The 57,671-nt window shown below is 62.3% G+C and carries 49 protein-coding genes (2 of these 49 running past the window's edge); 35 read left to right on the top strand and 14 right to left on the bottom strand.

Features of this window, described 5'->3' with window-relative positions:
* The 15 genes from ABD791_RS20765 to tuf all read left to right on the top strand — a co-directional run.
* Window positions 1-339, top strand: the 3' portion of a protein-coding gene (locus ABD791_RS20765) for a type IV pilin protein (protein ID WP_345069849.1). The gene continues 132 nt to the left of window position 1, outside the view; 339 of the gene's 471 nt are visible here — the last part of the coding sequence; its start codon lies beyond the left edge, outside the window; its stop codon occupies window positions 337-339.
* A 120-nt stretch (window positions 340-459) separates the two neighbouring features.
* Window positions 460-1,119, top strand: coding sequence for a prepilin-type N-terminal cleavage/methylation domain-containing protein (locus tag ABD791_RS20770; RefSeq protein ID WP_345069851.1), 660 nt, complete (start codon window positions 460-462; stop codon window positions 1,117-1,119).
* A 52-nt stretch (window positions 1,120-1,171) separates the two neighbouring features.
* Complete coding sequence (locus ABD791_RS20775) at window positions 1,172-1,747, top strand: type II secretion system protein (RefSeq protein WP_345069852.1); 576 nt, start codon at window positions 1,172-1,174, stop codon at window positions 1,745-1,747.
* A gap of 5 nt (window positions 1,748-1,752) precedes the next feature.
* Window positions 1,753-3,339: a hypothetical protein gene (locus ABD791_RS20780; RefSeq protein WP_345069853.1), complete on the top strand. Its 1,587-nt coding sequence runs from the start codon at window positions 1,753-1,755 to the stop codon at window positions 3,337-3,339.
* A complete protein-coding gene (locus ABD791_RS20785) occupies window positions 3,336-4,196 on the top strand; it encodes a prepilin peptidase (RefSeq protein ID WP_345069854.1) in 861 nt (286 codons plus the stop codon). The genes ABD791_RS20780 and ABD791_RS20785 overlap by 4 nt, the downstream gene beginning before the upstream one ends.
* A gap of 33 nt (window positions 4,197-4,229) precedes the next feature.
* Window positions 4,230-5,279: a type IV pilus assembly protein PilM gene (gene pilM / locus ABD791_RS20790; RefSeq protein WP_345069855.1), complete on the top strand. Its 1,050-nt coding sequence runs from the start codon at window positions 4,230-4,232 to the stop codon at window positions 5,277-5,279.
* Window positions 5,276-5,941, top strand: coding sequence for a hypothetical protein (locus ABD791_RS20795; RefSeq protein ID WP_345069856.1), 666 nt, complete (start codon window positions 5,276-5,278; stop codon window positions 5,939-5,941). The genes pilM and ABD791_RS20795 overlap by 4 nt, the downstream gene beginning before the upstream one ends.
* Window positions 5,942-5,943: 2 nt before the next feature.
* The gene (locus ABD791_RS20800) at window positions 5,944-6,663 is read left to right on the top strand and encodes a type IV pilus inner membrane component PilO (protein ID WP_345069857.1); all 720 of its coding nucleotides are present in this window, start codon (window positions 5,944-5,946) and stop codon (window positions 6,661-6,663) included.
* A gap of 393 nt (window positions 6,664-7,056) precedes the next feature.
* The gene (locus ABD791_RS20805) at window positions 7,057-8,421 is read left to right on the top strand and encodes a hypothetical protein (RefSeq protein WP_345069858.1); all 1,365 of its coding nucleotides are present in this window, start codon (window positions 7,057-7,059) and stop codon (window positions 8,419-8,421) included.
* Window positions 8,422-8,454: 33 nt separating this feature from the next.
* On the top strand, window positions 8,455-8,943 hold the full coding sequence (locus ABD791_RS20810; RefSeq protein WP_345069861.1) for a DUF6121 family protein: 489 nt from the start codon (window positions 8,455-8,457) through the stop codon (window positions 8,941-8,943).
* Between the two features lie 330 nt (window positions 8,944-9,273).
* Entirely contained in the window at window positions 9,274-10,008 is a 735-nt protein-coding gene (locus tag ABD791_RS20815) for a spermidine/putrescine ABC transporter substrate-binding protein (protein WP_345069862.1), read from the top strand.
* A 635-nt stretch (window positions 10,009-10,643) separates the two neighbouring features.
* A complete protein-coding gene (gene rpsL, locus ABD791_RS20820) occupies window positions 10,644-11,018 on the top strand; it encodes a 30S ribosomal protein S12 (RefSeq protein ID WP_055787040.1) in 375 nt (124 codons plus the stop codon).
* Window positions 11,018-11,488 (top strand): 30S ribosomal protein S7, encoded by a 471-nt coding sequence (gene rpsG, locus ABD791_RS20825; RefSeq protein ID WP_345069864.1) that lies wholly within the window; start codon window positions 11,018-11,020, stop codon window positions 11,486-11,488. The genes rpsL and rpsG overlap by 1 nt, the downstream gene beginning before the upstream one ends.
* Window positions 11,489-11,585: 97 nt before the next feature.
* Complete coding sequence (gene fusA, locus ABD791_RS20830) at window positions 11,586-13,700, top strand: elongation factor G (RefSeq protein ID WP_345069865.1); 2,115 nt, start codon at window positions 11,586-11,588, stop codon at window positions 13,698-13,700.
* Between the two features lie 127 nt (window positions 13,701-13,827).
* Window positions 13,828-15,021, top strand: coding sequence for an elongation factor Tu (tuf, locus tag ABD791_RS20835; protein WP_345069867.1), 1,194 nt, complete (start codon window positions 13,828-13,830; stop codon window positions 15,019-15,021).
* Window positions 15,022-15,384: 363 nt separating this feature from the next.
* Here tuf and ABD791_RS20840 read toward each other — a convergent pair whose 3' ends face one another.
* Together ABD791_RS20840 and ABD791_RS20845 are read right to left on the bottom strand one after the other, a co-directional pair.
* Window positions 15,385-16,302, bottom strand: coding sequence for an alpha/beta fold hydrolase (locus tag ABD791_RS20840; protein WP_345069869.1), 918 nt, complete (start codon window positions 16,300-16,302; stop codon window positions 15,385-15,387).
* Window positions 16,229-17,554 (bottom strand): MFS transporter, encoded by a 1,326-nt coding sequence (locus ABD791_RS20845; RefSeq protein ID WP_345069870.1) that lies wholly within the window; start codon window positions 17,552-17,554, stop codon window positions 16,229-16,231. Before ABD791_RS20845 ends, ABD791_RS20840 begins: the two co-directional genes overlap by 74 nt.
* Before the next feature lie 102 nt (window positions 17,555-17,656).
* Between ABD791_RS20845 and ABD791_RS20850 the strand changes: the two genes are divergently transcribed.
* Window positions 17,657-18,235 carry a TetR/AcrR family transcriptional regulator gene (locus ABD791_RS20850; RefSeq protein ID WP_345069872.1) on the top strand — a complete coding sequence of 193 codons (579 nt, stop codon included), beginning with the start codon at window positions 17,657-17,659 and terminating at the stop codon, window positions 18,233-18,235.
* 329 nt (window positions 18,236-18,564) lie between these two features.
* On the opposite strand, the gene ABD791_RS20855 is transcribed toward ABD791_RS20850, so the two are convergent.
* From ABD791_RS20855 to ABD791_RS20875, 5 genes are all read right to left on the bottom strand, one after another.
* The gene (locus ABD791_RS20855) at window positions 18,565-18,870 is read right to left on the bottom strand and encodes a hypothetical protein (RefSeq protein ID WP_345069873.1); all 306 of its coding nucleotides are present in this window, start codon (window positions 18,868-18,870) and stop codon (window positions 18,565-18,567) included.
* A gap of 402 nt (window positions 18,871-19,272) precedes the next feature.
* The gene (locus tag ABD791_RS20860; protein WP_345069874.1) at window positions 19,273-19,725 is read right to left on the bottom strand and encodes an OsmC family protein; all 453 of its coding nucleotides are present in this window, start codon (window positions 19,723-19,725) and stop codon (window positions 19,273-19,275) included.
* A 90-nt stretch (window positions 19,726-19,815) separates the two neighbouring features.
* Window positions 19,816-20,166 (bottom strand): hypothetical protein, encoded by a 351-nt coding sequence (locus ABD791_RS20865; protein WP_345069875.1) that lies wholly within the window; start codon window positions 20,164-20,166, stop codon window positions 19,816-19,818.
* A gap of 835 nt (window positions 20,167-21,001) precedes the next feature.
* A complete protein-coding gene (locus ABD791_RS20870; RefSeq protein WP_345069876.1) occupies window positions 21,002-23,239 on the bottom strand; it encodes a GH39 family glycosyl hydrolase in 2,238 nt (745 codons plus the stop codon).
* A 467-nt stretch (window positions 23,240-23,706) separates the two neighbouring features.
* Window positions 23,707-24,018, bottom strand: a complete 312-nt coding sequence (locus ABD791_RS20875; protein WP_345069877.1) for a transposase — start codon at window positions 24,016-24,018, stop codon at window positions 23,707-23,709.
* 211 nt (window positions 24,019-24,229) lie between these two features.
* On the opposite strand from ABD791_RS20875, the gene ABD791_RS20880 reads away from it, so the two are divergent.
* From ABD791_RS20880 to ABD791_RS21290, 9 genes are all read left to right on the top strand, one after another.
* The gene (locus ABD791_RS20880; RefSeq protein ID WP_345069878.1) at window positions 24,230-24,856 is read left to right on the top strand and encodes a YveK family protein; all 627 of its coding nucleotides are present in this window, start codon (window positions 24,230-24,232) and stop codon (window positions 24,854-24,856) included.
* A 71-nt stretch (window positions 24,857-24,927) separates the two neighbouring features.
* Window positions 24,928-25,953 carry a glycosyltransferase family protein gene (locus tag ABD791_RS20885; protein WP_345069879.1) on the top strand — a complete coding sequence of 342 codons (1,026 nt, stop codon included), beginning with the start codon at window positions 24,928-24,930 and terminating at the stop codon, window positions 25,951-25,953.
* The gene (locus ABD791_RS20890) at window positions 25,950-27,053 is read left to right on the top strand and encodes a hypothetical protein (protein WP_345069880.1); all 1,104 of its coding nucleotides are present in this window, start codon (window positions 25,950-25,952) and stop codon (window positions 27,051-27,053) included. Before ABD791_RS20885 ends, ABD791_RS20890 begins: the two co-directional genes overlap by 4 nt.
* Window positions 27,013-28,098: a glycosyltransferase family 2 protein gene (locus ABD791_RS20895; protein ID WP_345069881.1), complete on the top strand. Its 1,086-nt coding sequence runs from the start codon at window positions 27,013-27,015 to the stop codon at window positions 28,096-28,098. Before ABD791_RS20890 ends, ABD791_RS20895 begins: the two co-directional genes overlap by 41 nt.
* Window positions 28,091-29,575, top strand: coding sequence for a lipopolysaccharide biosynthesis protein (locus tag ABD791_RS20900; protein WP_345069883.1), 1,485 nt, complete (start codon window positions 28,091-28,093; stop codon window positions 29,573-29,575). The genes ABD791_RS20895 and ABD791_RS20900 overlap by 8 nt, the downstream gene beginning before the upstream one ends.
* On the top strand, window positions 29,572-30,486 hold the full coding sequence (locus tag ABD791_RS20905) for a glycoside hydrolase family protein (RefSeq protein ID WP_345069884.1): 915 nt from the start codon (window positions 29,572-29,574) through the stop codon (window positions 30,484-30,486). The genes ABD791_RS20900 and ABD791_RS20905 overlap by 4 nt, the downstream gene beginning before the upstream one ends.
* Entirely contained in the window at window positions 30,477-31,277 is an 801-nt protein-coding gene (locus ABD791_RS20910; protein WP_345069885.1) for a polysaccharide pyruvyl transferase family protein, read from the top strand. Before ABD791_RS20905 ends, ABD791_RS20910 begins: the two co-directional genes overlap by 10 nt.
* Window positions 31,278-31,323: 46 nt before the next feature.
* Window positions 31,324-32,652: an O-antigen ligase family protein gene (locus tag ABD791_RS20915; protein ID WP_345069886.1), complete on the top strand. Its 1,329-nt coding sequence runs from the start codon at window positions 31,324-31,326 to the stop codon at window positions 32,650-32,652.
* Window positions 32,580-33,341, top strand: a complete 762-nt coding sequence (locus ABD791_RS21290; RefSeq protein ID WP_425562279.1) for an S-methyl thiohydantoin desulfurase domain-containing protein — start codon at window positions 32,580-32,582, stop codon at window positions 33,339-33,341. Before ABD791_RS20915 ends, ABD791_RS21290 begins: the two co-directional genes overlap by 73 nt.
* 264 nt (window positions 33,342-33,605) lie before the next feature.
* On the opposite strand, the gene ABD791_RS20920 is transcribed toward ABD791_RS21290, so the two are convergent.
* From ABD791_RS20920 to ABD791_RS20935, 4 genes are all read right to left on the bottom strand, one after another.
* The gene (locus ABD791_RS20920) at window positions 33,606-35,756 is read right to left on the bottom strand and encodes an acyltransferase family protein (RefSeq protein WP_345069887.1); all 2,151 of its coding nucleotides are present in this window, start codon (window positions 35,754-35,756) and stop codon (window positions 33,606-33,608) included.
* A 346-nt stretch (window positions 35,757-36,102) separates the two neighbouring features.
* Window positions 36,103-36,573: an integrase core domain-containing protein gene (locus ABD791_RS20925; RefSeq protein ID WP_345069888.1), complete on the bottom strand. Its 471-nt coding sequence runs from the start codon at window positions 36,571-36,573 to the stop codon at window positions 36,103-36,105.
* Window positions 36,574-36,817: 244 nt separating this feature from the next.
* Entirely contained in the window at window positions 36,818-37,708 is an 891-nt protein-coding gene (locus tag ABD791_RS20930) for a polysaccharide pyruvyl transferase family protein (RefSeq protein ID WP_345069889.1), read from the bottom strand.
* A gap of 48 nt (window positions 37,709-37,756) precedes the next feature.
* Window positions 37,757-39,226, bottom strand: coding sequence for a lipopolysaccharide biosynthesis protein (locus ABD791_RS20935; RefSeq protein WP_345069890.1), 1,470 nt, complete (start codon window positions 39,224-39,226; stop codon window positions 37,757-37,759).
* Window positions 39,227-39,327: 101 nt separating this feature from the next.
* Here ABD791_RS20935 and ABD791_RS20940 point away from each other — a divergent pair, with 101 nt between their 5' ends.
* From ABD791_RS20940 to ABD791_RS20980, 9 genes are all read left to right on the top strand, one after another.
* Window positions 39,328-39,984, top strand: a complete 657-nt coding sequence (locus tag ABD791_RS20940) for a YveK family protein (RefSeq protein ID WP_345069892.1) — start codon at window positions 39,328-39,330, stop codon at window positions 39,982-39,984.
* The gene (locus ABD791_RS20945; RefSeq protein ID WP_345069893.1) at window positions 39,938-40,852 is read left to right on the top strand and encodes a glycosyltransferase family 2 protein; all 915 of its coding nucleotides are present in this window, start codon (window positions 39,938-39,940) and stop codon (window positions 40,850-40,852) included. The genes ABD791_RS20940 and ABD791_RS20945 overlap by 47 nt, the downstream gene beginning before the upstream one ends.
* Window positions 40,849-41,862, top strand: coding sequence for a glycosyltransferase (locus ABD791_RS20950; RefSeq protein ID WP_345069895.1), 1,014 nt, complete (start codon window positions 40,849-40,851; stop codon window positions 41,860-41,862). Before ABD791_RS20945 ends, ABD791_RS20950 begins: the two co-directional genes overlap by 4 nt.
* Window positions 41,863-41,916: 54 nt before the next feature.
* Complete coding sequence (locus tag ABD791_RS20955; RefSeq protein WP_345069897.1) at window positions 41,917-43,284, top strand: O-antigen ligase family protein; 1,368 nt, start codon at window positions 41,917-41,919, stop codon at window positions 43,282-43,284.
* A 102-nt stretch (window positions 43,285-43,386) separates the two neighbouring features.
* Window positions 43,387-43,908 carry a VanZ family protein gene (locus ABD791_RS20960; RefSeq protein WP_345069898.1) on the top strand — a complete coding sequence of 174 codons (522 nt, stop codon included), beginning with the start codon at window positions 43,387-43,389 and terminating at the stop codon, window positions 43,906-43,908.
* 133 nt (window positions 43,909-44,041) lie between these two features.
* A complete protein-coding gene (locus ABD791_RS20965; RefSeq protein ID WP_345069899.1) occupies window positions 44,042-45,541 on the top strand; it encodes a sugar transferase in 1,500 nt (499 codons plus the stop codon).
* Between the two features lie 90 nt (window positions 45,542-45,631).
* Complete coding sequence (locus ABD791_RS20970) at window positions 45,632-45,841, top strand: antitoxin (protein ID WP_425562280.1); 210 nt, start codon at window positions 45,632-45,634, stop codon at window positions 45,839-45,841.
* Between the two features lie 645 nt (window positions 45,842-46,486).
* Window positions 46,487-47,620, top strand: a complete 1,134-nt coding sequence (locus ABD791_RS20975) for an excalibur calcium-binding domain-containing protein (RefSeq protein WP_345069901.1) — start codon at window positions 46,487-46,489, stop codon at window positions 47,618-47,620.
* Between the two features lie 451 nt (window positions 47,621-48,071).
* Window positions 48,072-49,235, top strand: a complete 1,164-nt coding sequence (locus ABD791_RS20980; protein ID WP_345069902.1) for a type IV toxin-antitoxin system AbiEi family antitoxin domain-containing protein — start codon at window positions 48,072-48,074, stop codon at window positions 49,233-49,235.
* Window positions 49,236-49,648: 413 nt separating this feature from the next.
* Here ABD791_RS20980 and ABD791_RS20985 read toward each other — a convergent pair whose 3' ends face one another.
* The 3 genes from ABD791_RS20985 to ABD791_RS20995 are packed head-to-tail and all read right to left on the bottom strand — an operon-like array spanning window position 49,649 to window position 52,997.
* A complete protein-coding gene (locus tag ABD791_RS20985) occupies window positions 49,649-50,854 on the bottom strand; it encodes a Dyp-type peroxidase (protein ID WP_345069903.1) in 1,206 nt (401 codons plus the stop codon).
* Window positions 50,851-51,648 carry a hypothetical protein gene (locus tag ABD791_RS20990; RefSeq protein WP_345069905.1) on the bottom strand — a complete coding sequence of 266 codons (798 nt, stop codon included), beginning with the start codon at window positions 51,646-51,648 and terminating at the stop codon, window positions 50,851-50,853. Before ABD791_RS20990 ends, ABD791_RS20985 begins: the two co-directional genes overlap by 4 nt.
* A 20-nt stretch (window positions 51,649-51,668) precedes the next feature.
* Entirely contained in the window at window positions 51,669-52,997 is a 1,329-nt protein-coding gene (locus ABD791_RS20995) for a right-handed parallel beta-helix repeat-containing protein (protein WP_345069954.1), read from the bottom strand.
* Window positions 52,998-53,186: 189 nt separating this feature from the next.
* Between ABD791_RS20995 and ABD791_RS21000 the strand changes: the two genes are divergently transcribed.
* Window positions 53,187-57,671: the 5' portion of a DUF5979 domain-containing protein gene (locus tag ABD791_RS21000; RefSeq protein WP_345069906.1), read on the top strand. The gene runs 3,318 nt beyond the window's last position; 4,485 of the gene's 7,803 nt are visible here — the first part of the coding sequence; it begins with the start codon at window positions 53,187-53,189; its stop codon lies off the right edge, out of view.

Below are 57,671 nucleotides of genomic sequence, written 5' to 3' on the forward strand. Positions count from 1 at the left end.
ATCGCCATCCCCGTGTTCCTGAACCAGCGCGAGAGTGCGTGGAAGGCCTCCGTTGCTTCTGACCTCAAGAACGCTGCAATTGTTGTGGAGACCTGGGGAACGACGCACGACGGGTCGTACGCCACCTTCCTGACCGCTACTCCTGCAGGAACAGCGGACATCAAGTCTTCGGCCGGCAACACCATCACCGTAGCTATCACCGGCTCCCCCTCCGGTATGAGTTACACGATCTCGGGCACGAACTCGAATTTCGCAGCGAGTGCGGCCAACACTCAGTACTACACGAGTGCCAAGGGCGGATTGCTGAAATGGGGCGCGGCACTGCCGGCTGGTTCCTAGGCTCTTAGCGCGGTGTTGTGGGGCGTCGCTGGAGCGGCGCCCCGCATTGCCCTCATTGTCTGCATTACTCGTATCACCCGTATCACCCGCATCACCCTCCAACCCCCGCAAGGAGACCCCGTGAAGTCCGTCGTGCAACGACTGCGCCAACGCGCACGCACCGACGACTCCGGTATGACCCTCATCGAGGTGATCGTCGCGATCAGCCTGATCGGCATCATCGCTACGGCGGCGATCGGCCTCAGCATCACCAGCCAAAAGGGCACCTCGGTTCAACAGCGCAAGGAACTCGCTGTGACAATCGCCAGCGACGCCATGGAAGCGGTAAATGCCCGGTCGGGCGCGACGGAACCGCTGACGGGGCTGAACTATCTCCTCACCGGGCGCACGCAAGGAGACGTCCTAACAGCATGGAACGCCAATACGGGAGTGAGTGGTCTTGCCACGACCTACCCGGGTTGGGATCCCGGCGCGACGTCGACGTCGACGATGGCCCTTGATATTTTGAAGACTGTCAGCCGCAGCGGCACGACCTACTCGGTCTACACCCTGATCGGCACGTGCTACATCTCGACGCCCGGCGGCGGAGACTGCACGAAGAATTCCCCTGGAGAAACCATCCCTCCTGCCACCATCCCAGCCGGAAAGACCCCGCTGAGTCGAGTCCTCGTGGTGGTGCGCTGGACTGCGGGCAGTGGATGCGCGGCGAGCGGATGCTCCTACCAAACGTCCAGCCTCGTCGACGCTCACGACGACCTCGTCTGGAACACCCATGATTAGATCTGCCGTGACGCAGCCATTCACCCGGTCACGTGATGCTGATGATGACGGCATGACCCTCATCGAACTCATCGTTGCAATGGGCGTCTTCATGATCTTCATCGCGATGGTCCTCACCACCATCGTGACCCTTGCGCAGAGCGCGACACGAGCCCAGTTGACCGCGGAGGCATCGAATGCTTCGCTCACGGTCTTCGGGTCATTTGACCGCCAAGCGCGTTACGCCGACGCGATCAATACACCGGGCACTAGCCCAACAGGAAAACGATATATGGAGTTCCGCACGCCGGGTAATAGTTCAGCGAGTGGCTTCACAACGTGCACGCAGTGGCGCTTCAATCCGGCACTCGGTCGCCTCGAATCCCGCTCGTGGAAAGACATCGTCGGAGTCTCCTTGCCTCCCTTCACCACCAAGTTGACCAACGTCATCGATGACGGCGGCGCAAATTATCCGTTCAAGCTCACGCTCGCTACTTCCGCGGTAACGATGCAGCAGCTCACAGTCACGCTTCACTCCGGAAACGCCAAATTGAATGCGGGCGCCTTGATGAGTTCAACCTTTGTCGCGCGCAACAGCTCAACGGCATCACCTGCCTTGGTGTGCGCGCCGTCTGGATATAGGGAGTGAAATCCGTGAATCATGTCAGGTGGCGCTCAAACCTGGAGGCTCGACTTCTGGTGCGCGGCGACGACCGCGGAGTCGCCCTGCTCACCGCCCTGATGTTCATGATCTTCGCCACCGGGCTTTCCCTGGTGCTCCTCAGCGCTATTCTCAGCCAGGCGGTTCCGGCATACACGGCCCAAAAGAACACACGCACCGTCTATGCGGCGCAAGCCGGTCTGCAGAGCGCGCTTGCCCTCATCCGCTCCGCAGACGCGGCCCCCGATGCTGCCGGAAACGTCTACGGCGTTCCGGCTGAGCTGCCGTGCAGCGCAGCCGGAAACGTCACGGCGGATACGAAGGGGGCCTCCTATTTGGTGACCTTGCAGTACTTCACTGCTGACCCCACCAGTAGGGATGCTGCCTGGCGCGCGAGCAACAAGATGGACTGTCCTGTCGCGACTGTACCGAAGTATGCCTATGTCGAATCGAGCGGGCAAGATGCGGCGATCCCCGGCAACTCCAATGCGACAGTCGGCAACCGCGCTCTGTCGGCGATCTACAAGTTCAAGACCACCAACGCCAATATCATCGGCGGCATGATCTACAACTCGAACAGTTCCTACTGCATGGAAGCTGTTGCAAAGACCGCGGGGTCAGAGATGAAGTTCGTGCCGGCTGCCCAATGTCAGGCCACCCCACTCCAGCTGTGGATTTACGCTACCGACTATGAGCTCAAGCTGGCGAGCACTGTCGCGGTGGGCTCCGTGAGCATGTGCATCACAGGACCGGTTGCAGATACTGAGTCCACACAGAAAGCGCTGCTTCAGCCCTGCCAGACGAACGACACTCGCTGGAATCAGCTGTGGAGCTGGGTCGGCGGCGGCACCTGGGCCGGGCAGCAGAAAATCATTGCAAACGGCCCGGGTACTTACTGCCTCCAGACTAGTAGCGCAGACGGCTCTAACTTGAGTTCGAAGCGGCTCGAGGTCAAAAAGTCCTGTGCGGTCGGAACCTTTCCGAACTATAGCTACCAGCCGACGGGAACCTTCAACCCGTCTCTCTCCGTCGGTGCAGGGGCGGCGGGGTACGACACGCACCAGATCGTCAACTATCAGGAATTCGGGCGCTGCGCCGATGTCACGGCCGAGGAGGATACCACTGCATACATGATCGTCTACCCGTGCAAACAGGACCCGACCGCGCTCGGTACCTACCTCAAGTGGAACCACAAGTGGTACTACACAAAGCCCCCCGAAGGATCGACGACACTGGGCCCACAACCGATCTACATCGACAACAACAAAACCAGCACCACTGTACGAAAGTGCCTCACGTCACCGGCCGTTGGGGACGTCGATGTTACCTTCACCTTGTGCAACTCGTCGTTGGATCGCCAGAAGTGGACCCGCGTTGAGAACACCGGTGATTATTCGAGCAGCTATCTTTTCGTCAATTCAGAGGGCAAATGTCTCACTGCTGATATGAGCAGTCTGCACGATTCAAAATGGTCAAAAGTGCGCGTAGCAAACTGCAACGGCTCGCTGGCCCAGAAGTGGAATGCCCCGCCCACCTACGTTGACGCGACATTTGGCGGATACCGCGAGGTCGCCCCGTGATCGCGTTACTGGTGCTCCCCGCCGTTTTCGGCCTGCTGATCGGCTCGTTCTTGAACGTGGTGGTCTACCGGGTGCCGAACGGCCTCTCGATCGTGTCGCCGCCGAGCGCCTGCCCGGCGTGCGGCAACCAGATCAAGGCCTACGACAACATCCCCGTGCTGTCGTGGGTGGCTCTGCGGGGCAAATGCCGTGCCTGCCGTGCGCCGATCTCCACCCGATACCCGCTGGTCGAAGCGGGCACCGGGCTGATGTTTGTGGCCATCGTAGTGTGGTGGATTTCGACCAGCGGAGTCGATCTGGTCGGCTTGGTTTCGACAGGCTCAACCAACGGAGGCGGCTCGACCGGCGATTTCGTCGCCTCCCTCCTCATCCTCGTGGCGTTCCTCTACCTGACCGCGGTGAGCATTGCGCTCGCGCTCATCGACCTCGATGTGCACCGACTGCCCAACGTCATTGTTCTGCCGAGCTATGTGGTTGCCGGCGTGCTGCTGGGCGGGGCAAGCATCCTGAACGGCGACTTCGAATCGCTGCTGCGCGGATGCCTGGGGCTGGCAATTCTGTGGGTCGCCTACCTGATCATGGCGCTGGCCTACCCGGGCGGCATGGGCTACGGCGACGTCAAGCTCGCCGGTGTGCTCGGGCTCTACCTCGGCTATCTGGGCTGGGGCGAACTCGTCGTCGGAGCCTTCTCGGCCTTTCTGCTCGGCGGTATCTTCGCCATCGCGCTGGTCATCGCCAAACGCGCCAATCGAAAGAGCGGTATCCCATTCGGTCCCTGGATGCTGCTGGGCGCCTGGGTCGGCATCTTTTTCGGCAACGCGGTGTGGAGCGGCTACCTGTCGCTCCTGAACCTCTAGCTGTTTCAGTTCTGTAATAAAGAGGAGTAAAACATGGCAACGAGTGTCGTAGGCATAGACATCGGTAGCCTCGCCCTGCGCGCGGTCGAAGTGGTTGACCCGGCCAAGGCAAAGCCCACGGTGGTGCGCTACCGCGAGGTGGCTCTGCCAGAGGGCGCCGTCAGTCGGGGCGAGGTCATGGAGCCGAACACCGTGGCCGGTGCCCTCAGAGAACTCTGGTCGCAAGGCGGTTTCAAGAGCAAAGATGTCGTGCTCGGCATGGGTAACCAGCGCGTGCTGGCCCGCGACCTCACCGTGCCGAAAATGTCGCTGACCCGCATCCGTGAGTCGTTACCGTTCGAAGTTCAGGACATGCTTCCGGTGTCGGTGGCCGACGCGCTGCTCGACTTCTACCCGATTTCAGAAGGCATCGGAGAGCATGGGCCGACCGTGAGCGGGCTGCTCATCGCCGCAGTCAAAGAGGCGGTGCTCGGCAATGTGAAGGCCGTCCAGATGGCCGGTCTCACCACGGTTGACGTCGACCTGATTCCCTTCGCCCTCAGCCGGGTGCTCATCACCCGGCCGCGCATGTCGGGCGTCGTTGCGCTGCTCGATATCGGCGCGCACAACTCCAGCGTGGTCATCGCCAAAGACGGAGTGCCGCAGTTCGTGCGCATCATCCCCACCGGCGGAGACGACCTCACCCAGGCACTCCGCAACGGGCTTGAAACGGATGCTGTTCAAGCAGAACGCATCAAGCGCTCCCTCGGTCTCGCCACCCAAGTGGCCACCCAAGAGGAGAAGAAGGCCGTCGAGATCATCTACCAGGTGTCCAGCGAGCAGCTCTCGAGCCTGCGAAACACGATCAACTATTTCAGCAACACCCGTCCGGGCGAATCGGTCAGCCAGATCGTGCTCAGCGGGGGTGGAGCGATGCTTCCCGGCCTGCCCGCCGCACTCGCTGAGATGACCAGAGTGAAGGTGAGCGCAGGAGACCCGTTCGCCACCGTCGCCGTCGCACGATCGATTGATGCCGATCACCTCCGAAGAAATGCCCCGTCGCTCACTGTTGCGCTCGGCCTGGCATTGGGGAGCGCAGCATGAGCCGCACAACGAAAGCCGACATCCTGATCGTCGGCGGCGAGCCCCGTGTCGACCTGCTTCCTCCCGAGGTGCGCGAGGAGCGCAAAGCGCGAGTTGTGCGCCGTCGCCTCGGGCTCAGTGTTGCCGGCGCGCTGGTTCTTGTCATTGCCGCCACCGGTGGAGCAACGGCGCTCTCGCTGCAGGCGCAGGTCGCCCTCTCCGATGAGCAGACGCGCACCACCCAGTTGCTGCAAGAGCAGAATCAGTACGTCGAGGTGCGAACGGTGCAGCAGGAGGTTTCTCTCGTGCAGGCTGCCCAGCAGGTGGGCGTCTCAACCGAGATCAACTGGAAGACCTACCTTGAGGCAGTGCAGGCAATTCTTCCGGCGAGCGTCGTGATTGACACGGTCGAGGTCGACTCTGCTTCACCCATTGCCCTCTTCGTGCAACCGACCGCTCCGTTGCAGGGCCCTCGCGTAGCCACCGTCAAGTTCACCGCGAAGAGCGCGGTGCTTCCTGACGTGCCAACCTGGCTCACCGCACTGAAGACGTTGCCCGGCTATGCCGATGCGCTGCCGGGCTCGGTCGGCCTGGATGCCGCGACCGGAACCTACACGGTAGACATCACGATGCACGTCAACGATGCCGCGTTCGCCAAGCGCTTCGAGACTGAGGGTAAGTAATCATGGACAAGAACAGATTGTGGATTATCGCGTCAGTGCTCGGCATCGTCGCGGTGCTCGCGCTCGGGTGGGTGCTCGGCATCCAGCCCCAGCTGTCGGCTGCGGCCCAGGCCACGGTGGACCGCCTCGCCGTTGAACAGACGAATGTGGTGCAGGCAACCGCTCTGGCCAAGCTCAAGAAAGACTTCGAAAGTATTGACGCGCTCAAAGCGGAGCTGGCCCCGTTGTCGGCATCTGTTCCGACAGGCACCGAGGCGCCCGCATTCGTCAGTCAGGTCGACGCGTTGGCGATTGCGCAGGGGGTCACCCTGCTCGGCCTCACCATGGACGACCCGCTGGCATACGTGCCGGTAGAGGCTCCGGACGCTGTGGTGCCGGCCGATGCGGCAGCTACCGATGCGACTGCCGCCGATTCGGCTGCAGCCGCTGAGCCGGCCGCAGCGGCTCCTGCGCCGGCCCCGATTGCCGCCGGTGTTCCGCCGGTGACTAACGCCCAGATCACCTCCTCGAACTTTGCATCACTCGCGGTGAGTATCGACGTGTCGGGAAGCTACGCCAACGTGCTGAATTTCGTGAGCGGTCTGCAATCCGGAGCGCGCCTCGTCATGGTGACCGGACTGAAGACTGCGGCGGTCACGGATGCCCCCGGTGAGGTCACGGCCACGGTCTCCGGTCTGATCTACTCCCTCGTCTCGGCCGACGCTGCCCCGGCTGCCGGCTGATCGTTTCGTTGATCGAGGAGCGCCCGACGAATCTCGAGAAAACCCACCCACAGTTGGTCGAGATTGTTGAGACGGGCGAGCCAATCTCTGAACCCGGGTTGCGTCTGAAGTTCGGACACGGGTTCTTCAGCCATGGGGACTCTGCGCGGCATGGTGGTGCACGTCAATGGTCATTCGGCCCGCAGTCAAGTCCCAGCTGGAATCACACTGGCCATCGGCCTCAGAGACACGCGCTGGCGCTCGCTCCTCGACGAACGGAATGGCAACAGATGTCCGCCACAAATTCGGGTCGCGACATCCCGCGCCACTTGCCAGGCGATGTCCCCCAATCCGGGTACGGCCGTTGGTAATGTTGCACTGATCAGTCACGGCCCAGGCCACAAGGAGTGCAGCATGAGCGACAGCAAACCCACCGACGGCGTCACGCCCCCCGAGGCGGATGCCACGGCGACTGCACCAGAGACCGCCACCGAGAACCTCGCCACCGAGAACCTCGCTGCCGAGAACGCTGCTGCCGAGAGCGCCGCTGAGCACTCTGCACCTGAGCACTCTGCACCCGAGAGCCCTGCTGCCGAGGATGCCGCCGTCGAGACCTTCGCTGTTGAGTACGCCACCGAGGAGCACCCGATCGCTCCCGCTGCCGCCTCACCCCGTGAAGACTCCGCCGAATCCACTGACTCCGCCTACTCCTCCGCGAACGAAACGAAGGCGTATGACACGTCTGCCCTCGTCGCCGCTGCGTTCGAGAGCCCCGAAGCACCAGTAGCACCGGCCGCATCGACATTTGAGTCCGAGCCGTCGGAGGCAGCCGGGGCATCCGAGCCATTCGCCGCACCCGCCCCGCTCGTCGAGCCTGCGGCGGCCGGCACTGCTGGCGCACCCACTGAAGTCGTTGAGTCGGCTCACGAGTCGCTCGCCGCCAGCGACGCAGCAACCGCACCGGAGTTCGCCGCGGCATCCGCTACCACCCCGGCCCCAGCAGTCACCGATGCCAACCTGCCCGAGCCGGTCGCCGCCGACAGTGTGAAGCGCGAAACCTATATTCCGGCAGCCGTCGTCGGCGGTGTCGCAGCCGGCGCCGCCACTCTGTCCGCATCCGATGCACCCACCGCCTACGTTCCGGGCGCTCCCACGGCGGCCACGGCGGCCACCGCAGCTCCCGCCGCCGCCTATGCCGCACCATCAGCCGCAACCCCGATCTACGTGCAGGCCCCGACCCCGCCCAGCCCGGCAGGCAACCGGGCCGGCGGCATCCTGATCGCCCTGATTGCCACGGTCGCCTATGCGGTGCTGTTCGCCATCGCGGCTTTCGTGATCTCGGGTCTGACCAGCGTCACGATCGAGCAGGCAGTCACCACGTTCTCCGATTTCGTGGTGCGCCCGGTCTTCTTCATCCCGGTGATCTTCTTCTTCATCGCATTCGCCCTCCTGATCGCCATCGTGAACCGGGGCGGCTGGTGGGCCTATGTGCTGTTCAGCTTCCTCATCGCCGTCATCGTCTACTTCTCCTACATCGGCGGAGCGCTGCTCACCGTGCAGGCCTGGACGATGACCCCCACCGAGGCCGCGCACTTCATCGGCACCCAGTGGCTGAACCCGGGAGCAATCGCCGCCGCGGTCATTGCCCGCGAGGTTCCGATCTGGTTCGGCGCCTGGATCGCCGCCCGCGGTCGCAAGGTGACCGCTCGCAACATCGAGGCCCGCCAGGAGTACGATCGCCTCATCGACGAGGGACCCCAGCTCACCAGCCCCTTCTAGACAACTGGGCCGCCCCGAGGGAGCAGGGCACCAATGCGCGACTATCAGAAATACGCGACAATCGTCGCCCTGTTCGCTGCGGTGCTCTACCTGGCGCTTGTCGTCGCGGCCCTCGGTCTGATCAGTCTGGCGACCAACCAAGAGGTCATCCCCGAAACGGATGCCGGGCCCCTGGTCGGTCCGAGCATGGCCGGCGCCGCCGTCATCCTGGTCTTCGTCATGCTCCTGATCCTCGGGGTCGGCACCCCCGCCGCCCGCGAGCGGGTCGCCGTCGGCTGGGCGTTTCTGACCGGGCTCGGCGCCTACCTGATCTTCATCCTGGTGGGAGCGACGCTCTACGCGATCGGCACCGGCGAGCTCGTGCAGCTGCTCATCTTCGCCGCAGCCCAACTGCCGAGTCCGTTCGCGTGGGCCACCGGCATCCTGGCCCTGATCGTAACGCTCGCCTACTCCTGGATTCTCGCCGCTCGCGTCGGCGAGCACGGCCGCCCGCTCTGGCCGTGGGAGCGGCGCGGCGAGTAGCCCACGCTATTCATTGCTGGCATTACCTGTTTGCTGGCATTGCCCGTTCGCTGGCATTACCTGTTTGCGGGCATTGGCCACTGCCTGTCACGCATAGTTGCCGCCGCAGAAACCGCAAGGATTCGCGTTCGGTCACCAGGCACCGTTCAAATCGTGCGGCATCTGATGACATGTGCGGTTTCTGACGACACACGTCCCGAGCTCTGCGGCGGCCGTGGCCGGCCTCTTCGGAGGCGCTGCCCGATACCTGCCGCCCGCAGCATCCGCATGTCGCCGCACCTGCCACCCAATTCTCGGCCTCAACCCCGCCTGAGCGACTACCCTGGACCCATGGGACGGTCCATCGAGTCGCGCGTCAGCCAAGAGGTTGACGCTTGGCTGCGTTGGCTGCCCCGTTGGACCCCCGGAACCCACCCCGGTCGCTCCCGCCTCTGCCGTCGCTGCTTCGGCTCGTTGATCGTGGTGTCCGCCGGCCTCGCCCGCGATGTGCCGCACGCCGTGCAGCACGCCCTTAACATGCGGATGATGTTGCTGATCGAGGAGCTGGTCGACGGTTTCATCGAACGCAACCTCCCGCTGGTTCTCCGCGACATCAAGCAGAACGAAGAGCGCAAGGCCCAGAAACCCTTCCGGCCCGAGGAGGGCCTCGACCCCGAGTACGAAGGCCTCGACCTTGACCCGGCCCCGGTCGACGGCGCGCCCTACCTGTTTACCTTCGGTGAGCTTGCCGCCGCGGAGGAGCTGGCCGAGAAGCAAGAGAAAGAGAAAGCAGCGGCTGACGACGCCCTGTGGTCCGCGGCAAGTTTTGAAACGGATGCCCCCGCCCCCGACCGCGTTCTCACCCGGGCCGAAATCAACGCGCTGTACGACGCAGACGATGCTGTGCGCGCCGAACTGGAGCGGGCCAACAACTACTCCACCCGCGTAGGGCGAAAAATCTGCGCCGAGCTGGAGGCCGAGCAGGAGCGCATCCTGGCCGGGGTCGCCGAGTTCATCGAACCGCAGGTGCAGGCGCTGCTCGCCGACCTCGACAAGGCGCTCGACTCGCCGCTCTGGCCGCACTGAACTCGTTGGTCGAGGAGCCCGTGAGCTTGCGAGCACGCGTCTCGAGATCTTGCGAGCCAATCCTTGAACTCGGGTTGACTTCGAAAATCGACTCACGAGGTCTCGAGACGGCCGCGGGCGGCCTCCTCGACCACCGAAATGGTCAGATTCGTTGATCGAGGAGCAGCCGACGAAGGAGGCCGCGTCTCGAGATCTCGCGAGCCAGTCCTTGAACTCGGGTTGCGTTCGAACATCGACTCGCGAGGTCTCGACCCGATCGCGGGCGGCCTGGCGACCAACGACCTCCCGCCATCCTGACCAATCGATGGGAACGCGCCGCAACGCCTGGTTCTGCCTTGACCCGAGCCCCCCGCCAGGTTAGTATTTTCCGGTGTGCGCTTTGTCGTGCGCGTGACGCATGCCCGGGCGAGATTTCGCACGGGCGGCTAAAACGCTCCGACACTCACATATGCAGGGTTTGCTCTCCGAGCAGCCCCCACGGCATACCCTCCAAAAAATCGCAGGATTCATTCTGCGATCGCTGAAGGGTCCAGATGAACTCGAGCAGCCCGACAGCCTGGCAACAAGCTGGCCGGATCGCTCGAATGCTAACCATCAATGAGCTGTCACCGTGCAGCAAAAACAAGGAGTTATTAGTGCCAACCATTCAGCAGTTGGTCAGGAAGGGCCGCAGCCCCAAGGTCACCAAGACCAAGGCTCCCGCCCTGAAGGCCAACCCGCAGCAGCGCGGCGTGTGCACTCGCGTGTACACCACCACCCCGAAGAAGCCGAACTCGGCCCTCCGCAAGGTCGCCCGCGTCAAGCTGTCGAACGGTACCGAGGTCACCGCCTACATCCCCGGTGAGGGACACAACCTGCAGGAGCACTCGATGGTGCTCGTCCGCGGTGGTCGTGTAAAGGACCTCCCCGGTGTGCGTTACAAGATCGTTCGCGGCGCACTGGACACCCAGGCCGTCAAGAACCGCAAGCAGGCTCGCAGCCGCTACGGCGCGAAGATGGAGAAGAAGTAATGCCTCGTAAAGGCCCAGCTCCCAAGCGTCCCGTTGTCGCTGACCCGGTATACGGTGCTCCCATCGTCAGCCAGCTCGTCAACAAGATCCTCCTCGATGGCAAGAAGGGTCTTGCAGAGCGCATCGTTTACGACGCACTCGAAGGCGTTTCCACCAAGAACGGTGCGGATGCTGTTGTCACGCTGAAGAAGGCACTCGACAACGTGCGCCCCACTCTCGAGGTGCGTTCGCGCCGCGTCGGTGGTTCCACCTACCAGGTGCCGGTTGAAGTCAAGCCGCACCGCGCCAACACCCTGGCGCTTCGTTGGTTGACCAGCTACGCCAAGGCGCGTCGCGAGAAGACCATGACCGAGCGTCTCACCAACGAGATCCTCGACGCATCCAACGGCCTCGGTGCCGCAGTGAAGCGTCGCGAAGACACGCACAAGATGGCCGAAGCGAACAAGGCTTTCGCTCACTACCGCTGGTAGTAAGCCTGGAGCGTAACCGGCGAAAGCTCAGCTTTCGCCGGTTACGCTCCTTGAGTCTGTTCGACCCCCGCCAACACAAACTTTCCGGAGGACACCCGTGGCACTTGACGTGCTCACCGACCTGAGCAAGGTCCGCAACATCGGCATCATGGCCCACATTGATGCCGGCAAGACCACCACTACTGAGCGCATCCTGTTCTACACGGGTGTAAACCACAAGATCGGTGAGACGCACGACGGCGCCTCCACGATGGACTGGATGGCACAGGAGCAGGAACGTGGAATTACCATCACGTCTGCTGCGACCACCTGTTTCTGGGGCGCTAACCAGATCAACATCATTGACACCCCCGGCCACGTTGACTTCACCGTTGAGGTGGAGCGTTCGCTCCGCGTTCTCGACGGTGCTGTTGCCGTGTTCGACGGCAAGGAGGGCGTTGAGCCCCAGTCCGAGACCGTCTGGCGTCAGGCCGACAAGTACGACGTTCCCCGCATTTGCTTCGTCAACAAGATGGACAAGCTGGGCGCCGACTTCTACTACACCGTCGACACCATCATCAACCGCCTCGGCGCCAAGCCGCTGGTCATCCAGCTGCCGATCGGCTTCGAGTCGGGCTTCGAAGGGGTCGTTGACCTCGTCGAGATGCGTGCACTGACCTGGCGTGGAGACTCCAAGGGTGACGTCGAGATGGGCTCCAAGTACGCCATCGAAGAGATCCCCGCCGACCTGGTTGAGAAGGCTGCTGAGTACCGCAAGCTGCTTCTCGAGACCGTCGCCGAGACCTCTGACGAGCTCATGGAGAAGTACTTCGGTGGCGAAGAGCTCACCGTTGCTGAGATCAAGGCTGCAATTCGCAAGCTCACGGTCAACAGCGAGATCTACCCGGTTCTCTGTGGTTCAGCCTTCAAGAACCGCGGCGTTCAGCCGATGCTCGATGCAGTCGTCGACTACCTTCCGACGCCGCTTGACGTTCCCGCCATTGAGGCGCACGACGCTCGCGACGAAGAGAAGATCGTCATGCTGCACCCGAAGGCCGACGAGCCGTTCGCCGCTCTCGCGTTCAAGGTTGCCGTTCACCCGTTCTTCGGTCGTCTGACCTACGTGCGCGTGTACTCCGGTCGCCTCGACAGCGGTGCCCAGGTCATCAACTCGACCAAGGGCAAGAAGGAGCGCATCGGCAAGATCTTCCAGATGCACGCCAACAAGGAAAACCCCGTGGATTTCGTGACCGCAGGTCACATCTACGCGGTTATCGGCCTGAAGGACACGACCACGGGTGACACCCTGTGCGACCCGGCCCAGCAGGTTGTTCTTGAGTCGATGACGTTCCCTGAGCCCGTCATCGAGGTCGCGATCGAGCCGAAGACGAAGCAGGACCAGGAAAAGCTGGGCCTTGCTATTCAGAAGCTTGCTGAAGAAGACCCCACTTTCCGTACCGAGCAGAACCAGGAAACTGGTCAGACGGTCATCAAGGGAATGGGTGAACTTCACCTCGACATCCTGGTCGACCGCATGAAGCGTGAATTCAACGTCGAAGCAAACGTGGGCAAGCCCCAGGTTGCGTACCGCGAGACGATCAAGAAGGCCGTCGAGCGTCACGACTACACGCACAAGAAGCAGACCGGTGGATCGGGTCAGTTCGCAAAGATTCAGATTGCGATCGAGCCCCTCGAGATCACCCCGGACAAGAGCTACGAGTTCGTAAACAAGGTTTCTGGTGGCCGTATCCCGCGGGAGTACATCCCCTCGGTCGATGCTGGTATCCAGGATGCGCTGCACGTCGGCGTTCTGGCGGGTTACCCCATGGTCGGCGTTCGGGCACTCTTGCTCGATGGCGCTGCCCACGACGTTGACTCTTCGGAAATGGCGTTCAAAATTGCTGGATCGATGGGTTTCAAGGAAGCCGTCAGGAAAGCACACCCGGTTCTGCTCGAGCCGTTGATGGCCGTTGAGGTGCGTACCCCCATGGAATACATGGGCGACGTTATCGGCGACCTGAACTCGCGCCGTGGCCAGATCCAGGACATGGAGGACGCAAGCGGTGTGAAGGTAATTCGCGCCCACGTTCCGCTGTCGGAGATGTTCGGATACATCGGTGACCTGAGGTCGAAGACCTCTGGTCGTGCCGTGTACTCGATGACCTTCGAGAGCTACGCGGAGGTCCCGAAGGCTGTTGCCGACGAGATCATCCAGAAGAACAAGGGCGAATAACCCTTCGGGCTCCAGAGCCCAAATCGCTTAGGCCGTCCGGCCCGAGTAACATAAGTACAAATCCAGCGGATCCGCCGCTCGCCTCACAGCGAGCGGTGGATCATCCGAGTCCTGAGGAGGACCCACAGTGGCCAAGGCCAAGTTCGAGCGGACCAAGCCGCACGTAAACATCGGAACAATCGGTCACGTTGACCACGGAAAGACCACGCTGACTGCAGCGATCTCCAAGGTCCTTGCCGACACGTACCCGTCCGCAACCAACGTTCAGCGCGACTTCGCGTCGATCGACTCCGCTCCCGAAGAGCGCCAGCGCGGTATCACGATCAACATCTCGCACGTTGAGTACGAGACCCCGAAGCGTCACTACGCTCACGTTGACGCCCCGGGCCACGCTGACTACATCAAGAACATGATCACCGGTGCTGCTCAGATGGACGGCGCGATCCTCGTGGTTGCCGCTACTGACGGCCCGATGGCTCAGACCCGTGAGCACGTTCTGCTCGCGAAGCAGGTCGGCGTGCCGTCCCTGCTCGTCGCACTGAACAAGTCCGACATGGTTGACGACGACGAGATCCTGGAGCTCGTTGAGCTCGAGGTTCGCGAACTCCTCTCCAGCCAGGGCTTCGACGGCGACAACGCTCCCGTCGTTCAGGTCTCCGGCCTCAAGGCACTTGAGGGCGACCCCAAGTGGACCCAGAGCATCCTCGACCTCATGCAGGCCGTTGATGACTTCATCCCGGAGCCCGTCCGCGACAAGGACAAGCCCTTCCTGATGCCCGTTGAGGACGTCTTCACGATCACCGGTCGTGGAACTGTTGTCACCGGCCGCGCCGAGCGTGGAACCCTCAAGATCAACTCCGAGGTTGAGATCGTCGGCATCCGCCCGACCGTCAAGACCACGGTCACTGGTATCGAGATGTTCCACAAGCAGCTCGACGAGGCTTGGGCCGGCGAGAACTGTGGTCTGCTGCTTCGTGGCACCAAGCGCGAAGACGTTGAGCGCGGTCAGGTTATCGTCAAGCCGGGTTCGGTTACGCCGCACACCGACTTCGAGGGCACCGCGTACATCCTGTCAAAGGAAGAGGGCGGTCGTCACAACCCGTTCTACGCGAACTACCGTCCGCAGTTCTACTTCCGCACCACCGACGTCACCGGCGTCATCACGCTGCCCGAGGGCACCGAGATGGTTATGCCTGGCGACACCACCGACATGACCGTCGCGCTGATCCAGCCGATCGCCATGGAAGATGGACTCGGCTTCGCTATTCGTGAAGGTGGCCGCACCGTCGGCGCCGGAACCGTTACGAAGATCATCAAGTAGTAACTCTTCACAAAAAGGGGCCGCACCTTCGGGTGCGGCCCCTTTTTTGTACCCTCGCGGTGTCTGCCGACCTCGCCGGTCAGATCGGTCAGCGACGCAAAGGAGGAGATCCTGCGACACACGGCGTGAAACGGCCCGTTTCACACGGCATGTTGCAGAATCTCCTCCCTTGCGTGCTGTCGATTTCCGAAGTCGTCTGCACAAATTTCCTTACTCGCCTGCACAACCGGTTCGGTGATTCCTGACGAGGGGTCTTGTCTGCTCTGTTGGCGTTCAGTGGCGGCGTTATGTTGCTGGTTGGTGGCGGGCTCCAAGTGAGGGTGACCGACAGTGACTAACTTCTCCGTTCGGCGGCGGACGTTTCTACTGGAAGGTCAAGATCGCTTCGATCATCGCTTCGGGGTTTTCTTCGGCTGGGTAGTGGCCGGCGCCATCGATGAGGAGGGTCGTGACGTCGGTGCCGGCGAGTCGCATCGTGGTTCCGACACCTTCGCCGAGCCCGAGGGCTCCGCCTATGGCCAGGACGGGGAGGGTGATGGGTGAGAGTTGCCGTTCGATGTTTTGTTCCATGGTGGTTGCGAGAGCGCGGTAGAACTCGAAGCTGGTGTGGAGCCCTTCGGGGTCGCGGGTGATGGCGTTGACGTATTCGCGGATCGCGTGTTCGGGCAGCGCGTCCGGGGTGCCTGCTTTGGTGCGGAACTGTTCGGAGAAAAACTCGTACTCGTGTCCACGAACCAGCGTCTCGTTGAGTGCTGGGAGCCTGTTGAAGCCGAAGTTCCAGAGCTTGGAGTTGACGAGGTCGTTGCTGAAGATCGGGGCGGAGGGGGTGAGCCCTGGGATTGCGGCTTCGGCGACGATAATCCGTTCAAGGACGTTGGGGTGGTCGGCCGCGATGGCGTAGGCGGTCCACATGCCGATGTCGTGTCCGACCATGGTAAATCGGGTGTGGCCGAGGGCCGCCATGAGTCCCACCATGTCGCGGGCGAGGCTGCCGGTGTCATAGCCGTCGTCTGGTTTGTCGGAAAGTCCGACACCGCGCGGTTCGGCAGCAACGACGGTGAAATGCTCGGCAAGGGCGGGCATGACGTGCCGCCACGCGTACCAGGTCTGCGGCCACCCGGCGAGAAGGAGAAGTGCCGGGCCGGTGCCGCCGCTGACGACGTGCAACCGGACTCGTCCAGTGTCGACCAGCGAGCTGGTGAAATCGTCAGTGAAGCCAGCCGGGAGGTGTGGGACGGCGGTGACGCTGCCCGGGCCGCTGATGACGGTGGAGTGAGTCATGATGATGACCTTTCGGATCGGGGTGCGTGGCGGGGTCGGTGCGGGAGGGATGGTGTGCGACAAGGGCGGTGCTGACGATGGTGACGACCACGATCACGCCGAACAGGATGAGGGTTGACGGCGCGGTGCCGAGGGTCTCATTGAGGACGCCGAGCCCGAGGGTGGGAATCGTCGAGCCGATGTACGCCGCGAGGAAGTACGTCGCGACGAAATCGGCACGGCGATCGGGGTCTGCAAGGCGCTGCGTGGCGCCAATTCCTCGGCTGAACACGAGACCGACACCGGCGCCGGCGACCGCCGTGCCGAGAACAAACCCGAGCAATGAGCCAGCCAGCAGACCTGCTTCGAAGATAAAGGCTCCGACGATGAGAATGGTCGGCCCTGCGAGTGGTCCGGATAACCATTGCGGTCGCGGTGCGACCTGGGCGAGGAGCGCTGCGAAGAAGACGACGCTGACCAGCGCCGACGATGCGAGTGAGTCGTGGATGTGCAGTTGATCTCGCACGAACGCGGGCACGAGCGAGGAGAAGACGCCGTTGACGGCAAAAGCGGCGAAGACCAGGCCGAGCATCCCGAGGAACGTCCGCCGATCGGCTCCCGGGAGCGACGGCCGGCGCAGGTCGAGCCGGAGCCGGAACCCTGCCTGCCGGGTCACCGTCTCTGGTACCACGAGGACAGCTACGACGGCGATTCCGAGAGCGATGAGGTACCACCAGAAGACCATGTGAGTGGGATCGTCGCAGAACCGGGCCACGACGCCTGCTGCGACGCTTCCAAGCCCCAGGCCACCCATGTTCGCCACCGTTGACATCGCAGGGGCGACCTGCGACCGATCGGGCCGGGCTAGCTCGGCCAGGGCGGCATTGGCGGTAGCCGTCACCACGCCGGCGGCAAGGCCAAACACGAAACGTGTGATGAGAAGTCCCGTGAGCGTGCTCGCTACCAGGAACAGTGCGGTGCTAATACCGAGGACGACGAGGGCGCCAATGAGCACAGGCCTGCGCCCGAGCTGATCAGACAACGACGCAAAGACAAGGAGTGACACGAGCACGCCAAAGGCATAGACCGCGAAGATTGCTGTCGTTTCGAACGCCGCGAAGTGCATCGTCTCTGACCAGAACCGGTAGAGCGGGATCGGTAGCGTCCCGCCCATCATCACGATCGCGTAGGTGACGGCGACCAGCCAAAACCCGAGGCTCGACCGTCGCGCCGCCTCGTGACGTCGTTGCGCCCGGAGTGGACCACTCGTCATGCATGTGTCCTTCCTCGATCCAATATCCATGTTGGTCCAGTCAGTCCAACATAGTTGAACTGATTGGTCAAACTTGGGTAGACTCGGATCCAGGAGGTCGTGATGGCAGGACGGAAGCAGTTCGACGTCGATAGGGCGCTCGATCAGGTGATGACTCTGTTTTGGCAGCGCGGGTATGCGGAGACCTCCCTTGAGCACATCGTCTCTGCGACGGGTCTTGGCAAGGGTTCGCTCTACGGCACGTTCGGGGGCAAGGCCGAGCTGTTCCGTCGGTCACTCGACCGTTACGCGGACACCTATGGCCGCCAGTACGAAGCAGCATTGAGTGGCCGCCCCACTCCCGCCCTTGCCATCCAGGCGTTCTTCGATGTCGTGTTGGCGCGCATCGCCGACCCCAGGCTTCCGGGAGGTTGCCTGATCGCCCTGTCGGCGATGGCCGCACCGACGCTCGATGACGGGAACCGCGACCGCGTGAGCGCGCTCCTCGAGCATCAGCGTCAGCGCGTGCAAGCGGCGCTGGATGCCTTCACTCCGGATGCTGCCGAGTTGGCCCTCTTCGTCGTGAGTACGAATCAAGCCCTCGCCGTCATGGATCGAGCAGGAGCAAGCGCTGAGCAATTGGCCAGCGTCGCATCGGTCGCAGTAAGGGCGGTCGAGGCGTCGACATCCGCCGCCGGCTGATTATCGGGGTGGCCTCACGAAGCGTGAGGCGTAGTTCTTCCAGCGTGGACCACCGCTTCTGATCGAGGACGTTGAGATGTTGTGCAGAGGAGTACGAAAAACCAGTGTTCACACTCGCCTGCACAACCTTTGAAAACTCAAGGGCTCGTGTGCAGGCGACTTCGAAAAATGACACGTGCGGCGCCCAAGCGAACCTGGTTCCGACGGATGCGCCGGGCAGATAGTCCGTTGGTCGAGATTCTCGAAATCACGCGAGCCGCCCTCTGACTCGGATACACGGCCATACACACGCGACAGATCGAAATCGGGCCCTTCGGGCCCGGGAATTCCTAGTACGCCGCGGACATCCGCTGCAGTTGCTCGGCCCTGCGGTTCATCCGCTTGCGCACCCGATTCTTGATGTAGCTGCGGTTGTCGTCGCGGGAGAGCTCCCAGCGCTCGTCGACCAGTCGGCCGTTCAAGCGGCCGGCGGTGATCGAGCTGCGCAGATAGCTGGCGCTGGTGCCGGTGACAGCCTGAATCTCACGAATGGTGAGCACAGGCGGAAGGCTGTCGATGAGATCCTCAGCGATGGCATCCTGCAGCGCGGCAAATGCCCGCATCCGTGCTTCGTCCGCCCTCAAGCGCCGCCCCATGTCGTTCTCCTCTGTGCCGGGACAGGCGTGGATTCGCTGTCCGTCACAGAGGAGACGTCGGATGGGCGAAATTTGTACGCGGGTACGGGAAAATTCTTCTGGAAGTCTCGGACACCCCCGGAAATGACCACCGAATGGGGGGCGGGGGAGCGCCGGTACCGACAGGAATGCCTGCCGACCCGTCTCAGAAATGAATGAGTGCCTCTGCACAGGTTCGTCGATGGCGCTGCGAGGGTCGAAAACCGCAGCGCCCACTGAGTTCAGTGGGCGCTGCGGTAATCGACCCTCGTCATGGCAATCGCACCGACAACGGATGCCGCCACGCGGGTTCACAACCGCAGCGAGGGTCGAATGCTCGTCGTTGACGGGGAGCCTCCGCGGGCGCCCTGCACCTGCGCGCGGTTACAGCGCGATCCCATTCACCGTCTTCGTCAGCGCAATGCTGTCTTTCACACTGCGAGCCACCGTGCAGCTGCGATCAATGGATGCCCGCACAACGGCGAGCAGCTTGGCCAACTCGTCGTCGTTCAACCCGTCAAGGTCGAGCAGAATCTCTTCGTCGATCGCGAAGTAGCGTTCTTCTTTCACATCTGACTGGCCGTGAGCCCAGATCGTCGTCTCGTAGTCGTCGCCGAGACGACGTGCCAGAACGCGGTCGGAGCTCATGCCGGCACAGCCGGCCAGGGCCAACTTGAGCAGTTCCCCTGGCGTGATGTGGCCGGGGACATCCGCTGGCCCGATGAGAACCGTGTCTCCGCGCTCAGTGCGCCCGAGATAGGTGCGCGGGCCGGTACGGCTCGCAGAGACGCTGCCCGGTGCGATGTGCGGGCTCTGGGGGAGTGATGACGCTGTCATGCTCCCATTCTGCCGGGGCGGGATGTGCACACGCCAGCGTGACGCGAGCGTGCTCGACGCGAGCGTGCTCGACGCGCGCTCTATGCGCGCTCAGGCCTCGAGCTTGTGGTGACCGCAGGCGAAGCACACGGGATCGGGCGCCGGCGCAGTACGCAGCTCAGCGGGCTTCGCCTTCTCGTTCATCATCTTGAGGATGCGGCGCTTGAGGAAGGTGCGGTTCGCATCGCGGGGAAGTTCCCACTGGCTGCCAACCTGGGTTCCGCTCAAACGGCCGGCCGTCAGCGAGCTCCGCAGGTAGCTGGCGCTGGTTCCGGCCACGGCCTGCAGGTCGCGAATGTTCAGCACGGGAGGAAGCTTGTCGATGATCTCTTCAGAGATTGCGTCTCGCAGTCCGCTGAATGCCCGCATCATTTCCTCTTCAGTACGAATGCGACGTCCCATTGTGATCTCCCTCTCGTGTGTTGTGGGCCAGCTTGCGTTGCCCTTCATCTAAGAGACGCAGGATGCGCCGAACGGTTACGCCAGTTCTGAAAAGTTTTTGAATTTCTTTTTCAGGGAAGCGGGTGATCGACGGCGCAGCGAAGAACCTCAAGGTGGCAGATTCGCCACAATTTCCTCCCAAGTGGGGGTACCGAACGACTTCGAAACGCCCTGGGGCAAGATTTTCCACGGCTACTGTGAGGAGGCGTGTGGTGCGCAACGCCACCAAATCAGCTAGCGTCGGCATGATCCACGATGAACATCGACCTGGTTTTTGACCGGGTAAAGTCCCGTCGGCGGCGCACTAGAAGATGGAGGAGCGGCGTTGACATAGTCCGATGCCCGCTTCCTGCACCGGTAGGGCGCAAGCAGCTCAGCTCCCTCGCGATCGCCGTAATCATTCGGGCTGACCGACGTGGAGGCCCGCCGACTAGTGCGGCGTATTAGCGCGCTCCGTCAGTCTTCTCACGGTATGTCTGATACTGATCACGATGCTTTGCGGCACAGCGATGAATCTATTCGTTGGCGCAAATATTGTTAGTGGCGCCGGAGTGTTCGCCTGGATTCTCCTGAGCTTTCGGCGATCAGACCGACCCCGCTCGTTTCAACAGCGCTGCAGGATCAGAACAGGGACCGGTTCGTCTTTCGCAACGCCGCCAACTTTCTCCCTCGCTACCTTGATCGCGCCAGCAGCCGGAGCAGCGACTTCGGTGGCTACAGGAACAGGGGCCAGCCTGAGCAACATGACGTGGATCCGCGCGGTCCCACTCATCGCGGGCGTGCGGAGATTGCGTGATCAGTCTTTGGTTGACGGCTCCGGCTCAGAGGACGGTGAGACGCCCGCCGCCGCGTCGGTCAGGCCTTGAGTCAGAACGAAGTCGTCTGCCCAGACGCTGCCCTTACTGCCGGCTTTCGAAACCGTGAACGAGGCGCTGGTCGAGGTGGGTCCAGTGGTAAAGGTGACCCAACCTGCCGCCCACCGGGGCGAAGACAGCTTCGTTGAGACGTCGCTGCCGCCGAATCCGCCAACCATGATCGTCGCGGCATCCTTGCTCGTTTGAGGGCGCACGTGGCCACCGAACGTGTAGGTCGTGTTTGGCAGTAGGCCGGTGACCTGTGTCGACACGGATGCGCCCTTGCCGGTGAGTTCCACCGCGTACTGTCCGCTCCGAGTCGACACCGATTGCACCGTGGCTTTGCCGGTCGACGCCCACGCATCCAGCGTCCCCAACTCAAATCCGCCATTGACGACGCCGGTTCGGTACGCCTCGAACTCATTAAGCTGGAAAGCATAGGCGGGGGTGCCGTCCCGGGCGCCGTCCGTAAGCACAGTCGCTTCTACCTTCAGAAACTGGAACTCGGCGGCGGCAAACTCGAAAGTCTGCGGGCCCGAGACGGGCTTCTCGATCGTGTAGCCGGTTGCCGTGTGCACCGGCACCCAGGTGGTTCCGTCGACGGAACCCTGGATCGTAAAGTCGTCGGGGAACCCAGCGGCATGGAGTGTTTGGGAGTCACGCGGCCACAACACCACGGTGTCGATCGGTCTGACCGAGCCCAGATCTACCTGAATCGACTCGGTGGCGGTGGGCTCTGCGTGAGGATCCGAACTCCAACCACGGATCGGAGCTTTCGAGAACTCAAAACTGTGACGGCGCCCGTCGGTGAGTTTGGTAGCGCTCCAGCCCTTGACGGTGTCCTCGACTGTGCTGCTGACTGTCACAGAAGCACCCGATGCCACAGCAGCGATGTTTGTCAGTGACGGCTCGGCGGAGCGACTGATCGTCCCGACCGGTTCGTCGGTCGGGCTGATCTCGATGCTGACGACGCCATGCGCCGGAATGACAATCTGCTCTTCATAGGCCGTGGCCGGCTTCCGCGACGTGTCGCTCGTGACCGGCGCGTTTTCGTTCGCGCTGGGATACACCGGAACGACCTCGGTCGAGCCATCGGCAAAACCGTTGCCGAGTATTCCGCTGACCGTCTTCTGTTGAACACGGAAGTTCGCTTCCTTGAAAGGAAGCCCCTTCAGATTCACGGCCATCCTTGAATCGTTCTCAGTGTTGTTCCAAAGAAGAGCAGTGACCGACGTTCCTTTGGTGTTCGCCGTGACGAGGCCGTAGACATCCTCGTTCTCCGAACCCGCACCGGTGATCGTGGTGGGGAGCACCGTTGACTCTAGTTCTGAGTACATCTCGAATACATTGCCCGCAGACTTCCGATGTCCGTCGACAGTGACAAGGCCTAGATCGCCGTTGTAGGGGAGGTTGAACCTCAGACCTTCGACCGGTGTGAAATAGAAGAACTTTGTCGCTTCTGAGCCAATCGCGCGATAGAGGCGTTTCGCCACATAGCTCGACCCAGAAACACTCGCATTGGTGTCGGAACCGTTGCCGACCCCCTGCTCCATGATCGAGACATTGTTCCACTCGGTCAGATAGATTGGCAGGCCCGGTCGGCCGGCGGCGTCCAATAGCTTGCGTGCCGCAGGACCCTCGTTCCAAGCGTCCGACCGGTAGGCGTGAACTGAGAAGAAGTCGGCCGGCACAGAGGGGTTTTCTGCCAGATAGTCGATGAACTGCCCAGACCAGTTGCCGGCCGAATCCATTCCAGATGCAGCAGAACCTCCGACAAGCGCGGTGGAATCGGCCGCTCGTACCGCGTTGGCGCTCGCGGTGTACATCTCGTTGTACTGCGCGATGGTGCCGGTCCAGTGATCGGTGTCGAGCTCGTTCCAGACCTCGTATCCCCAGCCGCTGTGCCCGAGATCGCGATAGTGGCTGACGAGCGCGGTGACGGCGTCACCCCATGCGGCCATTGACGTGGGCGGGCCGAAGAGGGTGGGGCCGAGCGCGGGGGGAGTGTACGACAACGACAGGAACGGCTGAAGCCCGTTGTCCACCAGCGGCAGGAGCACCTGGTCCAGCGCCGCGAAGTCATAAGTGATCGTGCCCGCCGCATCTGCGCGCACGACCCCATAGATGTCTTCGTCGAAGACATGATCAATCCGAATTTCGTTGAGGCCCATACTGGACATCTGTGCTGCTTGCTCCGGCAACCAATTCAAGTTGCGCGTCGGTCCGTAGCCGCCTTGGGACGCATTCAACAGACCCGAGACGTCGAGTCTCGTTCTGTCAGACCCGATTGCGGCCGAAAGCGACGATGTCCCCGTGCCCGAAGTCGGAGCGCTTTCGACCGGCATGCTCGGCGAGAGCGCGAACGTGGGTTGGGGCGTCGCGGGCGTAGTGCAGGCGGAGGTCGTGGCGATAGCGGCGACGAGCAGAATGACACCGAGACCGCGTCGGACGTGTCTGTTCATCGGACGAGCAGGCGTACTCGCGTTTGGAAGGGTCATACGTCGCGTCAAGGAGTCCCACTTCTAGTTGGCGTTCGACGTGAATGAAACCTGCGTGTACCGAAGCAGCGTTTTATTGTCAGGCCACGATGCGCAAAGCGAATTCACCGGTACTTGACAATACCAATGGTATGCAGTCTGGATCCCCATCAGCTGTGATCGCCCATCTGAACGAGTGGCGTTCGGCTGAATCCATGGAGATGAATAATCAGCGGAGAAGAAATGACGCCTAGTCCTGACGGACATCTGCGGCAGCCGCAGCGGCTCGGCCCTTTAGGCTCCGTCACCTCGGTCTGTCCGGACGCATTGCGGACCTTGAACGCGGTCACCCAGCGGCCCAGCGTGGCCGCGTTGACTCCGAGCTCGCGGGCGACGGTCGCGCCCGCCCGACCGGTGGTGATGGCCAGCGTCACCGCTTCGCCTTTGTACTCAGGAGCGAACTCCCGACGTGTTCTTGCCATCGTGAACATTCTCTTTTGTGAGGTGTCCACTCAACGGGGGTCAAGGCCAGACGGACGCAGCGATCGTCGCCTCGGCGCACAACGATCGCCCATAGCCACGCTGCTCACCCAAGGCGCCAGTGTCTGTCTATCGGCGAAACTATGGCAGGATGATTCAGTCCGCCTCATAGTCAGAGGCATCAGATCATCAATTTTGGAGGCGCCGCGCAGCGTGGAACTCAGTGACTACATCCGCGTTCTTCGCACTAGCTGGCTGATTGTCCTTATCAGCGCCGTAGTCGGGCTTGCAGCGGGCGGTACCTACACAGCTCTTCAGACGCCTACTTATGGTGCCGTCGCGAAAATAGTCGTCTCCTCGGTAGTTCCGACAAGCGACGTACCCGTGAAAATCAAGAACGACCCGGCCATCACCCGTGTCCGTACCTATGCCGGGCTGGCAAGCACACCGGACGTACTCGAACCCGTCATCGAAAGCCTTGGGCTCGACACGACTGTGGCGGAGCTCTCGGGCCGGGTCTGGGTATCTGCATCATCTGGAACATCACAGATTGTCATCGCGGGAGGAGCGCCAGGCGCGCAGGCAGCTGCCGATCTGGCCAACGCGGTGGCGGTCAGCCTGACGGATGCCATTGAAAAGCTCGAAGATCGGCCGGATCAGTCTGAATCATCCATCTGGGTCACGACCGTGCAGGACGCAACTCCTCCCAGCGCCGCATCGGGGCCCCGACTCAAGACGAACCTCATGCTCGGTGGAATCAGTGGGTTGGCATTGGGTCTGGCAATCGCAGTGCTTCGTGATGTTTTCAGCAGGCGTGCCTTAGCTAAACGCGAGCAGTAATGCGCGGCACAATAGATTCAGGTCGGTCCCGAGGTCCCGGTTGCGCGGAGAGGCCCGTGAGTCATGCGCGAATGGCGCTGAGTAACACTTCGCGGATTCGGGTCCTGGAGGCGACCAAAGCCCCAGATGGCACGACCCGCTACATCGATCAGATCGTGACGGATGCCGACCCTCGGATCGAATTCTCCTACCTGTCGATCTCTCGACTGTTTTCATTCAAGTACGACGTGCTGCACATCCACTGGCCCGAGGTGTTGATTCGGGGGCGAAACAAGCGCACCTCGTTGATCAAGTCGGCGGCCATTCTTGCTGTGTTCACGGTACTCGGGTGGAAGCGCGTGCCAATCGTGAGGACTTTGCATAACCAGGGCCCGCACGAGCCCGGATCGTCCATTGATCGTGCCGTGCTGCGCTTCATTGACAAGAAGACTGACTACTTTGTCACGATAAACGAGATAACTGAGATTCCTCGAGGAGTCGGGAAGTACATCCCACACGGCCACTACCGCGACCGATTCGCTCACATGCCCCGGTCGAACCCGGAGCGCGGGCGCCTCCTTAGCGCGGGGCTCATCCGCCCCTACAAGGGCATCGAAGATCTCTTGGTGACCTTTGAGGGGCTTGCCGATGCTCAGGCGAGACTTCGGATTGTGGGAAGTCCTACTGCAGAGCTGCGAGACGTTGTCGAATCAGCTGTGAATCGCGATCCACGAATCTCCGCACTACTGGAATTCGTTCCTGATGTCATCCTCGTGGATGAGGTCTCCCGAGCAGAACTCGTCTGCTTGCCTTACAGAGACCTCCACAATTCAGGCATGCTCCTTGTGGCGCTATCGCTCGATCGACCGGTCCTCGTTCCTGATACGCCTACAACGCGCCTACTTGCCTCCGAGGTCGGAAGTGGCTGGGTACACTTCTTTCACGGCGAATTCACGACCGATTCATTGCTCGAAGCATTCGCAGCATTACGGAGCGCGGGGCGGTCGTCGAGACCAGACATGACGCATCGAGACTGGCCACGGGTGGCGAGGCTCTATGGGTCGGCATTTGACGAAGCGCTAGCTGCGGTGCGCAATGGGAGGAGAGCCGACCGATGAAGCCGCCCCCCGTCTTCGCGTGGATAACCGGAGAGACCACGAACATCGGCGACTCGTTGCTGCGCCGCCCCTACGTCGCCGCACTGAGCCAGATCGGGCCCACAGAGTTGTGGGTACGTCGCGCCAGCGCCGATTTTCTCACAGGCCTCGACGTGCCCGCGGGCGTTCGGGTCACCCATTCGTTCTTGGGCTGGTACGCGCGACTGCTGAAGAGCGCGCTGTCTCGACGAACCGTCCTCGCGCTTAACGCAGGAGAGGTTCGAGTGCGCCCGGCTATCGCAGGCCTCATGTTCGCATTAGGTGTCGGAGTTTCTCTCGTGCGTCTGCGTGGCGGAATAGCAGTGTGGCTAGGAGGAACCGTGCCCGCCTCCGACCGCACTGAGCTCCTGGCACCGTACCGGTGGGTGGCTCGCCGCACAGCGCTTCAGGTCTGGCGCGAGGCTGGTCCCAGCGTGAGAATCGTACCTGGAGAGGTCGCACCAGACTGGGCTTTCGCCACCGGGTCTCTCCGTTCGGACTGGGCAGGCGAGGCGTCACGAACCAGCATCGCATTCGTCGTTCGAGGCGACCGTGACTATCCCAGCGCCGAGTGGCTGAGTTGGGCCAGAAGACTTATCGCAACCCGCAGTATGCTTCCGATCGCCGTCGTGCAGGTTGAAGCCGACAGGGATGTTGCGCGGCGCCTCGCGAACGATCTCGGGGGAGAGGTTCTCAATTGGGATCCGGGAGTTTCCCACGCTGCGCAGGAGAAGCTCGTCCGCGAGCTGTATCAGCGCTGTCTGATCGTCATCGGGGATCGCCTTCACGGCCTGGTGCTCGGAGCCACTGAAGGGGCCATCCCTCTCGGCTGGGTTGAGGCCTCCAGGGGAAAGATCGCGGCTCATTTCGATGCGGCCGGACTCGAGTTTGTGGGGAAGTTCGAGGGCAAGAAGTTCGAGGATGCTCCCGACCTGAGCGCTGAGGATCTGACGCAGTTGGCTCAAGTGACTGCGGCCGGCATTGACGCTAACCGAGTTCAACTCGCTGAGCTCACCGTCCGGCTGGCTCAAGTGGCCAACCATGTGTCATCGCAGAACCAGAATTCCGCCGCCCTTGTCTAGCGCGGATGGCGCTGGTCGTACCGCAGATGCTGCCTCAGGGCACTCTCTTCCGGCGAAGTTCGATGTCAGTGCAATAATCCCGTCTGTGAGCCGCCCGGAACTGGCGCGCGCGATTGAAAGCGTCCGCGCCCAGAACGGTGAGCTCACCGTCGAAGTGATCGTCGTCTTCGACCGCGCGAATGATTGGGTTGTCGACCCCGCAGTCAGTAGCCTCGCAGACCAGGTCCTTTTCACCGGGGGTGAGCGACGCGGTTCCTTCGCTCGCAATCAGGGAGTGCACTCGGCGAGGGGAACCTATGTCGCGTTCCTAGACGACGACGACATGTGGCTTCCCGATAAATTGAGCGCGCAGATTCGCCTCATCGAGTCGTCGGACGCTCCGCAGAATACGGTGGCCGGTGGTCGACACATTCACGTTGACGCCCGCAGCGGCGCGCGATCGAGAAGTGTGCCAGACCGCCTTATTCGCCAGGGCGAGCCGGTCGCCGACTACCTTTTCCGTGAGCGAAAGCCTCACGTGGGGCGCGCTTCGATGTATACCTCCACGCTGTTGTGTACGAGGGAGCTCGCGTTGCGAGTTGAGTGGAATGCGCTCCTCAGTCGGCACCAGGACTGGGATTGGCTCATTCAGCTTGAGCGTCTGGGCAATGCGGAGTTTGTTCAGGTCGAGGAGGCAATCGCTCTCATCCAAACGGGATCTGAAACATCCATCTCCGCAAGCACCGACTGGGTGGGTTCGCTCGGTTGGGCCGACGCGCGGCTGAAGGAAGTTCCCAGAACCTACGTAGACTTCCTCTCCGCTCAAACGCTCCGATACGCGATCGCTTCGAGATCGGGGGAGGGCGTGCGTGCAGTCCTGAAGAGAATCATTGCCGCTAAACGTGTTCCGAGCCCCGAGAACATCGCTATTGGATTCGGCGGCCTTCTCTCGCGACGATCAATCGAGCAAATGATGACTCGAGGTCCGTCGAGTGCCCGACCTGCACCAGAAGGTCAGAATGATAGTGCCGTAGCTCTGCCATCCGACGAGCGTAAGAATGAGTGATGTACAGACCCTGTCGACCAGAGCCGTGCGCGGACTGCCATGGATCGCGGCGGAGAAATGGATCAGTCGCCTCCTCACGCTTCTCGTCTTCGTCATCCTGGGAAGGATTCTGCCCCCGTCAGAATTCGGCCTCATCGCACTTGCCACTGCTCTCACCACCATCATCGGCGTCTTCGTCGAATATGGGCTAGCCCAGTCGATCGTTCAGCGCAGCGAGATGACGAAGGCAGACATCTGGACTGCTTTCTGGACTAGCGTGGTCGGGTCGGTGTTGCTGTACGGAGTAGTGCTCGCCCTCACCCCGGTTCTCGTCGCCGTCTATGACGAACCGGAGCTGTCATCCATCGTCCCCGTGCTGGGCCTTGTACTCCCTATCGCGGGCCTCGCAAGTGTTCCTGCCGCGCTGCTCGAGCGTGAACTGAAGTTCAAACCTCTCGCCATACGCCAGCTCGGTGGTGCGTTCACAGGCGCGGCGGTCGCTATTGTTCTGGCTCTCACGGGCGCCGGCATCTGGGCTCTCGTGTTTCAGCCTGTCGTCGTGGCATTCGTGGGCACGGTCATCCTGTGGGCTGCCGCCCGCTGGGTGCCGCGATTCACCTATTCACTTGCCTCTCTCAAGTCAATGTGGGCCTTCAGCCTGCAGGTCGTGCTCATCGAACTCATGAACGCACTTCAGTCGAACGTGGACAAGTTCATCGTTGGGATCTTCTTCAGCGCGACAGAACTGGGCTTCTATTTCATGGCGCAGCGAATCCTCACAATCGTCATGGAAGTCGTCGCCTCGGTACTCGCGAAGATCTCACTGCCGACCCTTTCGCGACTACAGCATGACCAGTCGAGGTTCCTGTCGTATTTCTACACGCTCACCTTCGGAAGTGCCGTGATTGCTTTTCCAATCTTCGGCTTGTTGATTGGGTTCGGAAGCGAGATCACGACCTTCCTCTTCGGCTCCGGCTGGGATGCGAGCGTGCCACTCATGATGCTCATGGCACCCTCCGCGATGCTCGCCTCTGTGACCTTCTTCGACAGGAGCGTGCTGCTGGCCAAGGGGCGCGGAGCGGCATCACTTTCGGTGGCGTCCGGTCAGTTTGCCTTCGGAACCGTCGTGCTGCTCGCTGCGGTCCCCTTCGGTCTAGCGACGGTAGCCGCGGGACGCACCATCAGGCAGGTGGCATACTGGCCCGTGAGAATCGCCGCGCTGCGTCGCTACGGCGGCGTGTCAGCGGGCAGCTATCTTGCGAGGTTTGTTGCTCCTACTGTCGCCACCGTCGGACTTGTGGGTGTCGCGTGGGGCCTCGGGCTTACTGGCTGGGCTGATGCGCCGGTGCCCATCGTGACGTTTGTGCTGCCGGCAGCGCTCATCTGTCTCGCTGTGTATGGTGGTTTGGTGTTCCTTCTGGGGCGGCGCGACCTCAAGGCGATCTACTCCGTGATCCGCCGATCCTTCGGCCGATCCAAGTCGGCGGTGGAGGAATGAGCCTGTTGACGCTGAAACGATATGGGCGGGCAGAGCGCAATGCGGAACTAGCGGGGCTAGCCGATTCCGCGGGGCTCTCGAACGTCTTCAATCCGAGCATTGCGGCCCTGGACGGGACCACGCACGTCGCTTTCCGCGGCGAATCGACGCCCGGCGCTCGACCTTTCCGTGCTTTCTATGCCACCAGTGATGGCAACGGCCCATCGATGGTTGCTGACCTCACAGAGATCGCGTCTAATTACGGCATCCGAAATGTCGCCGACCCCAAGCTCGTCGTTTTGGATGCGCGTGTTTACGTGACCTTCAATACCGGCTTCAGCTCACGTGAGCCCAACCACCTTTACCTGCAGCAGCTGTGGCCGCGGATCGAAGCGCCGCAAGAGTGCGTTGTCGACGCTCGGCAGATCATCGAGAAGAACTGGGCTTTTTATCTCGATAGCAAGGGCGAGCTTGGAGCCATCTATTCGCTTACCCCGACCGTGACAATCGCACTCCGCGAGGGCGAGCTGGGCTCGGGCTCGCCCCTCGTCTTCGCGCGTCGCCCGGCTACTTCGGCTGAAGAGTGCTCTGCTCTCACAATCGGCACGCAATTGAGCTTCTCCGGTGATGGGGTCGCTTGGTTGGTCGCCCACCAAAAGCTAAGGGTCCTCCGCAGGAGAGCCTATTTCGGGCGACTCGTGCGAGTGCAGTTTTCCGTGAACGACGACGTTCAACTGGACGTGGGTGGTCGTCCGCTCGTCCACTCGCTCGCATCAACGCTTCCCCGTCTCCCGCGGCACAACCGTGGTCTCTTGTCAGCAACATACTTCGCAGGCCTCCAATACGGCCTTGAAGGATTCGATCTCTCGTACGGGATCAACGATGTGGGCTATTCCTTCGCGCATGTCAGAAAGGAAGACCTGTGGCCCTGAGCACGTTCTACTGGGACCCCGATTCGGGGCTACGCAACCCTCTTCGTCGCCGACGTTTTCGCGTGGGCAACGCGGGCGACCTCTTCAACCGTGACCTGATCGAGTGGGCCTACGGCCCAGTGAAGATAAGAAACTCGGAGTCTGTCGGTGGCCGCTTGCTCCTCGTGGGATCGATTGCCCAGCGCGCCGGAGCGGGAGATCTTCTCAACGGGGTCGGCGCGAAGCGGGCAGATCTCCCACGGGACTCGGGACAGATGACGGTACGCGGCGTTCGCGGACCTCTCACGGCAAAGGCACTGGCCGATAGCGGACAGGACGTGTCGAAGCTCGAGTTCATGGGCGACCCCGGGATGCTTATCGGCAAGATCTTCCCCCATCTGAATGTCATCAGACCAACGCCGGGTCGTGTGTTGTTTATCCCGCACTACCGCGAACGCGACCAGTTCTCTTCAACGGAGGACTACGCAATCTGCGATATTGACGCGGAGCCGGAGAGCGTCGGACGCGCCATCTGCGAGTCAGAAGTCATCATCGCATCGTCGCTGCATGGCGTGATTTGGGCTCATGCTCTTGGACGCCCGGGCATCGTCGTCACTCCTCGCACGGAAGAGCCGATCATGAAGTATCGGGACTACTACGAGTCGATCGGGGCCACCTGGAGCCCGTTCGATGACGTCGACGATGCTGTGCGCGCCGCGGCGGCGGCCAGCGCCCCCGAAGTGTCACGCGTCGTGGAATCGATTACGATGCCCCACGAGAGCGTGCTTCGAGAAAGCGGAATATTGCGATGAGCGCGCGGGGTACTCGCACGACGTCCAGCTCAGCGAAGGAGGAATCATGCTCACGCTGATAGCGACAGCAGTGATACTGGTTTCGTTACTTCTGGTTGTCTGGACTTCTCATGGCGGTCTAGCAACCGCCACGGTCGCGGTGATCGCTTCGTTGACCGTATTCCCAATAGAGGTCTTCTCGTGGGGGGAAGCATCCGCGACCCACACGACCACCGCTGGAGCTACCTGGAGCCTTGCCTCATACCAGATAGCGCTAATTCTGGCGGTACTCATCGTGCCCGGGTGGATGGTACTCAAAGGCATTGCGCCGCCGTTGCTGTTCCTTCCTGCACTTCTGTTTGTCGTCGTCGTCGCGCAATCCAATACCCCTCCGCACGTGCTGATGGGCGTCGCCCAGTGGGGTTTCGTTGCCTTGGCCTGGGGGTTCGGGTGGGCGCTGTCGCGCGGAGTAGGACGTGGGCAGATCAGCGAGACATTCCTGGCTGTGGTAGTCACTGGCGCAGTGGCGGCTCATGCAGTCGGGGCGGTCATGCAGATCGTGGGGCTTTCCGGCGTCAGCACGATAGAGATCGGCGCGCTCACCATCCCCCGAGTGAGTGGATTCGCCGGGCATTCGGGGAATCTCGGAAAGATCCTGATTCTCCTGGTGGTCATGTTGCTCCCGCTGACTCGGTCGAGCAATCGAGCGGCGAGGAATTGGTCCCTTGCCGGCACCGCGACGGCGTTTGTGCTGGTGACTCTAACGTTCAGCCGCGCCAACACACTCGCGATCATCGGCGCGCTTGGGATCTGGTTCGTCTTCGGTCCCGGCGCCGGGCTCATCCGTCGCATCGTCATGCCTGCCATCATGGTTGTCGTGGCGCTGCCTGTCATCATCCTCTTGGTCCTGCGAAATTCGTCAGACCCTAGTGGTGGAAGTCGGCCGCAGCTTCTTGAGAGCGCATTGATCCAGATTGGCAAAACGTTCTGGTTCGGAGTGGGCCCGAACGGTTATCTGTCGACCGTGAGCGAGATTAGCGCCTTGGCGGCGGGCGGACTGCCTGTGCATTCGGCGCTGCTGCTGGCCTTCACGGAGCTGGGGTTTGTCGGCTCGATCTTTGTAGCCGTCCCGCTGGTTGTGGTGATCGTTGGGGCGGTCATGACCATTCGAAAGGGAGGGCGACGTGGCCTCGTTGCCCTCGCATTCGTCTCAGCGCTTCCGGGGCTGGCGGTAATTGCCGCGACTGGGTGGGGCCTTATGTACATGCACATACTGCTCTTGCTCATGATGGTCGTAGGTTACACGTCCGCCGCCACAACGCCATGGGCGGACGAAGAGGGCGTTACAGGACTCAAACCAATCGGCAAGCTCTCGCGGAAGTCAGTCCTCGCTTAGCGGCCTGCCTGGTACGGACAGCGAACCTGAAGCCGTATGCACCCGACAATATCCACGTGAGTCTGTGCCCACCGCAGACCGACCTGGTAGCCCGCGCCCTTCGCCAGGCCCCCGCGACAACGATCACGGGCCCGACCGATCCGGGCCTCCCGGCGCAACCATTCACCCTCACCCTGGTCAATGAAAGCTCGGGCCGCATCATCGGGCTGGAGTTCCAGAACGAGATCCTGTTGGTGCTCGCCGACGGTGCGGCCGCGGCGGCTGTACCCGACATTGTGACGTTGCTCGACGCCGAATCCGGTTGGGTTGTCAGCCTCGACGATGTGGGCGCCGGCTTGGTGCTCGACGTGATCGCCATTCCGTCGGCTCGCAGTGGTATTCAGGGGCCGGGTTGCAGCTGGCCGGGCCGCGAACGTTCCGGATTCCGCTCGATCATCCGAGGCATCTTGACCAGGTCGGGCGGAAAAGCGCAGTTGGATGTCGCGGGGCTCCTGGCCCACGGGGCCTTGCGAACCACGAAACCAATATGTGTGTCCCCGACCAGTGCGCCGGTCACAGCAGTTGTGATCAATTGGAGACCTGGTCAACATCGCCCGGGCTTGCGATGCCCGGGCTCCCGCCGGTGGCGCCGGAGGCGATGTTCCGTGGCCGCATATGGGCAGTTTGGCACGGCCGCTAACAGATATTGATGCCGCGATACGTGCAGATCGCGAATCAGGGCGCTCTACACGGACCTCAAGAAGTAGTTGTAGCAGCTCGAGATCCGCGAGACGTGACCCCCATGATCGGACTCAATTGCTCTTCGCGACAGGCTTTGATTGCGCAGCTGCAATACCAGCTTCGCCTTGATTTTCCGTACCATTACCGGTACTCCTTCCACCACGTGGCCATCACATGGTCGCGAACACCGACCGCTAACCCCACACATTCTGCGTGCGTGTGTGCACATTCGATTAGTTGAGAGCGTTCAGCACCAGTTGCTGGAGGTAGGGCTTAAGGCTTTTCGCATAGGTCACGGAGAGATGTCCGGCAGTGTCACGGAAGGTGATTGTTTGCCCGACGATCGCAGGACAGATGTCGCCCGTGCAGATCCGGTCGTTGAGGCTCACGAGGTGCGCGTCACGGACAGACGCGACCGCACGAGCGAGTTTGTCTTCCGCGGCAGTTCCCTTCGAGTACGAGGTCGCGCAGTCATTTACCAGCGAGTTCAGCCCGGGGCGCTGAAGGCACAGTAGCGACTCGTCAGACGGAATTGGGACATCTTCTAGGTATACGACCGAATTGCCCGCATCGATAGCCGCGCGAATCATGCTCGCAGCGCGCTCGACCTGGGCGTCGTTCCAACTTGAGGTGGTCTTCCGTGACGCCGCACTGAGGATGACGTCGTAAGGGGAACCATCGGTGAAGTCGGTGTTGGCGAGTTCGATCTGTGGACCGCATCCATCGGTCGCTCTCGGTCCACCCCATTGGCAGCCCCATCCAATGTACGTCGTGACCGACCAGTTCTGTTCATCGGCGATCTCGCGGATGGCGGGGAGATACATGCCGGCGTGACTATCGCCAATCAGCGCGACCTTCAACGCATCAGGCTCGGCGCTCCCGATTGTGCAGGTCACCGGCGCGTCATTCTCTCCGCGTCTGCAAGCGAGGTCTGCGGCCGATCCGATGTCACTTTGAAGTCCGCTGACAGTGGGGCGAAGCGTGAGGCTCTTCACATCGCATCCGGTGTTGGCCGGATCGAGCGATCCCGCACCGCGGCACTCTTGATCTGCGGCCAATGCGAGAGCGGCCTCTTGATCGGCGCTATCCTCCGCAAGGGCTTTCTTGGCCACTCCATCCAAGCGAAGCTCCTCAGCGATCGCGGCCGCCTCGACTGCTCCTTGTTCCCGGAGGGTGAGAGAACTGGAGAGAACCAGGATCACCGCCGCGACGGCGCCGACCGCAAGCACCGCGGTTCGCCAGCGCTTTGCGGGGACGCCGTACCGATTCGGCCACGAGGCATTTCGGATCGGATTCTCGACGAAGTGGTAGGTGAGAACTGAGAGTGCAAGCGTTCCGCCGAGGACAGCGACGTAATACGTCGGCCCGACTGGGAGTACGGAGAGGAGCAGGATCGTCAATGGAAAATGCCAGAGGTAGAGCGAGTACGAGAGGTTCCCGATGTACACCGCAACAGGATTCGTGAGAGGGGCAAGAACGCGACTATACGTGGGGGAAGCACCGAACCCGCCGACCATGATCAGTGTGGCCCCGGCGACCGGGAGAAGCGCCGCGTATCCGGGGAATGGTGTCGCCTCGCTGAGGGCTAACGCGGAGGCGATGATGATTCCAAGACCGAGCCACGACGTGGCCATCCCGATGCGGGCTGGTAGGGCTCGCCCGTACACGCTCATCACGACGGCCGCGAGAGCACCCACGCCGAGTTCCCAGAATCTGGTGAACGATGAGAAGTATGCGCTAGCAGGGGAGGTAATGGTCTCGAACACGGACCATGCTAACGAGACCACTACGATCGCGCTGATGACCCAGATAAGCACCCTCTTCGCGAGCCCAGGGACACGATACTTGCGTCGGACGTGGAGAAGAGCGGCGAGCATGATCCACGGCCAGACGAAGTAGAACTGTTCCTCGATCGAGAGGGACCAGTAGTGCTGCAACGGTGACGGTGTGAGACCTTCCGTGAAGTAGTCGACGTTAGTCGCCATCATGCGCCAATTGGCTCCGAACAGCGTCGCCCAAAGTGTGTCTCCACCCACGCTCTGTGCGCGGTCTGTCGGAAGCAACAGTGTCGCTGCACCGAACGTCGTCACGAGTACAAGGAGCGATGCAGGGAGGATGCGCTTGATTCGGCGGGCGTAGAAGTCCTTGAACGAGATCGTCTTGGACTTGTCATACTCGCGGAGGAGCAGCGCTGTGATGATGAATCCGCTGATCACGAAGAACACATCGACACCAATGAATCCCGCGGTAGGGATGAGGAGCACGTGGTTGAGGATGACGAGGACGACAGCAAGCGCTCGGAGGCCTTGGATATCTAACCGGGTCGCCGAACTCTTCTTCGCCTGCGATCGTTCCGACCGCAGGCTCGTTCGCGTTTCTGACATCTATCCCCCGTATCCAACAGCGCATCGTGCGCTGAGGCCTGGCCATAGTCTTGCGCACGTTTGATCCTCGTCCGAATTTGGTGATGTTCGGGACTGCTGAAGATCTGGGTGACTCGGTTCCTAATGGAGCCAGAGCGACCGCACTCTTCATTATGGTCTCGAACTCGAGGGGTGTGAGCGTGCCGAGCTTCGTTGTCGTCGACGCTGGTGATACGTCGCCTCGATCCAGTGCACGATCGCCAGCCGCAGCTCCTCCCGGCTGGTCCAGGAGCGCTGGTTGATAGTATCTGAAACGCTTGAGCGGACTAGTCAATATGTGGCCTTGGCCCCGGAGAGTGGACACGGGTTAAGCGGCGAGTTGGATCTCTGCGGCCTGTGACGAGTATTGCAACTCGAAGTCCACAGGTGTGACGTGCCCGATCGAGGATTGCCGGCGGCGGCGGTTGTAGCGCTCCTCGATGCACGCCGCGACGTCACGAATCGCGCGGGCTCGGGTGGGCCAGATACGGCGGTAGCAGAACTCTGTTTTCAGGGTCGCGAAGGAGCTCTCGGCCATGACGTTGTCCCAGGAGATTTCCGGTGTATCCCATCGACCGGGTGATGCCGTTCGCGGCGGCAAAATCGGTGATCTGCGCCGACGCGAATTGGGCGCCGCGGTCGCTGTGGAAGATCGGTTTCCCCCGACCCGACCGTGATCGACCGCGCCGTGGACGTGACCGCGAGCCTGGACACCGCCGCCGTTCACCACAACGGGGTCCACATCGTCCAGCACCGCCGGAAGTGGGCCCGGCAACTGACCATGACCGACTCCGGCCACGTTGCCCGCGCGGCCGAGCTCACCGAGCCCAGTTTCAAGCCCAAAGCGCCCGCCGGTCCGCCGCTCTGGCCGTTGTCGAGAGGGCGTCGCTGGCCCGCTACGACGAACTGCTCGGTGTTGATATTGATGCGGCTCCGGCCGTGTTGGCGGTCGCGTCGTGATCGGCCCGGAAGCTGTGCCTATCGCGAATCGAGGGCGTCACTGAGATTTCTGAAGTGTGAGATCCTCGTCTGGCCAACCGTCGTTAGGCGAGGTGCGTCCGAAGAGCGGACTCTAGCTCGGCGGCAAGGGTTCCTGCGGCATCCTGCAAGGAAGCTGCGTCGGACTCACGTGCCACGAATGCCTGATCAACCGCCCTAGCGTCCTCGAGGCAATCAAATTCCAAGGTGTTCACTGCAGAACCCAAGGACGCGAAGTAGTCGTGGTATTTCCACATCGGTTCGCGCACGGAGGTGGTGCTGTTCACGAGCAGCTGCGTGGGCACCCCGAGCGCGTGGGCAATTACAACTCCGTGCAGACTCGATGAGAGAACGAAACGCGCTCTCGCAATGCGACCGATCATGTCCATCGGTTCGAGCGACGGTTGGGCGATCTGAAACCCGAGGGTTCGGAGCTGCATGATTTGTCGACGCCCATGTCTCGAGTTCCATGCCGAGAAGTGCGGAATCACGAGTGTGCTGTCCGAGCAATCACGTGCGCGATCGATTAGGCGAGTAGCGAGGAGCCCGGGATCACCCAACGGCGTTGTCTCGGTGAGGCGCAGAGCTGAGCGTGTGTTTGGACCGCGCACAGCCAAGATGGGGCCGATGTTGTTGAGAAGTCTCTCGGCGCCCTCGGCATCGGTGTTGGCGCGGAGGCCGGTGCCCCAGACTGCTGCGGAACTGGCGGTGCGGGTAGCAAGTTCGAAGACCGAGCCGACCGCCACCATATCGGCAGAATGAGCTGCACTCCACTCAACCTTGCGGCCGCTGATGGCTTGCACAATGAGAGGCGAAAGCTCGTCACCGAAGTTAAAGAGTGGGCGTTTTGTCTCACGCCCTAGGTGCAGCCATGCTGCCGAATTGTGCCGAACCTCGGGCAGTACAAGTCTCAGCGCGCGGCGAGGGGACCACCAGAACAACTTGGTCGTTTTCATGGGCAATCTCCAGAAGTGTGCTTAAGCGGTTCGCGCAGGCGTACGCGATCATTTTCCCCCGGCAGATGAGCCCGGTTTGAGGTGGGCAAGGGTCTGAACGATGATGACGCGGTCGCGCCTGACATCTGGAACGACGAAGGCTAGCAAAACCGTGGTGCCTGCACAGATTAGAAGCGCGTACACGACGCGGAGGATATCGGCGTCGTTCACCGTCAGGCGCGAAATTCCGAGACCGGCGAGGGCGACAACCGACCCCACCAGGATAACCCGGAGGCCATTTCCAAACATCGCCCGGATGGGGCCGGCGTCGTGGCCACGCAACCACAACAACGAAAGTGGCCAGCCAATCGCCACACCAATGACGTAGCCAAGTGCAACTCCGTACACTCCGGATACGCTTCCGATGAGCACTGAGACAATGACAATTGATCGAGAAATGAGCGAGTACCGAAGGTGCGAGCCGGTGAGGCCCCGTGCCAAAAACACCCAATAGGTAGGATAGCTGACAGCTTGGAAGGCGCCACCGATCGCGAGGATCTGGAAGAGCGGGGCGGAAGGAGCCCACTCCTCCCCGAACACCAACGGAATGATTGAATCGGCCACGCCGATGCAGACCGCGAACGTAAGCACGACGATGTAGCCAAGGGCGATTTGAGAACGGAGAAGGTGTCGGTCGAAACGCTCGCGGTCATCCTGCGATCTCGAGAGCACCGGTAGCGCGACGTTTGTGATAGGGGTGAAGAGTTGGTTGATGGGGAATGTGACCAACTGGGATGCTCGACTGTAGAAACCCAGCGCTTGCGCCCCGGAACGTGCACCGACAAGCACACTGGGAATACTGCTGCTTGCGTAGACCAGCAACTGGGTTGCCATCAGGTTGGCGCCAAACGTGAGGAGGCGTCTAGTCGGCGCCGATCGATCGGGGAGTCCCGGAAACCAACGCGCGACAGCGACACGACCTAACAAAAGAGTGAGTGATTGTAAGACGAGCTGGCCCACAAGCGCCCAGTAGCCGGCGCCAATAAGAGCAAGAGCGATTGCGCCGGCTAGCCCCACCGCGAGCGAAAGGATGTCGGTGAACATGAGTGCACGAAACTGCAAGTTTCGGGCGAGCGTTGCCTGAAACTGTGTTTGCACGCCGTTGAACAGAAACATCGGTGCGAGTGCCATCGTGATTCCGATGAGGCGGTCATCGCCATAGAAATCTGCGATCGGACCCGCGAGCACGAGTGCGGCGAAGCCCAGAGCGAGGCCCAGGCTCGAGTTCAGCCAGAACAAGTTCGACTGTTGGCCGCGGCTCAACGTCTTTGCTTGAATTGCGGCAGATGAGAGACCCATGTCGCGGAGTACATCCGCCAAACCGCTGATGGCAGTGACCATCGCCACGAGCCCGAACTGTTCGGGCGGCAGAATTCTGCCGAGCACGATGAGTCCACCGAGCTGCAGAATGAGCTTTATTCCCTGGCCCAGCAGTGTGATGCTTCCGCCGCGAACGGCCTTTTGGCCTAGTGAACTCATGAACTTCTTTCCCCCGCACTATCACCGTCTTCGCGAGGCGAACTGCAGAACTATGCAAGAGTAGACTACTTGCGAGCATTAGCTGCTGAAGTGCTGGAAGCGTGGGGGCAATAATTTTGGAACTGCCAGAGTACTGGTCCATGCTTCGGCGATACTGGGCACTCATTCTGGTGCTAACTGTTTCAGGTGTTGGCGTCGCCGTCGCCGTCGCTCTCATCGTGCCCCCTCGCTATGAAGTGAGTAGCGAAATCTATGTAAGCGTTGGAACTGCAGCTAAAGCGAGCGGTGAAGAGCTGCAGGCCGCCGCTTCGTTTGCTCGGCGTTCAGTGCTTTCATACGCCCAATACATTTCGACTCCATACGTGCTCGATGGCGCAGCCAAGCGACTCGACGGTAAGCTTTCGGCCGCTGACCTCAAGCAGTTGACGGAAGCGTATGCGCGCACCGGAACTTCAATTATTAGGATTACTGTGGCACAGCGCGATCCGCAGCTCGCCTACGACGCGAGCTCCGCCGTCACCGACGAAGCGGCTCGCGTCATCGGCGAAGAACAGCGCAACCCGGATTCCAAGGAACGGGGGCCGGTACTCGTCGAGGTTGTTTCACCGCCGCAATTACCTTCGTCGCCGGTGTCTCCGCGCATGCCGATTGCGATCGCGTTGGGGCTGTTTTTTGGTCTCGCGGCCGGTTTCATCGCGGCATTTGCAACACATGCTGCCCAAGGCAGCCGAAGGGCACGTAGTGCAGCTAGATGGTAAAGAATCCGAAGCCATAGCGGCGGTTCCAAGGTGGAGCTTCATCACCGTTAGCTATAACAGTGCTGACGCCCTGAAGACCTATTGGGGGTCTGCCACCATTCCGGCAGGGGCTGAATGGATCGTTGTCGACAATTCCTCCAGCGATGCCACGGTGAGCATTGCAGAGTCACTCGGCGCGCGGGTGATCCGCCTCGAAGTTAATCTCGGATTCGGCGCGGCAAACAACATCGGCATGAATCAGAGCCGCGGAGAGTTCATCGCATTCGTGAACCCCGATGTCACCGTGGATTTCTCTACATTGCCAGCACTTGAACGCGTGGTGCAGAGCCTCGGTGGTGTAATCGGACCGCAGCTCATCAACCCCGACGGCTCGCTGCAGCCCAACGGGCGGGGAATTGCGACGTTGCCAAGCAAAATACGTAACCGACTCAAGTCGGAGACCGGCACGTCGGGGTATCAAAGAACCGCTGAACCGGGCGAGCAGATCGCGGTCGATTGGCTGATCGGGGCGGCAGTGATTGCTACACGTCAGACCTTCGACAAATTTGGGGCATGGGACGATCACTTCTTCGTCTACTACGAAGATTCTGATTTAGGCATGCGCGCGTGGAAGCATGGAGTGCCAGTTCACGTGCTGGGCGATGTGCGATGGATCCACGGTTGGGCGAGGGAAACCACATCCTTCAACGTTGACGCGTGGAAGCGCGAGCTAACCTCAATGGCGAAATTCTACTCTCGGTACCCGGCATTACTCGGGCCAATCCGTATGGCGCGTTGGGCCCACCCGTACTCGAATCCCACCACCCGCGCCGCAAACGGCGAGCAGTTTGAAGGTACGATTTCGAACCGAAACGAGAGCGCAGCATGAGCTCTTCGGCCGCCAATCCCAAAGCACCGGCGTCCGCGACGCTGATTATGACCCTCCTCAATGAAGCAAGCGGGATCGAAACCTTTCTGCAAAGCCTCACAACACAGACGGTTCTGCCCAGTGAGATCGTGATCGTCGACGGAGGATCGACCGATTCCACGTTGAGCATCCTGCGCGCTTGGCAGCCGCCCTCCGGCGTTACACTCGTGCTGGAGGAGCTCCCTGGTGCTGGTATTTCTCAGGGACGCAATAGGGCCATCGAGCTCGCGTCTTTCGAAAAGATCCTTGTCACCGACGCGGGAACCCAAGTCAATTCCGATTGGGTGGAGAAGATTCTCGCGGGTCTCGAGAGCGCTGAGGTTGCTTCCGGGTTCTTCGAGCCGTTGGCAGGAACTTTTTTCTCCACGCTCATCGCCGCGGTCATCACACCGACAATCACCGAAATCGACCCAGAGAAATTTCTTCCCTCCAGTCGGTCGATTGGTTTCAGCACAAAAGCCTGGAGACGTGGCGGCAAGTATCCGGAGTGGCTCGACTACTGTGAAGATCTCATCTTTGACATCGCGATGAGGGATGCTGGAGTGACGTTTAGATTCGTCCCCGATGCAATTGTGCGGTGGGAAGGGCGACCCTCGTTCACCGCGTTTGCCAAGCAGTACTACCGTTATGCTCGCGGAGACGGCAAGGCACAGCTCTGGGCACGTCGGCATGCAATCCGCTACGGCGCCTACCTCGGCGGACTTGCGCTCGTCGTGCTCGCTCTTGTCGCCAGCCCCTTCTGGTGGATTGCACTTGGAGCTGGCTTCTTCATCTACATGTCGCAGCCGTTTCGGCGCGTACTTTTCTTCCGCAACACAGTAGGCGCCGCGTGGCCAGGGGCAATTCTGCTAGCGCCGTTCGTGGTCGTACTGGGTGATGTGTCGAAGATGCTTGGCTATCCAGCTGGCTTGGTCTGGCGGCGCAAAAATCGTTTGGTGGCGAGTGCCTCTATTGCCAACGTTGCAGACTAGTTCGCAGTTCCTTTCCCAGACGTTCGCTACCGTGCCAGTGCAGGAGCTTCCGAAATGATTCTTCTTCTCATGGTCGCGGCTGGCGCTGGGCTGCTCGTTTTTGCCGCTGTCGTTCCTCTGATCGGACTCTGGCGGGCCCTCTGCCTCGTCCTTCTTGCAGCACTGGCGCTGGCTCCGTACCCGCTCACGACGACGCGTCTCCCGCAAGTGCACTATGGCATCACCGACGGCATCTTCATACCGATGACCTACTCAATCGCCTTGGCCGCAATTGTGGTCGCAGCGCTTCGGGATCGCGCGGTTCGGCTCAGCCTGGTATTCGCGGCCGGATTCCTGGTTTACGTTTCGATTTTGACGGTGATGTTGTGGGGAAATACCGCCGCGCAATGGTCGGGTAACGTCCATCTGATCACTGCTCTACTTGCAGTCGGGGTGGGAGGCGCCATCGGACGGTCCATGCTGACCGATCGGAAGTTGAGGCTGCTCTGGGTGAGCACTGCACTTGGGATCCTTCTCATGCAGCTGCTTCTGGGCGTGGCTCAGCTGGCAGGAATTCCGGTGTCTCTCTTCACCAACGAGGTTAACCATTTCATCCCTGAGCTCCGCGCGATCGGATCGTTCAATCACCCGAGTGTAATCGGCAAGACCGTACTTGTGCTGCTTATTATGGTTCTGCCCTTCACCCGCGATTCGAGCAAGTGGATCGCGCGCATTGCCTGGGCTGTGATTCTGGTCGGGATAGTTGCAACGACTCTGACTCAGGCACGTTCTAACATTGCGGCAGTGCTCGTCGCCGTCGTGCTTTGGGTGTTGTTCGACAACCGTCGTTCCATCAAAGGGCGTCTGATTGCGGCGGCCCTTGCAGCCGTCGCTGCGGTGCCATTCGCGCTTCTTGTGATTCCTCGCTTTCTCTCGGATCCCGGCGGCGGTGACCGTGCGGAACTCTTGGGGACAGGCCTGAAACAGATTGCCTCGGCTCCTTGGTTCGGCATCGGCCCCAACTCGTATTCTGCTGTTGTTGGGGTGGGGGACTCACTCGCGGCCGAGGGCTTCCCCGTGCACAATGCTGCTCTGCTGGCCGTCGCGGAACTTGGTGCCATCGGTGCAATGATGGTCTTCGTGCCGGTGGCATGGCAGTACGTATCAGCTGTGCGTTCGTGGCCAAAGACTGGCTTTGCTCACGGTGCGGCTGTGGCGACGTTCGTCACTCTCCCCGGGCTTGCCCTCGTGACTATGACCGGTTGGGGCATGTTGTCGGAGGGCTCGCTGGTTCTCTGGTATCTCGCGATTGGTTTCTCGATCGGTGTAATGAATCAAACCGTGAAGCCAACGGTCCTGGCAGCTTCAAGCATGGCCGATCCTCTCAGTCTGTTTTCGAAAGCTCGCTGCGACTCGCGTTCCGCGGGTCGACGAACCAAGTAGCGACGAAGTGTTCCTCTGTCGGCTGAAATGGGGTGGCGCACTCGACTTTTGGGAACATGATTACACGGGTGTCGGATAGGGGGTGAGTAGCTCAACGTAGGATTGAGCGATGCTATTGAAGGGGGCGCAACTGTCTTGAACGAAGCGCCATCGAAGAGCAGGGTCCGTGAATGGACCGCAGTCATCGTGTTGATTGCCTATGTCCTTGTCGTGCTGTTGGCAACGATGTGGCCTACTCCGCTCGATCAGGGCTACCAAGCCTCAATTCAAAAATTTCTCGAAGTGTTGCACCGAACCGGAGTGCCCGAATGGTTTGGCTACAGCAAGCTAGAGTTCTCGGCGAATGTGCTGATGTTCGTTCCGTTGGGCTTTCTCGTGGTGATGATCCTGCCGACGAAGGTATGGTGGCTCGCCCTTATTGTGTGCCCTGCCCTGTCCGTGGCTATTGAGCTCAGCCAGGCCGTATTTCTTAGTGCTCGATTTGCCACCGTTCTTGACGTGATCGCGAACTCGATTGGCGCCATAGTCGGCGGCTTCTTCGCGGTCGTATTGCGCGCCGTCGTCCACCAGCGCGATGAGAAGATGATTGCTCGAACGCTGTGGGAGCGAGGCGTTCGATCGTAGGCGTAGGCCACTCTGGCGATGCCCCAAACATCCAATTCCGCTCATCACCTGCCCAATCGCCGTGACAATGTCGGGAATCGACTGAGAAGTGTGAAATTATTGGTTGTTGCTCGCTGTCACCTTACTGGGGTACATGGCACGGCGAATAGAGACTTGGGGGAACTTCGTGGTGTTGGACAGCAAACGCACAGCGGGTGTTCTGCGTCGAGTCTCCTGGCAGCGTGCATATGCGATGCGGTTGTTTCTCACCGACGCCGTCGTGATTGTCGTGGCCGTTTTCGGCTCACACTTCTTCTGGTTTGGCTTTCAGGCAGTAGATCTCGCCGCACGGGAGATTACCGGCCTGCGGCTGGGCTACACCACCGTCTCGGTTGTCCTCGTCATCGCCTGGATGATCATCCTCGACATCTTTGCCACCCGAGATCACAAAGTGATCGGGAGCGGCACGCTCGAGTATAAGCGGGTCGCCGACGCGACTATCCGTCTGTTCGGCACCTTCGCCATCGTCGCTTTTCTTTTCAAGATCGAACTGGCCCGCGGCTACTTCTTGACCGCATTGCCGATCGGATTGGTGCTGCTCATCCTTTCCCGGTGGATGTGGCGGCAGTGGTTGCGCAAGCAGCAAGCTACCGGTCGTTTCGTTTCTCGGGCCGTGCTGATGGGTGACCGATTGAAATCGGCACACGTGGCGGCCACCATTCAGCGCACTCCCGGAACCGGCTTGCACTTGGTGGGTGCACTCACTCGACTTGGCTCCGCCAATAAAGGCCCGGTCTGCGGAGTACCCGTCGTAGGCGGTTACGACGACCTGCTTCAGGCGGTCGACGCGACCCAGGCCGACACCGTGATTCTCACCGGAGCCGACGAGATCGGTCCCGACGACATGCGCCGGGTCGGTTGGGAGTTGGAGGCCCGAGGCATCGAGCTGATTGTGGCGCCAGCGCTAACCGACGTCGCCGGCCCACGCATCCATGCCCGTCCGGTGGCCGGCCTGCCGCTGATTCACGTCAGCTACCCCACCTTGGAGGGCGCCAAGCGCGTCTACAAACGCACCTTCGACATCGTGGGTTCGAGCTTGATGATCATTGTCGGTTCACCAGTGCTGATTGCAGTGGCTATCGCGGTGAAGCGATCTGGTCCTGGCGGCATCCTCTATCGTCAGGTGCGCATCGGACGGCACGGAAAATCGTTCGGCATGCTCAAGTTTCGCTCGATGGTTCAGGATGCCGACGATCAGCTGGAGAGCCTGCTCGATGCCCAGGGAACCTCAGACACGCCACTGTTCAAGGTCACCAACGATCCCCGCATCACCCCAGTTGGCAAGTTCATCCGCAAGTATTCGCTCGATGAGGTTCCGCAGCTGTTCAACGTATTCTTCGGTGAGATGAGCCTGGTCGGTCCGAGGCCACAGCGTGCCGCCGAAGTGGCGCTCTACGACGACGTAGCGCACCGCCGGTTGATCATGAAGCCGGGCATGAGCGGTTTGTGGCAGGTGAGCGGGCGGTCAAATCTGAGCTGGGATGACAGCATCCGTCTCGACCTCTATTACGTGGAGAACTGGTCGCTGACCACTGACATCACCATTCTGTTTCGCACGGTGCGTGCCGTCGTAACGCCGGAGGGCGCTGTCTAGCTTGTACTGATCGTTCTCTTGCGCTTTCGCAGGGGGCCGACGTAAGTTGGGGCCACGGCTGCACCTGGCGGCCCGCTTGAGGAGGACATCGTGGGCATTGACGACATCACCAAGAAGGCACAGGAGTTTCTGGGCGACGACAAAGTGAAAGACGCGCTCAAGAGCGAGCAGGCCGAGGGCGTCAGCGACAAGCTGCTCGATGGTGTCGCGGATGCCGCAAACAAGGTCACCGGCGGCAAGTTCGCTGACCAAATCGATGGCGCCCGTGACGCGGCAGACAAGTCCGTCGGCAACGAATAGCACTTTTCACTTTTCGGCCGGCATCGTGTCGGCATCTCAGCGGGGTCGCGCACGAGGCGCGGCCCCGCTTTTCTGTGTGTGGCGGCGCCGCGTGTTCGTGGCGCTTGTCTGCCTGGCCAACACTTGTGGCACGAATCGCGTAAGAATCGGCCGCCTCGAGCGTCTCTCCAGTGGCAGGACGCGTCGAACTCTGACGCTGAACGCTCCCGAGGGGGTTCGGGGGAGGGCCGCTGGGCACGCAACAGGGGAAGCGATCGGTGGCCGGTAGGGGCGGGCGGGCTCGACTGGAGCCGACCAGATGGATGCCGCGGCACGGTTCGAAACCGGTGCCGCGGCATCCGGGGGCGGCGTCCGGCTGGTGGAGTTGCGGCGCCGGGCGCGGCGCGGCGAGGGTCGGATGTCGCTGCGAGGCATGAGTTCGGCCGGCGCGACGGTTTCCGACGGGCGCGGCGTGTTCAGGCGGCAAATTTCCGGCGGTGAAATCGGCCTGAGCGTTCGGTCCTCGGGTGGACGCCTTGTGTGCGTCGTCCGAGGGAAGCCTCCGCGGATTGGTAGTCTCCGTAGTGGTCGAACAGAGCGAGGCTCGATTCGACCATGGAGCCGCGGGGCGGCATCCAGATTCAGGATGTCGACAGGAGAGTCCCAATGGTGTCAATCACGAGCGCAGCAGGTTCCGTCGGAGCGCACTCACGGCGTCGAGCATTCGCTGCACTCGCCTTCGCGGGTCTTGTAACGTCGCTGCTCACGGTTCCGCTGTCGGCGCAGGCCACAGAGGTCACGGATCCGCTGGCAACATTCGTCGGCTCCTCGACCGGGGCGCAAACGCCCGTTGCTTCAGCCGGGCCCGGGCCCGAGACCCAGAGGCAGACCGAGACCGAGCCCGAGCCCGCGCCCGAGATCGCGGCTGCGCAGACGCAGGCGCAGGCGCAGGTTCCGGCCGTGACGGAGGCGCCCGCGCAGGTTCGGACCGAGGCGCCCGCGCAGACGCAGGCGAAGACCGAGGCGCCCGCGCAGGCGCAGACGCAGGGAATGACATCCGCTGCCGTCAAAACGCTGACCGCGACGCCGACGCCTCGGCTGTCGGGCGCTGCGAAACTCGGGAGCACCCTCACCGCTTCCGCAGGCAGTTGGACCCCGGCCACGGTGACCCTGAGCTACCAGTGGAAGCGATCAGGAACCACCATCACCGGCGCAACCAAGCCGGCCTACAAGGTGGCCACCGCCGACATGGGTAAGACTCTGACCGTGACGGTGACGGGCAAGAAGACCGGCTACCAGATGGCAGTCATGACATCGGCGCCGACCGGCAAGGCTTTCGCGAATTTCACCTCGACTCCTGTGCCCTCGATCTCGGGCAGCGCGGCTATCGGCGCGAAGCTCACCGCCACGCCCGGTATATGGGCGCCCGGTTCCGCGGCGCTGAGCTACCAGTGGAAGCGGTCGGGCGCGACGATCGCGGGTGCCACCGGCAGAACCTATCTCGTCTCGCCGACGGATGTTGACCGCACGTTCACCGTCACAGTGACGGCAAAATTGGCCAACTACACGACGGTATCGAAGCAATCGGCCGCCACGCGGGTAGTTAGCGGTGTCATCTACAAGAATTGTGATGCGTTGAGGGCTGCTTACCCGCATGGCGTGGCCAAGGCTGGAACAAAGTATGACCGAGTGAGTGGTGTCAACAAGGCGCTCAAAGGCCCGCCATTCTTCTCGACATCGCTGTACAACCTGAACACGAAGAGCGACAGGGACAAGGACGGAATCGCCTGCGAGAAGTAAAGTTCGGCGTCGGCGTCGGCCAAGGTCTGCCGGGCCGGGCCGTGCTGTGCCCGGGGAGCCTGGCTGGTCGCATCCGTTCATCTTTGGGCGCCACGCCCGTCGGAAGCAGTGGCGAGGGTTGAGCTCAACGGGCGTGGCGGTTTTGAGCCCTCGTTGTGCCAGCGGGCGGCAGCGCCCATGAGCCTGGGGAACATGCTCGCTGTCTTCGCGCGGCGGGCACGCGGGCGGCGGCTGTATCGGGGCAGCCAACGGATGCTTCGCCGCAGCGCGAGCGCCCGTCAGGAACCGCGCCCGTCGAAAACCGTGACGCGGGTTGAGTCCAGTCGGCGGCGCGGTGTTCGACCCTCGTGGTGTCATTCGAGCGCCCCTCCACAAGCAGCGAATCAGCGATCGGCCCACCGATGTGGCAGCCCGCCGGCTGCGTCGTGACAGCGCCGCGCATTGTGGGGAGATGAACCGATATGGCAAAGAACTCGTCTCCCGCTCGAACACCCCTGATCCCGGAGCCCCGATCACGAAGGGCTCCGCGCCGGCATCCGCCTCCGGGGCGACATCCGCCGCCGGCGCCAGCAGAGCGCATCCGACGGGAGCCGCCCCTCGTGAATTCGCAAGCCCTCGATTGAGGGCCGCCTCCGAGCATCCGCGTCGGACTGTCGAAGCGTTGATCTTCTCTCGCGATGTGACGAGCGTGTTTGGGTCGGGCGTGCGCCTGAGCCGGCTCGTCAAATCGGGAGAGCTCACGTGCCTCACTCGAGGCCAGTACATCCGCACGCACCAGTGGGCGGCAATGGGCGCCGACCAGCGCTACGCCGCTCGAGTGCTGGCGGCGGCGCATTCGCGCATCGCACCGCCTCCGCTCAGCCATTACTCGGCCGCGGTGTTGTGGGGGCTGCCGATGCTGCGCACGTGGCCGAGTGACGTGCATTTTCTCAGTGAACGGAAGCCGGGTGGGCAATCCTATCCGGGCATCCGGATTCACGCCGTCGGTTTCGACGCTCGGGATGTCACGATGCTCGACGGCGTTCACGTTACGACGGTCGCGCGCACGGTCGTCGACCTCGCAGCCTGCCTCGACGTGAAGTCGGCCGTCGCTGTCATCGACCGGGCCCTCGCCGTCGACCGGTTTAACAACAGCCCTCCCCTGACGACAAAACAGGAGCTTCGAGACACCTGGGAGCGGATGCTGCCATTCAGCGGCTCGGTGAGGGCGCGTGAATACATCGAGTTCGGAACGGAGGATTCGGGTTCGCCCGGGGAATCAAGCAGCCGCGTGAACATCGCACTGAACGGGTTCCCGACGCCGATTCTGCAGAGGACGTTCGTGATTGATGGCAAGGAATACCACACGGACTTCTTCTGGGAGGAGATCGACGGTGTGGGTGAAAGTGATGGCGACATCAAGTATTTTGACCCGGCGATGTTGGGCGACAGAACGCCCGAACAAGTGCTCAAGGCAGAACGAAACCGCGAACGAGCGATTCGACGAAAGGTGCACGAGTTCACCCGGTGGGACTTTGCCGTGGGGCAGAGCCAATACCGGCTGCGCGAGCGCTTAATGGAGATCGGGCTGGTCCCCGGTCGTCCGCGGCTGCAGCTGAAGCAGTTTCGGACCTGAAGCGGCCCGGGCGTCGGAAAGCTGGGCCCCTTCCCGGCGCAACGAGGGTCGAAAACCACGGCGAGGGTTGAGCTCAGTGGGCGTGGCGGTTTTTGGACCCGCGTGACGTATTTGGTGGCGATGGATGCTGCGGGCGAGTGCGGGCGGGCAGGCTGTGCGTGGGCAGGCTGCTCGGTGGCGCAACGAGGATCGAAAACCACGGCGAGGGTTGAGCTCAGTGGGCGTGGCGGTTTTGGACCCGCGCGACGGGATTTCGTGCGGAATCGGCCGGACGTTCGACCCGCGCGTCGGCGTTCGACCCGCGCGGCGCGTCAGGCGCACGAGGCGAACCAGGTCAGGCGCACGAGGCGAACCAGGCCAGGCGCACAAGGCGAACCAGGCCAGGCACCCCGAGTGAGCCGCCCAGCCCCGGCTCACTGGAACAGCGAGAACCCCATCGGCGATCCAGCATCCATGCCGGGGAGAATTGCGAATGCGCCAGTCGCCGTCGGGGTGGCGAAGCCCATCAGATCATCGACCTCGTCGAGGCGGAGTTGCGTGCGCGAGAAGGTGGCTGCCTCCCGCTGGAACGCGATGAACACGAGTCCGTGATCGGTATCCGACGCACGGTAGGCGTAGCTGCGTCGCAGCATCAGCCCGCTCCCGGTGAACGACGGATGCGCGGCACGTGAGTGCGCACGGGCGGGGACCAACAGCTCGCCGGTATCGGCCTTGGCACTCAGGTTGACAGCGTCGCCGCGCTCTCCACCCGACAGAGGCACTCCCGACGCTTGGCGCCGCCCGATCACGGCATCACGCCGGTCGGCGGGGAGTGCCCGGAAGCCCACGGTGTCTAGGGAGAACCGTCGGATGACGCAGATCGTTCCACCGGCAAGCGCACCGTCGGAGATCCAGACGTTCTCCGCGAGATCGGCCGCCGTACGGGGCACGATGATGCCGTCGTGATAACCGAATGGGTTGCGACTGACATCATCGTCTGACGCGGCGCGGAAGCCGAAATCGCTCCAGAGCGCGTGGTAGCCCGCGATGACACCGGTCAGGCTCGCGAGGGCCGGCTCCAACACCGCGGGATCGGACGCATTGACGCTCAGAAAGATGTCGCCACCGAGCCGATCAGCGGGCAGCGCCTCGTCCCCACGGAAGACAGGGAGGGCGACGGCGGATTGCAGAGACGGATGCCGCGTGGCGGCGAGGGCGCGCGGCCCCAGGCCGACGGCCACCGTGAGATCGCCCGGCCCGTCGGGGAACAGCGCCAGGTCGGGGTGCGCCGGGTCGGTGATCCGCAGAATCTGCTCGCCGAGCGCGCGGAGCGACGACTCTAGGGAATCCGTGTCCAGCTCGGCCACGGCGACGATGCAGTGGCCTTGAGGGATGGAAGGTCGCGTGATTCCAGACTGGTGCGCTCCGACGGCGGCGACGGGAGCGCCGTGCAGCACGGCGGCGGCGTCTGGCGCTGCTGCAGCGGGCGGCCCCGCCTGATGCGCAGGACTGGCCGCCGACCAGATTGCCGTGGTTCCGAGGGCTCCCGCCGCGGCGCCTGTCCCGAGCAGCAAGGCGCGCCGGGTGAGGCCGGTGGCGGTGCGCTTTCGAGCGGCGGTCTCCCCGTTCGAGCCGGTCACGGCTGCGTCTCATCGGGCAGCGCGAGGGCCTGACCTTGTTCGTCGGAAAAGTCGATCGTGGTCCAGTCGTCCCCGATGCGCGCCTCCGCCCGCCTGAGCACGCCCGTCGCATCCACCCAGAGGCGCAGTGCCGAGGTGTCCGCATTCAGTGGCGGCGATGACGCATCACGAGGACTGTCGCTCGGGGGAGAGGCGAACACGGTGACAGGCGACCCGTTGATCTCGTCGGCGCGCAGCCACAGCGCTCCCGCTTGCTGCACGAGGAGCGGATTGTCGGGGCGGTCGGAGCCCAGCCCGCTGATGATGGCGAGAAGGGCGTCCAAGCGAGAGGATGCGGGGTCGAGGTTATCGAGCGACGCGGCCGGATCGGTGAAGCTGGGGATGGGAAGAGCGGGGTCGCCAGCGGCATCCGGCTCCTGCGCGATGATGCCGACCGCTGAGCTCGTCCAGAGCATGGCCTGCGCGGGGAATGCGCCCGTCGTTGCGGCGTAGCCGAGTTGCGATGCGTAGTCGACCCACCCCTGAATGCGGAGGTCGACCCCGCGCTCCTGGATGTTGGTGGTGAACGGCCGACTGCCGGCGTCGAAGTTGTTGAACCGTGCGATGGCGAGCAACTGGGCTTCCTCGGTGGTCACTGGCCGGGCCGCGTCCGTGGCAGGCTCGTCCAGCGGTGCAGTGCAGGCCGTGAGCGCGAGCGCGAGCACCGCAGCGAGAAGCGCAGTCAGCGCGGTCAACCTGCGGCTCAACGGGTAGCGCAACGTGCGACTTGACTTGCGGCTCAACGGGTAGCTCAACGTGCGACTTGACCTGCCGCTCAACGGGTGCCCGCCCGTTCGACGAGGAATGACGCATCCGGCACGCCGAATTGTGCAAGGTCGGGCATCGCGACCGTTGCCGGCAGCGCGGGGTAGCTGGACCCCGCAGGGAGATCCGACTGGGCGCGCGGTGGAGCGACCTTCTTGAAGCTGGTGCCGCGCGGTGCGGGGGGAGTGTTGAGCTCGGCGGTGTAGGCCTGCGCGGCGGCGGCAGCGGCAGCGTCTCCCGCGCACGCTGCAGACAGCTGCGCGAACAGTTCGGCCGGTACCGTCGATGCGGCGTCTGCGACGCAGTTTGCCGTCGCAGGCGTGCGTGCGGCGGAGGTGTTCGCAACGTCGACACCGTTGGCGTCGAACACGTTCCCGCTGACGTGATTCCCAGACGCAGGGAGATCCTCGGTATTCGTGAAGATGATCCCAGCGCGTTCGTGACCGGCAATGAGGTTGCGCTCGAAGACGTTGTCTTGGCCGCCGCTGACCCCGATGCCGGTCGCGAAGGCGCCGTTGGCCTGGGCGGGCGCGAGCGGCTCGTTGTTATCCGTCACGAGATTGCCGATCACCTGGTTGGACCGCTGCGGCGTGAATGCTTCTTGATAGCTCGACAGCAGTGTCATACCGATCCGGTTGCCCGAAAACCGGTTGCCGGTGATGACCACCGAATCGCTGGCATTCGAATTCTCGAAGCCGGCCGCGTTGCGCTCTGCGACGTTGCCGGTGACGAGGATGTCGCACGCGGTGCACTGCCCGACGTAGATGCCGCTGTCGGCGGAACCGGATGCATACGAGTCGCGGATGATGCCATGGCGCGAGTTGAAGGCGTAGATGCCGTAGAGGCCGTTGTTGTATGCGGTGACGTGATCGACGAGAAACCGCTCCAGCGGCGGAAACTGCTCGGGGTCCCAGTGTTCGTAGCCGTCGGCGGTCGGAGCCGAAGGGCCGTTCTCGTCGTGCAGCCCGGTGAACAGAACCCCGTAAAAGGTTGCACCAGTCACGGTCAGGTTCTCGACCCGCACACCGTCGGCAACGGCCACGACGCCGTATGGGCGCACACCGCCACCGTTGATGATGGTCTCGCTACGACTCTCGCCCCGCACCGTGACGTCGGGAGTGTCGATCAGGAGTTGCTCGTCGTAGGTGCCTGGCGCGATCGAAATGACCCCGCCGGCGCGCACGAGTTTCGCAGCCTTTGCCAGGGTTTGAGCATCGCCGGGCACATGAATCACCTGACGTTGGCCGTCTGGAGTACTGGTTTCGTCGACGCGTGCGCACGCGGCAAACACGATCGTCAGCGCGGCAACTGCGATTGCAGCCAACACGCGTCGGAACATCACTCCGTCAGCTTACGTCACGCTCTGCACTGCCGATAGTGAACACCGTGCCCATTTTGGGGACGTTGCGTTCACAAACTAAATTGCACAAGCTATGACTGGATACCGGTGATCGTGCAACCCGAATCCGCTGTGATGCTGCAACCCGAATGCGCCCTGATGCTGCAACCCGAAGGCTTTGAAATAAAAATGAATACGCTACGCGTGCGAGCCCGCCGACAGCACCCACGTGTGAAGGCCTTCGCGGCCGCGCTCGTCTCGACGGCCCTCATCGCCTCGATGTTCATCGTAACGGCTGCACCGGCCGCACCTGCCGCCGCCGCGGGGGCATCCGTTGGCACGGTGAGCGGCACGGTCTTCGAGAACTTCGACAGCTCGGGGTGGAAGGCATCAGCCAAAACCGGTGTTGTGGACTCGCTCCCGGTCGCCGGTGTCACAGCGACGGCCTACGACGCCCAGGGTGACATCGTCGGATCCGGCGTGAGTGCGGCCAACGGCAACTACACGATCAACGTCGTCGGCGCCTTCTCCAGAGACGTGCGGGTGGAGTTCTCCGGCTGGTCGGAGCCACTCGAGCCGGCATTCGCCGCCCAGGGCGCCGCCCCGCAGACCGGAGCCGCCGCGAACGACACGAGTGTGCAGTTCCTCACGCTGAACGCCGCCAACAACGCGACCGGCGTCGACTTCGGCTTGGTCGAGCCAGAGCAGGTTGTCCAAGCAAACGCGCCGATCGCCACGGCGATCCAGTCCGCTGGGTTGACCTCGGGCAACGCCGCCGATTTGACCGCGATTGTCGCCCAGCCCTGGCTGCTGCAGGGCGAGGCCACCGTCACGTCGAGCAATGTCCTCGACAAACTGAACAATGTGGCGACGTACAGCCAAGTCGGTTCGGTCTGGGGAATGGCGTACGCCCGCCAGTCAAACGACCTGCTCGTTGCTGCGTCACTGAAGCGGATGTCGGCACTCGGCGCGCTGGGGCTGGGCGGGATTTATCAGACGCGCAACGTGGTCTTGCCCAACGGGTCGGTGAACCCGAACGCGGCGCCAGCGGGCTGGTTCAGTTTCGACGGCCTTCCCGTCGCCAACGCGGGAGGTGCGCCGCTCGCCATCCAAGCCGAATCCGGGGTCAAACACGTTCCGACTGACGCCGCCCGCGGCCTGGGCAACGCCGGCAACCCCATCCCTGACATCGAGATGTTCGCGTTGTCCGCGCGCGTCGGCCTGGGCGGTATCGCGACCTCGCCCGATGGATCTCGCCTCTTCGCAGCCAACCTCTACGACGGTCAGGTCTACGCCGTCGACGTCGCCAACCCTGCGGTTGCCCCGACGAGCACCGACCGCATCAGCACCCCCGTCAGTGCAACGCAGGCGATCTGGGCGGTCACCACACACGACGACCGTTTGTACATCGGCTACGTCGACACGGGCGACAGCGCCGCCGGTGTCGCTGACCCTGGCAACTCTGCGAAGGCGAAGGGGATTAAAGCGTACGTCGCATCCATCCCGCTCGCGGACATCGTGAACGGTTCGGATGCGTCCGCGAGCTGGACGACCGAGCTGACTGTTGACCTGGGGTACACGAAGGGAACAAACATCGTCGGGTGGAAAACGCCCAACAACAGCAATATGGCTCTTGTCTACCCGCAGATCTCACAGTGGAACAGTTGGACAGACCTCTGGACATGGACGGGCGCGACCAAAGGCACCGTTCAGCTACCGGCCTACGCCGGCCAGGCTGACCTGCAGCACTACCCGCAGGCCATTCTGAGCAGCATCGCGTTCGATGGCGACGGCTACCTCAACCTCGGGTTCGCAGACCGCACCTCGACACAATCAGGCAACACCAACTATTCCGCAACCATCAATCACGGCACCGCACGCTGGTCGGCCGTCTCCAACGGTGACATCTTGGTCGCGGCCCCTAGCGCACAGTGGCAGGCGGCCGGGACGACGGGGTGCCCGACGGTGAAGCCCGCCACAAACTATGTGCTCGAGTGCAATGGCAAGGTCGGCGACCGTGCGGTGCGCAAGACCACGAAGTCAGGCCAAGCCCGCACCGACACCGACAAAGAAGGCCCCGTCAACGGTGAGTTCTTCAACGACCGGCGCGACCTCGGCACCGGAACAAGCCACAACGAGAACGCGTTGGGCGCGGTCGTCACCTACCCGGGAATGGGTAACGGCGTTGCCACAACCGCGATCGATCCGCGGAGCGGCGCGTACCGCTCCGGTCTCATGTGGTTCGACCAGGACACCGGAATCGCGGACCACGGTATTGATCTGATGGCAGGCACCGGCGCGAATGGCGCGCCACGGTTCCAGAAGGCCGGCGGCCTGGGCGGCGTCGCCCTCCTGGCCGTGGCTGCGCCCGTCGAGATCGGCAATCGGGTCTGGCTCGACGCCGACCTCAACGGCCGTCAAGACGCCGACGAGCCCGCCATCAATGGCGCCGAGGTGCAGCTGTGGACAGCGGATGTCGAGGGGAATCCCGTCGACAAGGTCGCCACGCGCACGACCAAGACGGTCGACGGCCAGCCCGGAACCTACTCTTTCCGCACCGACGACGCCGATGTCACCGCGGCGACCAACACGCATCCGTTTGTGGCCAACGCCTCATACGTCTTGGTCTTCCCGGCCAACAGCGGCGCGGTCGCCCTGGCCGGCCCGAACGCCGGCAACGCCGGTTTCGTGGGCCTCAATTGGAGTGACCTCCAGCGCACCACCGCCGAAGTGAGCGTCGCACCGACCGCAACAAACGGCGGCACGACCGAACTGAACGACTCGAACCCCGACGTGACGACCGGTCGCTACACGCTCTCGGTCGGCGGCCCTGGCGAGAACAACCACAGCTACGACGCGGGCTGGTATTCGGCGAACAGCTATGAGGTGACGAAGGCTTTCAACCCGTCAAACGTTGCGCTCGCTGCCGACGCCAGCTACACCTTCACCGTCGTCGGGGCGAAGAACTTCCGCGGTGAGGAGCGGCTCGCTGCGGGAGGCCCGGCGCTGCCGCTGGGCCCTGGAGTGCCGACCGACCCCCAGGTCACCGAAACTGCGCTCACGCTTTTGTCGCCGAACTGGGCGCTGACGACGCAGAAAGCACTGCCGCTCGGCTACCAGCTTGTGCTCCAAGAGCAGAACGCGACCGCAACGAGCGTGACCTGGAATGCGCCGGTGACGGGCAACACCGCCCAGGGCACGGTGACGATCACGCCGAAACGCGGTGCGGCAGCAAGCGCCCGAGTCACGGCCACGAACGAATTCGGCAGCTTCACGGTCAAGAAGACCGTGTCTGGCGCCGCAGCATCGAGCGTGGCCCCGAGCGTGAAGTTTCAGCTCGAATACGCGCTCGATGGCGGAGTGACGCAGACAGCCTGGGTGTCGAAGGACACACCATTCTCGCTCGGCAACGTTCCACTGGGCGCGACGGTGAAGCTCAAAGAGTCGAACCCGATTGTGACCGATCCCGCCATCGTGCCGGGCGTCGAGTGGGGCACGCCTACCTGGACCAAGCCGGCGAGCGTCAGCGGGCCAGACACAGACGGCTGGTACTCGTTCACCATCACCGCGGCGAACCGCAACCTGAGCCTGGAACTCAACAACGTCGGAATACCCAGCATGGGAGGCTTCAGTATTCTGAAGTATCGTGAGGCCGGTGAGCCGTTGCCCGACCAGGCCTTTGGCTTTCAGTACAAGGTTGGCTCGGGCGGCACACCCGTCACTCTCGGCCCGATCAAGGCCGGCCAGTCCGTGAGTACCCCGTCGACAATCATCGGTGGATCGACGGTGTTCGTGCGGGAGATCGCACCGAGCGATTCCAACGCTGTGAAGTGGGACGCACCGGTCTGGTCGGGATTGCCCGACGGAGCCACCGGCCCGGATGCCGATGGCTGGTACTCCTTCACGTTCAATCCGAAGGCTTCGTCGCCACTCGAGTTGACGGCCCGTAATAAGGGGAGCCAGCAGTACGGAGAATTCACCTTTGAGAAGCAAGTAGATATCACCGGCACTCCGGATGTCGCAGACAAGAAGTTTTTGTTCAAGTACCGCACCGCGCCACCCACCGATGGCACTGCACCGGTGTTCGGCGGGTCGACCGTGATTGAGCTGAGTGCCGGCGAGCGCTGGCCGGCGCTGGGGCTGGATCCGATTCAACTGCCCGTCGGCACCACCGTCGAGTTTTTTGAGGCGCGGCTCGACAACACACCGGGTATCTCGTGGAAGACGCCGACCTGGACGGTCAATGGCGCTCCGGCCACCGTCGTCAACGGCTGGACTCGATTCACGATCAAGCCGTTCGCTACCGAGGGGGTCGAGGCGATCGTGGCAACAAACCACGTCGAAGAACTCGAGGGCTTCACCCTGCGAAAGGCCTTCGTCGGCACGGGTGTGGACAAGGTCACCACTCAAGAATTTCCTGTGCAGGTGCAGATCGACGGCGGAGCTGTTGAGGATATCGTCCTCGATGGTGACGGTACCGCCTGGCAGCGAGAGGACCTGCTCGAGGGAACGATCGTGCGGGTCAGGGAGCTGTCGCCGCCCGACGTCACCGGGATTGAGTGGGGCGACCCGATCTGGACGAACGGAACAGGCACTGTTCTGACGCAGGATGACGACGGGTGGGTTGAGTTCGAGATCGGCGACGCCTCCGAGAGCGCCGAACTGACGCTGACG

It is taken from the genome of Glaciibacter kafniensis (genome assembly GCF_039538945.1).
Lineage (GTDB): Bacteria > Actinomycetota > Actinomycetes > Actinomycetales > Microbacteriaceae > Cryobacterium > Cryobacterium kafniensis.

Coding starts and splice junctions, on each gene's coding strand:
- ABD791_RS20795 (WP_345069856.1), top strand. CDS start 5,276: ATGAGCCGCACAACGAAAGCCGACATCCTGATCGTCGGCGGCGAGCCC.
- ABD791_RS20860 (WP_345069874.1), bottom strand. CDS start 19,725: ATGACAGCGTCATCACTCCCCCAGAGCCCGCACATCGCACCGGGCAGC.
- ABD791_RS20905 (WP_345069884.1), top strand. CDS start 29,572: ATGAGCCTGTTGACGCTGAAACGATATGGGCGGGCAGAGCGCAATGCG.
- ABD791_RS20975 (WP_345069901.1), top strand. CDS start 46,487: ATGGTGTCAATCACGAGCGCAGCAGGTTCCGTCGGAGCGCACTCACGG.
- ABD791_RS20915 (WP_345069886.1), top strand. CDS start 31,324: ATGCTCACGCTGATAGCGACAGCAGTGATACTGGTTTCGTTACTTCTG.
- ABD791_RS20930 (WP_345069889.1), bottom strand. CDS start 37,708: ATGAAAACGACCAAGTTGTTCTGGTGGTCCCCTCGCCGCGCGCTGAGA.
- ABD791_RS20845 (WP_345069870.1), bottom strand. CDS start 17,554: ATGACGAGTGGTCCACTCCGGGCGCAACGACGTCACGAGGCGGCGCGA.
- ABD791_RS20800 (WP_345069857.1), top strand. CDS start 5,944: ATGGACAAGAACAGATTGTGGATTATCGCGTCAGTGCTCGGCATCGTC.
- rpsG (WP_345069864.1), top strand. CDS start 11,018: ATGCCTCGTAAAGGCCCAGCTCCCAAGCGTCCCGTTGTCGCTGACCCG.
- ABD791_RS20855 (WP_345069873.1), bottom strand. CDS start 18,870: ATGGGGCGGCGCTTGAGGGCGGACGAAGCACGGATGCGGGCATTTGCC.
- ABD791_RS20920 (WP_345069887.1), bottom strand. CDS start 35,756: ATGTCAGAAACGCGAACGAGCCTGCGGTCGGAACGATCGCAGGCGAAG.
- ABD791_RS20875 (WP_345069877.1), bottom strand. CDS start 24,018: ATGGCAAGAACACGTCGGGAGTTCGCTCCTGAGTACAAAGGCGAAGCG.
- ABD791_RS20950 (WP_345069895.1), top strand. CDS start 40,849: ATGAGCTCTTCGGCCGCCAATCCCAAAGCACCGGCGTCCGCGACGCTG.
- ABD791_RS20935 (WP_345069890.1), bottom strand. CDS start 39,226: ATGAGTTCACTAGGCCAAAAGGCCGTTCGCGGCGGAAGCATCACACTG.
- ABD791_RS20945 (WP_345069893.1), top strand. CDS start 39,938: ATGCTGCCCAAGGCAGCCGAAGGGCACGTAGTGCAGCTAGATGGTAAA.
- ABD791_RS20980 (WP_345069902.1), top strand. CDS start 48,072: ATGAACCGATATGGCAAAGAACTCGTCTCCCGCTCGAACACCCCTGAT.
- ABD791_RS20885 (WP_345069879.1), top strand. CDS start 24,928: ATGGCGCTGAGTAACACTTCGCGGATTCGGGTCCTGGAGGCGACCAAA.
- ABD791_RS20900 (WP_345069883.1), top strand. CDS start 28,091: ATGAGTGATGTACAGACCCTGTCGACCAGAGCCGTGCGCGGACTGCCA.
- ABD791_RS20895 (WP_345069881.1), top strand. CDS start 27,013: ATGTGTCATCGCAGAACCAGAATTCCGCCGCCCTTGTCTAGCGCGGAT.
- ABD791_RS20815 (WP_345069862.1), top strand. CDS start 9,274: ATGGGACGGTCCATCGAGTCGCGCGTCAGCCAAGAGGTTGACGCTTGG.
- ABD791_RS20810 (WP_345069861.1), top strand. CDS start 8,455: ATGCGCGACTATCAGAAATACGCGACAATCGTCGCCCTGTTCGCTGCG.
- ABD791_RS20965 (WP_345069899.1), top strand. CDS start 44,042: ATGGCACGGCGAATAGAGACTTGGGGGAACTTCGTGGTGTTGGACAGC.
- ABD791_RS20870 (WP_345069876.1), bottom strand. CDS start 23,239: ATGTCCAGTATGGGCCTCAACGAAATTCGGATTGATCATGTCTTCGAC.
- ABD791_RS20995 (WP_345069954.1), bottom strand. CDS start 52,997: ATGTTCCGACGCGTGTTGGCTGCAATCGCAGTTGCCGCGCTGACGATC.
- ABD791_RS20865 (WP_345069875.1), bottom strand. CDS start 20,166: ATGGGACGTCGCATTCGTACTGAAGAGGAAATGATGCGGGCATTCAGC.
- pilM (WP_345069855.1), top strand. CDS start 4,230: ATGGCAACGAGTGTCGTAGGCATAGACATCGGTAGCCTCGCCCTGCGC.
- ABD791_RS20840 (WP_345069869.1), bottom strand. CDS start 16,302: ATGACTCACTCCACCGTCATCAGCGGCCCGGGCAGCGTCACCGCCGTC.
- ABD791_RS20890 (WP_345069880.1), top strand. CDS start 25,950: ATGAAGCCGCCCCCCGTCTTCGCGTGGATAACCGGAGAGACCACGAAC.
- ABD791_RS20775 (WP_345069852.1), top strand. CDS start 1,172: ATGACCCTCATCGAACTCATCGTTGCAATGGGCGTCTTCATGATCTTC.
- ABD791_RS21290 (WP_425562279.1), top strand. CDS start 32,580: ATGGGCGGACGAAGAGGGCGTTACAGGACTCAAACCAATCGGCAAGCT.
- ABD791_RS20805 (WP_345069858.1), top strand. CDS start 7,057: ATGAGCGACAGCAAACCCACCGACGGCGTCACGCCCCCCGAGGCGGAT.
- ABD791_RS20955 (WP_345069897.1), top strand. CDS start 41,917: ATGATTCTTCTTCTCATGGTCGCGGCTGGCGCTGGGCTGCTCGTTTTT.
- ABD791_RS20850 (WP_345069872.1), top strand. CDS start 17,657: ATGGCAGGACGGAAGCAGTTCGACGTCGATAGGGCGCTCGATCAGGTG.